At 44.7% G+C, this 56,334-nt stretch carries 71 protein-coding genes (2 of these 71 cut by a window edge); 6 read left to right on the top strand and 65 right to left on the bottom strand.

Annotation, left to right across the window (positions count from 1 at the left end):
• The 3 genes in view from hisA to hisB are tightly spaced (at most 39 nt apart) and all read right to left on the bottom strand, a layout consistent with a single transcriptional unit that may run on beyond the window.
• Positions 1–292, bottom strand: the start of a protein-coding gene (gene hisA, locus AOC33_RS02685; protein ID WP_089515040.1) for a 1-(5-phosphoribosyl)-5-[(5-phosphoribosylamino)methylideneamino]imidazole-4-carboxamide isomerase. 446 nt of this gene lie to the left of the window's left edge; 292 of the gene's 738 nt are visible here — the first part of the coding sequence; its start codon is at positions 290–292; the stop codon falls past the left edge of the window.
• Between the two features lie 21 nt (positions 293–313).
• Positions 314–991, bottom strand: a complete 678-nt coding sequence (gene hisH, locus AOC33_RS02680) for an imidazole glycerol phosphate synthase subunit HisH (RefSeq protein ID WP_281252740.1) — start codon at positions 989–991, stop codon at positions 314–316.
• Positions 992–1,030: 39 nt separating this feature from the next.
• Complete coding sequence (gene hisB / locus AOC33_RS02675; protein WP_089515039.1) at positions 1,031–1,618, bottom strand: imidazoleglycerol-phosphate dehydratase HisB; 588 nt, start codon at positions 1,616–1,618, stop codon at positions 1,031–1,033.
• 135 nt (positions 1,619–1,753) lie between these two features.
• On the opposite strand from hisB, the gene hisC reads away from it, so the two are divergent.
• A complete protein-coding gene (gene hisC / locus AOC33_RS02670) occupies positions 1,754–2,821 on the top strand; it encodes a histidinol-phosphate transaminase (protein ID WP_089515038.1) in 1,068 nt (355 codons plus the stop codon).
• On the opposite strand, the gene AOC33_RS09100 is transcribed toward hisC, so the two are convergent.
• The 22 genes from AOC33_RS09100 to AOC33_RS02565 all read right to left on the bottom strand — a co-directional run bounded on the left by AOC33_RS09100 (position 2,805) and on the right by AOC33_RS02565 (position 24,058).
• Positions 2,805–2,963, bottom strand: a complete 159-nt coding sequence (locus AOC33_RS09100) for a hypothetical protein (protein ID WP_180738083.1) — start codon at positions 2,961–2,963, stop codon at positions 2,805–2,807. The genes hisC and AOC33_RS09100 overlap by 17 nt on opposite strands.
• Positions 2,964–3,320: a hypothetical protein gene (locus AOC33_RS02665; RefSeq protein WP_089515037.1), complete on the bottom strand. Its 357-nt coding sequence runs from the start codon at positions 3,318–3,320 to the stop codon at positions 2,964–2,966. It abuts the gene before it with no gap.
• 110 nt (positions 3,321–3,430) lie between these two features.
• Positions 3,431–4,756, bottom strand: a complete 1,326-nt coding sequence (hisD, locus tag AOC33_RS02660) for a histidinol dehydrogenase (protein WP_089515036.1) — start codon at positions 4,754–4,756, stop codon at positions 3,431–3,433.
• 7 nt (positions 4,757–4,763) lie between these two features.
• Positions 4,764–5,402, bottom strand: coding sequence for an ATP phosphoribosyltransferase (gene hisG, locus AOC33_RS02655; RefSeq protein ID WP_089515035.1), 639 nt, complete (start codon positions 5,400–5,402; stop codon positions 4,764–4,766).
• A 7-nt stretch (positions 5,403–5,409) separates the two neighbouring features.
• Positions 5,410–6,693, bottom strand: coding sequence for a UDP-N-acetylglucosamine 1-carboxyvinyltransferase (gene murA / locus AOC33_RS02650; protein WP_089515034.1), 1,284 nt, complete (start codon positions 6,691–6,693; stop codon positions 5,410–5,412).
• Between the two features lie 18 nt (positions 6,694–6,711).
• Positions 6,712–6,954, bottom strand: coding sequence for a BolA family protein (locus AOC33_RS02645; protein WP_089515033.1), 243 nt, complete (start codon positions 6,952–6,954; stop codon positions 6,712–6,714).
• 45 nt (positions 6,955–6,999) lie between these two features.
• Positions 7,000–7,788 (bottom strand): ABC transporter permease, encoded by a 789-nt coding sequence (locus AOC33_RS02640; RefSeq protein ID WP_180738082.1) that lies wholly within the window; start codon positions 7,786–7,788, stop codon positions 7,000–7,002.
• Positions 7,785–8,528: an ABC transporter ATP-binding protein gene (locus AOC33_RS02635; protein ID WP_089515032.1), complete on the bottom strand. Its 744-nt coding sequence runs from the start codon at positions 8,526–8,528 to the stop codon at positions 7,785–7,787. Before AOC33_RS02635 ends, AOC33_RS02640 begins: the two co-directional genes overlap by 4 nt.
• Complete coding sequence (locus tag AOC33_RS02630; protein WP_089515031.1) at positions 8,525–8,803, bottom strand: STAS domain-containing protein; 279 nt, start codon at positions 8,801–8,803, stop codon at positions 8,525–8,527. The genes AOC33_RS02635 and AOC33_RS02630 overlap by 4 nt, the downstream gene beginning before the upstream one ends.
• Positions 8,804–8,805: 2 nt before the next feature.
• Positions 8,806–9,450, bottom strand: coding sequence for an MlaC/ttg2D family ABC transporter substrate-binding protein (locus AOC33_RS02625; protein WP_245835567.1), 645 nt, complete (start codon positions 9,448–9,450; stop codon positions 8,806–8,808).
• Between the two features lie 76 nt (positions 9,451–9,526).
• Complete coding sequence (locus tag AOC33_RS02620; protein ID WP_089515030.1) at positions 9,527–10,264, bottom strand: MlaA family lipoprotein; 738 nt, start codon at positions 10,262–10,264, stop codon at positions 9,527–9,529.
• Between the two features lie 34 nt (positions 10,265–10,298).
• Positions 10,299–10,775, bottom strand: a complete 477-nt coding sequence (mlaD, locus tag AOC33_RS02615) for an outer membrane lipid asymmetry maintenance protein MlaD (RefSeq protein ID WP_089515029.1) — start codon at positions 10,773–10,775, stop codon at positions 10,299–10,301.
• Between the two features lie 27 nt (positions 10,776–10,802).
• Positions 10,803–11,591, bottom strand: coding sequence for a lipid asymmetry maintenance ABC transporter permease subunit MlaE (gene mlaE, locus AOC33_RS02610; RefSeq protein ID WP_089515028.1), 789 nt, complete (start codon positions 11,589–11,591; stop codon positions 10,803–10,805).
• On the bottom strand, positions 11,588–12,403 hold the full coding sequence (locus AOC33_RS02605) for an ABC transporter ATP-binding protein (RefSeq protein WP_089515027.1): 816 nt from the start codon (positions 12,401–12,403) through the stop codon (positions 11,588–11,590). The genes mlaE and AOC33_RS02605 overlap by 4 nt, the downstream gene beginning before the upstream one ends.
• 72 nt (positions 12,404–12,475) lie before the next feature.
• A complete protein-coding gene (locus AOC33_RS02600) occupies positions 12,476–13,939 on the bottom strand; it encodes a glutamate synthase subunit beta (RefSeq protein WP_089515026.1) in 1,464 nt (487 codons plus the stop codon).
• Between the two features lie 29 nt (positions 13,940–13,968).
• Positions 13,969–18,717, bottom strand: a complete 4,749-nt coding sequence (locus AOC33_RS02595) for a glutamate synthase-related protein (protein ID WP_245835566.1) — start codon at positions 18,715–18,717, stop codon at positions 13,969–13,971.
• 225 nt (positions 18,718–18,942) lie between these two features.
• Positions 18,943–19,629, bottom strand: coding sequence for an REP-associated tyrosine transposase (locus AOC33_RS02590; protein WP_089515025.1), 687 nt, complete (start codon positions 19,627–19,629; stop codon positions 18,943–18,945).
• Entirely contained in the window at positions 19,630–20,739 is a 1,110-nt protein-coding gene (locus AOC33_RS02585; protein ID WP_089515024.1) for a deoxyguanosinetriphosphate triphosphohydrolase, read from the bottom strand.
• 23 nt (positions 20,740–20,762) lie between these two features.
• The gene (gene aroB, locus AOC33_RS02580) at positions 20,763–21,845 is read right to left on the bottom strand and encodes a 3-dehydroquinate synthase (protein WP_089515023.1); all 1,083 of its coding nucleotides are present in this window, start codon (positions 21,843–21,845) and stop codon (positions 20,763–20,765) included.
• Positions 21,842–22,366 carry a shikimate kinase gene (locus tag AOC33_RS02575; RefSeq protein WP_089515022.1) on the bottom strand — a complete coding sequence of 175 codons (525 nt, stop codon included), beginning with the start codon at positions 22,364–22,366 and terminating at the stop codon, positions 21,842–21,844. Before AOC33_RS02575 ends, aroB begins: the two co-directional genes overlap by 4 nt.
• Positions 22,367–22,376: 10 nt before the next feature.
• Positions 22,377–23,453 (bottom strand): type IV pilus secretin PilQ, encoded by a 1,077-nt coding sequence (locus AOC33_RS02570; protein ID WP_245835565.1) that lies wholly within the window; start codon positions 23,451–23,453, stop codon positions 22,377–22,379.
• A 5-nt stretch (positions 23,454–23,458) separates the two neighbouring features.
• A complete protein-coding gene (locus AOC33_RS02565) occupies positions 23,459–24,058 on the bottom strand; it encodes a hypothetical protein (protein WP_089515021.1) in 600 nt (199 codons plus the stop codon).
• A gap of 95 nt (positions 24,059–24,153) precedes the next feature.
• Between AOC33_RS02565 and AOC33_RS02560 the strand changes: the two genes are divergently transcribed.
• Entirely contained in the window at positions 24,154–26,463 is a 2,310-nt protein-coding gene (locus AOC33_RS02560; protein ID WP_089515020.1) for a penicillin-binding protein 1A, read from the top strand.
• A 25-nt stretch (positions 26,464–26,488) separates the two neighbouring features.
• On the opposite strand, the gene cyaY is transcribed toward AOC33_RS02560, so the two are convergent.
• On the bottom strand, positions 26,489–26,857 hold the full coding sequence (gene cyaY / locus AOC33_RS02555) for an iron donor protein CyaY (protein ID WP_089515562.1): 369 nt from the start codon (positions 26,855–26,857) through the stop codon (positions 26,489–26,491).
• Positions 26,858–26,909: 52 nt separating this feature from the next.
• Here cyaY and lptM point away from each other — a divergent pair, with 52 nt between their 5' ends.
• Positions 26,910–27,077 carry an LPS translocon maturation chaperone LptM gene (gene lptM / locus AOC33_RS09145; RefSeq protein ID WP_219349893.1) on the top strand — a complete coding sequence of 56 codons (168 nt, stop codon included), beginning with the start codon at positions 26,910–26,912 and terminating at the stop codon, positions 27,075–27,077.
• Positions 27,074–28,360 (top strand): diaminopimelate decarboxylase, encoded by a 1,287-nt coding sequence (lysA, locus tag AOC33_RS02550; protein WP_089515019.1) that lies wholly within the window; start codon positions 27,074–27,076, stop codon positions 28,358–28,360. The genes lptM and lysA overlap by 4 nt, the downstream gene beginning before the upstream one ends.
• 79 nt (positions 28,361–28,439) lie before the next feature.
• Here lysA and ccsB read toward each other — a convergent pair whose 3' ends face one another.
• The 3 genes from ccsB to AOC33_RS02535 all read right to left on the bottom strand — a co-directional run bounded on the left by ccsB (position 28,440) and on the right by AOC33_RS02535 (position 32,539).
• A complete protein-coding gene (gene ccsB / locus AOC33_RS02545; RefSeq protein ID WP_245835608.1) occupies positions 28,440–29,543 on the bottom strand; it encodes a c-type cytochrome biogenesis protein CcsB in 1,104 nt (367 codons plus the stop codon).
• Between the two features lie 86 nt (positions 29,544–29,629).
• Positions 29,630–31,783: a cytochrome c biogenesis protein ResB gene (locus AOC33_RS02540; RefSeq protein ID WP_089515017.1), complete on the bottom strand. Its 2,154-nt coding sequence runs from the start codon at positions 31,781–31,783 to the stop codon at positions 29,630–29,632.
• A 78-nt stretch (positions 31,784–31,861) separates the two neighbouring features.
• Entirely contained in the window at positions 31,862–32,539 is a 678-nt protein-coding gene (locus AOC33_RS02535) for a c-type cytochrome (protein WP_089515016.1), read from the bottom strand.
• 110 nt (positions 32,540–32,649) lie between these two features.
• On the opposite strand from AOC33_RS02535, the gene yihA reads away from it, so the two are divergent.
• Together yihA and hemB are read left to right on the top strand one after the other, a co-directional pair.
• Entirely contained in the window at positions 32,650–33,333 is a 684-nt protein-coding gene (gene yihA, locus AOC33_RS02530) for a ribosome biogenesis GTP-binding protein YihA/YsxC (RefSeq protein WP_089515015.1), read from the top strand.
• 8 nt (positions 33,334–33,341) lie between these two features.
• Positions 33,342–34,334, top strand: a complete 993-nt coding sequence (gene hemB / locus AOC33_RS02525) for a porphobilinogen synthase (protein ID WP_089515014.1) — start codon at positions 33,342–33,344, stop codon at positions 34,332–34,334.
• Between the two features lie 14 nt (positions 34,335–34,348).
• Here the strand turns inward: hemB and dsbD are convergent, their stop codons facing one another.
• The 36 genes from dsbD to rpoC form a co-directional block, all read right to left on the bottom strand.
• Positions 34,349–35,983, bottom strand: a complete 1,635-nt coding sequence (gene dsbD, locus AOC33_RS02520) for a protein-disulfide reductase DsbD (protein WP_089515013.1) — start codon at positions 35,981–35,983, stop codon at positions 34,349–34,351.
• Entirely contained in the window at positions 35,976–36,305 is a 330-nt protein-coding gene (cutA, locus tag AOC33_RS02515) for a divalent-cation tolerance protein CutA (RefSeq protein ID WP_089515012.1), read from the bottom strand. The genes dsbD and cutA overlap by 8 nt, the downstream gene beginning before the upstream one ends.
• A 63-nt stretch (positions 36,306–36,368) precedes the next feature.
• A complete protein-coding gene (gene rplQ / locus AOC33_RS02510; RefSeq protein WP_089515011.1) occupies positions 36,369–36,755 on the bottom strand; it encodes a 50S ribosomal protein L17 in 387 nt (128 codons plus the stop codon).
• An 18-nt stretch (positions 36,756–36,773) separates the two neighbouring features.
• A complete protein-coding gene (locus tag AOC33_RS02505) occupies positions 36,774–37,754 on the bottom strand; it encodes a DNA-directed RNA polymerase subunit alpha (protein WP_089515010.1) in 981 nt (326 codons plus the stop codon).
• A 27-nt stretch (positions 37,755–37,781) separates the two neighbouring features.
• On the bottom strand, positions 37,782–38,405 hold the full coding sequence (gene rpsD, locus AOC33_RS02500; RefSeq protein WP_089515009.1) for a 30S ribosomal protein S4: 624 nt from the start codon (positions 38,403–38,405) through the stop codon (positions 37,782–37,784).
• An 84-nt stretch (positions 38,406–38,489) separates the two neighbouring features.
• Positions 38,490–38,891, bottom strand: a complete 402-nt coding sequence (gene rpsK / locus AOC33_RS02495; protein WP_088812711.1) for a 30S ribosomal protein S11 — start codon at positions 38,889–38,891, stop codon at positions 38,490–38,492.
• Positions 38,892–38,907: 16 nt separating this feature from the next.
• Positions 38,908–39,273 carry a 30S ribosomal protein S13 gene (rpsM, locus tag AOC33_RS02490; RefSeq protein ID WP_089515008.1) on the bottom strand — a complete coding sequence of 122 codons (366 nt, stop codon included), beginning with the start codon at positions 39,271–39,273 and terminating at the stop codon, positions 38,908–38,910.
• Positions 39,274–39,305: 32 nt separating this feature from the next.
• Positions 39,306–39,422, bottom strand: a complete 117-nt coding sequence (rpmJ, locus tag AOC33_RS02485) for a 50S ribosomal protein L36 (protein ID WP_012357167.1) — start codon at positions 39,420–39,422, stop codon at positions 39,306–39,308.
• Positions 39,423–39,449: 27 nt separating this feature from the next.
• On the bottom strand, positions 39,450–39,668 hold the full coding sequence (infA, locus tag AOC33_RS02480; protein WP_088812713.1) for a translation initiation factor IF-1: 219 nt from the start codon (positions 39,666–39,668) through the stop codon (positions 39,450–39,452).
• A gap of 5 nt (positions 39,669–39,673) precedes the next feature.
• The gene (secY, locus tag AOC33_RS02475; protein WP_089515007.1) at positions 39,674–41,011 is read right to left on the bottom strand and encodes a preprotein translocase subunit SecY; all 1,338 of its coding nucleotides are present in this window, start codon (positions 41,009–41,011) and stop codon (positions 39,674–39,676) included.
• A gap of 13 nt (positions 41,012–41,024) precedes the next feature.
• Positions 41,025–41,465 carry a 50S ribosomal protein L15 gene (gene rplO / locus AOC33_RS02470; protein WP_089515006.1) on the bottom strand — a complete coding sequence of 147 codons (441 nt, stop codon included), beginning with the start codon at positions 41,463–41,465 and terminating at the stop codon, positions 41,025–41,027.
• Between the two features lie 15 nt (positions 41,466–41,480).
• Entirely contained in the window at positions 41,481–41,657 is a 177-nt protein-coding gene (rpmD, locus tag AOC33_RS02465; protein WP_088812716.1) for a 50S ribosomal protein L30, read from the bottom strand.
• 16 nt (positions 41,658–41,673) lie between these two features.
• A complete protein-coding gene (rpsE, locus tag AOC33_RS02460) occupies positions 41,674–42,192 on the bottom strand; it encodes a 30S ribosomal protein S5 (RefSeq protein WP_089515005.1) in 519 nt (172 codons plus the stop codon).
• A 23-nt stretch (positions 42,193–42,215) separates the two neighbouring features.
• Positions 42,216–42,572, bottom strand: coding sequence for a 50S ribosomal protein L18 (rplR, locus tag AOC33_RS02455; protein ID WP_089515004.1), 357 nt, complete (start codon positions 42,570–42,572; stop codon positions 42,216–42,218).
• A gap of 12 nt (positions 42,573–42,584) precedes the next feature.
• A complete protein-coding gene (gene rplF, locus AOC33_RS02450; protein WP_089515003.1) occupies positions 42,585–43,118 on the bottom strand; it encodes a 50S ribosomal protein L6 in 534 nt (177 codons plus the stop codon).
• Positions 43,119–43,132: 14 nt separating this feature from the next.
• Entirely contained in the window at positions 43,133–43,528 is a 396-nt protein-coding gene (gene rpsH / locus AOC33_RS02445) for a 30S ribosomal protein S8 (protein ID WP_089515002.1), read from the bottom strand.
• A 23-nt stretch (positions 43,529–43,551) separates the two neighbouring features.
• Positions 43,552–43,857, bottom strand: coding sequence for a 30S ribosomal protein S14 (rpsN, locus tag AOC33_RS02440; protein WP_089515001.1), 306 nt, complete (start codon positions 43,855–43,857; stop codon positions 43,552–43,554).
• Between the two features lie 9 nt (positions 43,858–43,866).
• Positions 43,867–44,409, bottom strand: coding sequence for a 50S ribosomal protein L5 (gene rplE / locus AOC33_RS02435; protein ID WP_089515000.1), 543 nt, complete (start codon positions 44,407–44,409; stop codon positions 43,867–43,869).
• A gap of 17 nt (positions 44,410–44,426) precedes the next feature.
• Positions 44,427–44,735, bottom strand: a complete 309-nt coding sequence (gene rplX, locus AOC33_RS02430; RefSeq protein ID WP_089514999.1) for a 50S ribosomal protein L24 — start codon at positions 44,733–44,735, stop codon at positions 44,427–44,429.
• Between the two features lie 9 nt (positions 44,736–44,744).
• Entirely contained in the window at positions 44,745–45,113 is a 369-nt protein-coding gene (rplN, locus tag AOC33_RS02425) for a 50S ribosomal protein L14 (protein WP_088812724.1), read from the bottom strand.
• Positions 45,114–45,292: 179 nt separating this feature from the next.
• The gene (gene rpsQ, locus AOC33_RS02420) at positions 45,293–45,565 is read right to left on the bottom strand and encodes a 30S ribosomal protein S17 (protein WP_089514998.1); all 273 of its coding nucleotides are present in this window, start codon (positions 45,563–45,565) and stop codon (positions 45,293–45,295) included.
• Complete coding sequence (gene rpmC, locus AOC33_RS02415) at positions 45,565–45,756, bottom strand: 50S ribosomal protein L29 (protein WP_089514997.1); 192 nt, start codon at positions 45,754–45,756, stop codon at positions 45,565–45,567. The genes rpsQ and rpmC overlap by 1 nt, the downstream gene beginning before the upstream one ends.
• A gap of 15 nt (positions 45,757–45,771) precedes the next feature.
• Positions 45,772–46,188, bottom strand: coding sequence for a 50S ribosomal protein L16 (gene rplP / locus AOC33_RS02410; protein ID WP_089514996.1), 417 nt, complete (start codon positions 46,186–46,188; stop codon positions 45,772–45,774).
• 2 nt (positions 46,189–46,190) lie between these two features.
• Positions 46,191–47,003, bottom strand: a complete 813-nt coding sequence (gene rpsC, locus AOC33_RS02405; protein WP_089514995.1) for a 30S ribosomal protein S3 — start codon at positions 47,001–47,003, stop codon at positions 46,191–46,193.
• 9 nt (positions 47,004–47,012) lie between these two features.
• Positions 47,013–47,342 carry a 50S ribosomal protein L22 gene (gene rplV / locus AOC33_RS02400; RefSeq protein ID WP_089514994.1) on the bottom strand — a complete coding sequence of 110 codons (330 nt, stop codon included), beginning with the start codon at positions 47,340–47,342 and terminating at the stop codon, positions 47,013–47,015.
• Between the two features lie 10 nt (positions 47,343–47,352).
• Positions 47,353–47,628 (bottom strand): 30S ribosomal protein S19, encoded by a 276-nt coding sequence (gene rpsS, locus AOC33_RS02395; protein WP_088812730.1) that lies wholly within the window; start codon positions 47,626–47,628, stop codon positions 47,353–47,355.
• A gap of 18 nt (positions 47,629–47,646) precedes the next feature.
• On the bottom strand, positions 47,647–48,477 hold the full coding sequence (gene rplB / locus AOC33_RS02390; protein ID WP_089514993.1) for a 50S ribosomal protein L2: 831 nt from the start codon (positions 48,475–48,477) through the stop codon (positions 47,647–47,649).
• A 2-nt stretch (positions 48,478–48,479) separates the two neighbouring features.
• On the bottom strand, positions 48,480–48,794 hold the full coding sequence (rplW, locus tag AOC33_RS02385; protein ID WP_089514992.1) for a 50S ribosomal protein L23: 315 nt from the start codon (positions 48,792–48,794) through the stop codon (positions 48,480–48,482).
• Positions 48,791–49,411 (bottom strand): 50S ribosomal protein L4, encoded by a 621-nt coding sequence (rplD, locus tag AOC33_RS02380; protein WP_089514991.1) that lies wholly within the window; start codon positions 49,409–49,411, stop codon positions 48,791–48,793. Before rplD ends, rplW begins: the two co-directional genes overlap by 4 nt.
• A gap of 11 nt (positions 49,412–49,422) precedes the next feature.
• A complete protein-coding gene (gene rplC, locus AOC33_RS02375) occupies positions 49,423–50,073 on the bottom strand; it encodes a 50S ribosomal protein L3 (RefSeq protein WP_089514990.1) in 651 nt (216 codons plus the stop codon).
• 135 nt (positions 50,074–50,208) lie between these two features.
• Positions 50,209–50,520: a 30S ribosomal protein S10 gene (rpsJ, locus tag AOC33_RS02370; protein ID WP_011901899.1), complete on the bottom strand. Its 312-nt coding sequence runs from the start codon at positions 50,518–50,520 to the stop codon at positions 50,209–50,211.
• A 96-nt stretch (positions 50,521–50,616) separates the two neighbouring features.
• Complete coding sequence (gene tuf, locus AOC33_RS02365; protein ID WP_089514978.1) at positions 50,617–51,807, bottom strand: elongation factor Tu; 1,191 nt, start codon at positions 51,805–51,807, stop codon at positions 50,617–50,619.
• A 39-nt stretch (positions 51,808–51,846) separates the two neighbouring features.
• Entirely contained in the window at positions 51,847–53,949 is a 2,103-nt protein-coding gene (gene fusA / locus AOC33_RS02360) for an elongation factor G (RefSeq protein ID WP_089514989.1), read from the bottom strand.
• 24 nt (positions 53,950–53,973) lie between these two features.
• Positions 53,974–54,444: a 30S ribosomal protein S7 gene (rpsG, locus tag AOC33_RS02355; RefSeq protein ID WP_089514988.1), complete on the bottom strand. Its 471-nt coding sequence runs from the start codon at positions 54,442–54,444 to the stop codon at positions 53,974–53,976.
• 127 nt (positions 54,445–54,571) lie between these two features.
• Entirely contained in the window at positions 54,572–54,949 is a 378-nt protein-coding gene (rpsL, locus tag AOC33_RS02350) for a 30S ribosomal protein S12 (protein WP_089514987.1), read from the bottom strand.
• A 121-nt stretch (positions 54,950–55,070) separates the two neighbouring features.
• On the bottom strand, positions 55,071–56,334 hold the final stretch of the coding sequence (rpoC, locus tag AOC33_RS02345; RefSeq protein ID WP_089514986.1) for a DNA-directed RNA polymerase subunit beta'. 2,975 nt of this gene lie beyond the right edge of the window; the window shows 1,264 of its 4,239 coding nt (coding positions 2,976–4,239); the start codon falls outside the window, past its right edge — the gene reads right to left on this strand; the stop codon is at positions 55,071–55,073.

Raw genomic sequence — 56,334 nt, 5'->3', positions numbered from 1 at the left:
CATCATCCAATAAACGCTCAATGGTTTCTAGATCACGAATACCGCCGCCCAATTGAACAGGAATATCGTCACCAACCGCTTTCAGAATTGATTTGATCGCAGATTCATTTTTAGGTTTGCCAGCAAAGGCACCGTCTAAATCAACCAAATGCAAACGACGTGCACCTTGCTCAACCCAGTGCTTTGCCATCGCGCCCGGATCTTCCGAGAAAGTCGTGACTTTATCCATATCACCTTGCTCTAAACGAACACAGTGGCCTTGTTTAAGATCAATTGCAGGTATTAACAACATGATAGATATTTAATAAAAAGATTAAGGTTGCCAACGAGTGAAATTCTGATACAAACGCAAACCTAAGTGTGCGCTTTTTTCTGGGTGAAACTGTGTTGCAAAAATATTATCTTTTGCCACGGCACATGTAAACAAAGATCCGTAATCTGTTGCACCCACAGTATGAGCTGAATTAGCAGGAACTGCATAGTAGCTATGCACAAAATAAAAGGCGCTGTTATCTGGAATACCTTCCCACAGCGTGTGCTTTTGAACTTGTTGGACCTGATTCCAACCCATGTGCGGCACTTTGAAGTGTGAGCCATCGGCCTGATTTTTTCCAGCCAAATCAAAACGAATCACCTTGCCCGGCAACAAACCAAGACCTGGTGTGACATCTGTTCCAGCCGGTGCATCAAATCGAACCTCAGTACTGCTCTCAAATAGCATTTGCTCACCCACACAAACACCCAACATGGGTTTGGTGCGACTGGCCTCTAAAACAGCGTCCAATAATCCAGACTCTTGTAAATGTGACATGCAATCAGGCATGGCGCCTTGTCCTGGCAGCACCACTTTGTCTGCGGCTTTAATTTCTTCAACTTTTGAAGAGATCATCACTTTTGCTTCAGGAGCAGCATGCATCAATGCCTGCGCAACTGAGCGCAGATTACCCATTCCGTAATCGACAATGGCAATGCTTGGTGAATTTTTAGACAAGGTCTGAACCCAATAGCGGACAGGTGAGTGGACGAGTTTTTACAAACTACCTTTTGTAGAAGGAACCACACCACTGGCACGAGGGTCTAATTCCAAGGCCATGCGCAAAGCACGGCCAAAAGCCTTAAACACTGTTTCAATTTGGTGGTGCGCATTGATGCCGCGAATATTGTCGATGTGCAAAGTCACACCCGCGTGATTCACGAACCCGCGGAAAAACTCAATCGTCAAATCAACATCAAAATCACCCACGCGTGCGCGTGTGAACGGCACATGGAACTCCAAGCCTGGACGACCGGAAAAATCAATCACGACTCGTGACAAAGTTTCATCCAAAGGCACATAAGAATGGCCATAACGAGTGATGCCCTTTTTGTCGCCAACTGCCTTGGCAATCGCTTGACCCAAAGTAATACCCACATCTTCAACGGTGTGGTGATCATCAATGTGTGTATCACCTTTGGCTGTTACAGCCAAATCAATCATGCCATGTCGAGCAATTTGATCCAACATGTGATCGAGGAATGGAACCCCAGAATTAAGTTGAGCTTTACCCGTGCCATCCAGATTGAGAACAATCTGAATTTGGGTTTCTGAGGTGTTACGAGTGACGTCTACGTTGCGCATACCGTCATAATATCACCGTCCCCCTGAAATTCCACCCCGTGGTAACCTTCTGAAGGTGCTGATTTTGAACGAAATTAGCTAAAAATCATTGAAATAACCGTATAAATTACTGAATTAATAAGGCAAGACAAGAAGATGAGCCGTTTTTGGAGCAAAACAGTTAAAGAGTTAACGCCCTATGTTCCGGGCGAACAACCCAAATTAAGCCAGCTCATCAAGCTCAATACCAATGAGAGTCCTTATGGCCCGTCTCCGAAAGCATTGGCCGCCATCGCCGCCGCCAATACTGAAACCTTGCGTCTGTATCCGGACCCAAATTCTGATGCCTTAAAACAAAGCATTGCCAAACTTCATGGCCTAACAGCCAATCAAGTATTCGTTGGCAATGGTTCCGATGAAGTCTTGGCTCATGTATTTTTAGGTTTACTCAAACACGAAGACCCAATTCTGTTTCCGGATATCACTTACAGCTTTTATCCGGTCTACTGCAAACTCTACAGCATCGCTTTAGACAATATTCCACTGAGTGATGACTTTTCAATTTCAGTTACCGACTACCTGAAGAAAAACAATGGCCGCAATGGCGGCATCATTTTTCCGAACCCGAACGCACCTACAGGTAAAGCCCTGCCTTTAAAAGACATTGAAACATTGCTTCAATCAAACAAAGACAGCGTTGTGGTGATTGATGAAGCTTATGTTGATTTTGGAACTTCATCAGCCGTGTCATTGATCAAGCAATACAACAACCTCTTGGTAACTCACACCCTGTCAAAGTCATATGCTTTGGCTGGCTTGCGTGTAGGTTATGCCGTGGGTCATCCTGATTTAATTGAAGCACTCGAGCGCGTTAAAAACAGCTTTAACTCTTACCCCATTGATAAATTAGCGATGGCTGGCGCCATGGCGGCCATTGAAGATCAAGATTACTTGAAGAAGATCAGTCAAGCGGTGATCAAAACGCGCGAGAACTTGATTCAATCACTGAATACTCTTGGCTTTGAAACCATTCCGTCTTCAGCTAATTTCATTTTCACGAAACATCCTAAACACGATGCCGCAAAACTATCTGCAGCGCTTCGCGAAAAGCACATCATCGTGCGTCATTTCAAATTACCGAGGATTGATCAGCATCTTCGCATCACCATCGGTACTGACCAACAGTGTGATGCATTAGTTAAAGCTATCAAAGAGATTCTTTAACTAACTTTGGAATATTGCATCCGTTATTCGTCTTTACTTTTTCAATAATTGCTTTATTCATCTGATCTATGGTCACTTTTTTATTTGAAGTGCCAAAAAATCCTTTTATCTCGGATACAGCTGATATTTGACGAGTATCCACTTAGGCGATACCTCTTGTAAAAAATGCCACTGCACTAATACCCACTGACATGCATGCGACCATCAAGCCTCCCAGGCGATTGAATAGCTTGCTAGTTAATACATCTGCCATGCAATAAATTTTTTCTTCTAAATGAGAAACCTTGCTATCCAAGTGTTTAAATTTCTCATCAAGAAGATTAAATTTTTCATCCAAATGATCCCTTACTTCATACAACTCTTTCTTGGTCGCAAAGTCATGTGTGGCATTTAAATTCATGCCCACACCTTCAGCGATGACCTCTGCTTGAGATTGACTGAACCCAACAGCTTGTAATTCTTTTGAGTATTGAAGGGTGCTGAATGATGTCATGTTCATATTGTCTCCTCTTAAAACAGAATTTTATATTTTTTATAAGTAAGAAATCAAATCAACAAAAGTAATGGCACACAAACTGTGTGCCATTACTTTTAATACTTTTTATTGGATTACTTTTTGAGTCTTAACTCGGCAGCTCTTGCGTGAGCTTGCAAACCTTCGCCGTGCGCCAAAGTGCTGGCGATTTGACCAAGCTTTTGAGCACCTGTTTCACTGACCTCGATCATGCTTGAACGCTTGATGAAATCATAAACACCCAAAGGAGATGAGAAGCGTGACGTTCTCATCGTTGGTAAAACGTGATTCGGTCCAGCGCAATAATCACCCAAAGACTCACTGGTGTATGGACCCATGAAGATCGCGCCCGCATGACGAATCAACTCCGCCCATTGGCGAGGGTTGTCGGCACAAATTTCTAAGTGCTCGGCTGCAATTGAATTAGCAATTTCACAAGCTTCATGCATGTCTTTGACCAAAATCATCGCGCCACGATCTTGCAATGACTTTTTAATCACTGCTTGTCTTGGCATCTCTGGCAAAAACTTCAAAATGCTGGCCTGTACTTGATCAATGAATGATTGACTTGGGCACAACAAAATAGATTGGGCCAATTCATCATGCTCAGCTTGTGAGAATAAATCCATCGCAATCCAATCTGGATTGGTATTGCCATCACATAAAACCAAAATCTCTGATGGGCCTGCAATCATATCGATACCAACAGTACCAAACACGCGACGCTTAGCAGCTGCCACATAAGCATTACCAGGACCCACAATCTTATCGACCGCTGGAATTGTTTCTGTACCGTAGGCCAAAGCACCCACCGCTTGAGCGCCACCAATGGTGAAGGCTCGATCCACACCAGCCACTGCAGCAGCAGCCAAAACCAATGGGTTGCGCACACCATCAGGTGTTGGCACCACCATGATGACTTCACTCACACCAGCGACCTTCGCTGGAATGGCGTTCATCAACACAGATGATGGGTAAGCAGCTTTACCGCCTGGAACATACAAACCGGCACGATCCAAAGGTGTTACCTTTTGACCTAAGCGAGTACCGTCAGCATCAGCGTAGTCCCAACTGTGACAACCTGATTCAATCTTTTGACGCTCGTGATAACTTTTAACTCTGGCAGCTGCGGCTTCTAAAGCGGCTCTTTGTTCTTTTGGCAAAGACTCAAGAGCAACGAATAATTCTGTTTTTGTAATCTCTAATGATTTGATTGAACTTGCTTGCTCTTTGGACAAGCGATCAAACTTTTGCGTATATTCCAAAACAGCTTGGTCACCACGTGCTTTGACATCGGCTAAAATTTTTGCTGCCGCTAAATCAATTGCCTCGTCTTCTGCCGCATCAAAAGCCAATAGCTTTTTAAGCGCCGGTGAAAAATCAGCGTCTTGACTATTGAGTTGGCGAACAAGCTTGGTCATCAGAACATCACACTTTTGAAAATGCGTCTAACAAAGGTTGCAAGTCTGCACGACGCCTCTTGTACGCGGCTTGATTCACAACCAAGCGAGAGCTGATCTGACTGATCACTTCAACTTCTTTCAATTGATTGGCTTTTAAAGTATTGCCAGTGGACACCAAATCCACAATGGCATCGGCCAAGCCAACCAATGGGCCTAATTCCATCGAGCCATACAATTTGATCAAATCAACGTGAACACCTTTATTAGCAAAGTGTTCACGTGCCTGTTCGACATACTTTGTCACCACGCGCAAACGAGCGCCTTGGCGAACTGCGTTCGCATAATCAAATCCTTCACGAACAGCGACTGACATGCGGCACTTTGCAATACCCAAATCGATAGGTGCATACAAACCATCCATGCCGTGCTCTGCCAATACATCGTAACCAGCCACGCCTAAATCAGCAGCCCCGTATTGCACATACGTTGGCACATCAGAAGCCCGGACGATGATCACCCGTAAATTAGGGCTGGAAGTTGGTAGGATTAATTTGCGTGAAGTCTCAGGATCTTCAGACACAGTGATGCCTGCCTTTGCCAGCATCGGCAAAGTTTCATCAAAGATACGACCCTTGGATAGGGCCAAAGTAATCATTTTAGACATGGCTCTATTATTTCACGCGAACGATGTTAGCGCCTACTGCGGCTAACTTTTTCTCCATCCGGTCATATCCACGGTCCAAATGGTAAATCCGATCCACAATCGTCTCGCCCTGAGCGGCCAAGCCAGCGATCACCAAACTGGCAGACGCGCGTAAATCCGTGGCCATCACAATGGCTCCCGATAAGCCTTTGACTCCCTCGGTGGTGGCGGTATTACCCTCAATCACAATATTGGCGCCCAAGCGATTCAGCTCTTGAACGTGCATGAAGCGATTTTCAAAGATGGTTTCTGTGACGCGTGATGTGCCAGTCGCAATGGTATTCATGGCCATGAACTGGGCCTGCATATCGGTTGGGAACGCTGGGTATTCAGAAGTCTTAAAACTAACGGCTTTTGGACGTTGATTCATGGTCACATGGATCCAATCAGCCCCTACTTCAATCTTTAAACCCGCTTCGCGCAATTTATCAATCACCACATCCAAGGTGTCAGGACGGGCATTCTTGATCATCAAATCAGAGCCCAACTCACCCATGGCGCCTGCCACGCACATGAATGTGCCTGTTTCAATACGATCTGGAATGATGCTGTGCTCAGCACCGTGCAAAGCTTTAACTCCCTGGATGATCAAACGATCAGTACCAAGGCCCTTGATGTTGGCGCCCATCTTGATCAGCAATTCTGCTAAATCAGTGACCTCTGGCTCACGGGCAGCATTTTCTAAAACCGTTTCACCTTCAGCCAACACTGCAGCCATCATCAAATTTTCTGTGCCGGTGACCGTGATCATGTCGGTCAAAATTTTTGCACCCACCAAGGCATTTGGATTTTTACCAAACTTTGCCTCGATATAACCATGTTCAATATGAATATCCGCACCCATGGCTTTCAAGCCCTTGATGTGTTGATCTACTGGACGTGCACCAATCGCACAACCGCCCGGCAAAGACACTTTGGCACGACCAAAACGTGCTAACAATGGGCCCAATACCAAAATAGAGGCGCGCATGGTTTTCACCAAGTCATAGGATGCTTCGGGCGTGTGAATATCAGAGCCATCCAAAACAACCACTGAACGATCTTCTGGATTCGGGAATGTGACCTTCAAGCCCATTTGCGCCAAAATTTTTAGAATCGTGCGCACATCCTGAAGATCAGGAAGATTTCTTAAAGTGATCGGCTCAGCACTCAAAAGACCTGCACACAAAATCGGCAGCGCAGCGTTTTTAGCACCAGTGATGGTGATCTCACCTTTTAGCGGAGTACCACCTTGTATTGATAACTTATCCACGTCTTTATAACCTTTTAATTATTTTCCAGCCGCATGCTCTTCTGGCGTCAATGCCTTGAATGATAGGGCATGAATTTCAGATTTCATTCGATCGCCCAAAGCAGCATAGACTTTTTGATGACGTTGAACCAAACGCAAACCCTCAAAGTCAGCACTCACAATCGTAGCAAAGAAATGCTGTCCATCTCCTTCAACTTCAAGGTGTAAACACTCAATGCCATTGGCAATATAACTTTTGACTTGTTCAGGACTTGGCAACATAGAAATATCTCTTTTGAATAATGACGATCAATGAAATAAAGCCCATCAATGTCTTAATTTATAACCAGTTGATAAAAGCTTCAGGGTTAAAGCCGCTACACCTAAGAAGAAAACACTGATGATCAACAAACTGAACCATGGTGACACGTCAGATATACCAAAAAATCCATATCTAAATCCATCAATCATGTAGAAGAATGGATTGAAATGAGAAATGGTTTGCCAAATGGGTGGCAAGCTATGAATCGAATAAAAAACACCCGATAACATTGTGGCCGGCATGATGAAAAAATTCTGGAAGGCAGCCAACTGATCAAACTTCTCAGCCCAAATACCTGCGATCAAGCCTAGAGCCGCTAACAACGCAGCGCTTAGCAAACCAAACACCAAAATCCACAAAGGCTGATAAAAACTGATGTCAGTGAACCAACAGGTTGCTAAAAATACGCCCGCCCCTACTGCAACACCCCTGACCATGGCCGCCAAGATATAAGCGGAGAAAAATTCAAAATGGGACAAAGGCGCCAGTAATACAAAAATCAAATTACCCGTGATTTTTGACTGAATCAAAGATGAAGAAGTATTCGCAAAAGAATTTTGCAGCAAACTCATCATCACCAAACCAGGAATCAAAAATGCTGTGTAACTAATCGCGTCATAAACTTTGACATGATCTTCAAGCACGTGACCAAAGATCATCAAATACAAGATGGCAGTCAAAACTGGTGCAGCCACCGTCTGAAAACTCACCCGCCAAAATCTTTTGACTTCTTTGTAGAAGAGCGCATAAAAACCACTGCTTGATTCGAAGGTATTCAAATTCGACTGACTCAAGAGGCACTCTCCTCTTGCATGATTTGCATGAAGACATCTTCCAAATCACCATCTTTGGCATTTGGATTTTTCACTCGCTTCAATAAATTCGCTGTGCTATCCAAAGCCACGATTTGCCCTTTTTTCAGCATTGCGATTCGATTGCACAATTGCTCAGCCTCCTCAAGGTAATGAGTGGTCAATACAATCGTGTGGCCTTCTTGATTCAGGCGGCTGATGAATTTCCAAAGAGATTGGCGCAATTCAACATCAACTCCTGCCGTTGGCTCATCCAAAACAATCACAGGTGGGCGATGAACCAAGGCTTGAGCCACCAACACGCGGCGCTTCATGCCGCCAGAAAGAGCGCGCATATTCTTATCGGCCTTATCTGTGAGGCCCAGGTGATGCATGATTTCATCTATCCATGCATCGTTATTATTAATGCCAAAATAACCTGATTGAAATTTCAGGGTCTCACGAACATTAAAAAAAGGATCAAATACCAATTCTTGAGGAACAATGCCTAGCAAACGTCTGGCTGCACGAAAATCAGTTTGAACATCATGCCCCATGACCTTGACGTGACCGTGACTTGGTCTGCATAAACCAGCCAAAATAGAGATGAGTGTTGTCTTACCAGCCCCGTTGGGACCTAACAAGCCAAAGAACTCGCCCTCTTCAATACTTAAGTTAATGTCATTAAGTGCTAGTAAAGGGCCGTAATTTTTACTGAGGTTTTTAAATTCAATTGCACTCATACCAGCACAACATCTGATAAACCATAAACAGTTGCTAGGCTGGCAAGTTTTTCTGGTATAGCATCCAAATGAACCTTGATTGACTGCTCTTTTGCTTGACGCTTCATCGATAAAATCATGCTCAAGGCACTCGAGTCAAAGGACTGCAAGTCTTTACAGTCAATCACCATCAAACTTCCCTGTGCCAAAGTCTTCATCATGCCAAGCCCGTTGGCCAACACGCTCTCAACATTAGCGTGATCAATCTTTGCAGGAAATTTGAAGCTAGCAGTCATCGTTATTTGGCGTTGGCCAGAGAATTATTTCTTTGTTGTAAAAATTGAATCAAGCCATCGATGCCACCCTTGCTGACCTGATCATTGAATTGATTGCGGTATGACTCAACCAACCAAGCACCCAAGATGTTGATGTCATACACACGCCAAACATTGGCAGTTTTTTCAAGGCGATAGTCCAACTGAATAGGCTCACCCTTGCCAACGACGACAGTTCTGACAATCACATCAGTGTCATCTGCTGAAGCTCTGAATGGTTTGTATTGAATCTTTTGATCTTTGACTTGCGCCAATGCACCGCCATAAATACGGATCAACAGTGTTTTAAATTCTTGCGTGATCAAAGCTTGTTGTGCAGGCGTTGCTTTCGACCAATTTCTACCCATAGACATACGAGTGGTTTTTTGAAAATCACTGTAAGGTAATATTTTTTGATCAACCAAGGCATTGATTTTCCTTAAATCACCGCTTTGAATAGCTTTATCAGCTTTGATGGTGTTCATCACATCTTCAACCACAAACTTCACCAAGCCATCTGGGGTATTCATATTGGCTGCGGCTTGCTGAGCATGAGCAAAAGAAGCGAAGCCCGTGATCAATGTCAATGCAATGGTGGCAAATGTTTTATTCAGAATAGGGTGCATCATTAGTCGAAGTGCCTTATTTAATAGATCTGTATCAGGTACCTAAATTGTATAGATAATGCGAAGCAATTTCAGAAGCTCAATCTTCCTCTTTCACAGGAGGGGGATTGCCGTCATAAACCTGATTGCGGCGACGCTGTAAATAACCATCTCTCAAGAAGCTGTACTTATCAAATGCAGCATCTTCCAAGAGTTGTCCCGCATCCAATAAATCTGCACGACGATTGATCACTCTTAGGGCATTCACAGCAATTTTTTCATCACTGTTGAGCTTATTGGTATTGATCATGAAATCAGTTTCGATATCAACAGCCAAACCAACCGTATCTCTCACATTGCTTGCGCCGAAGAATGGCAACACAACATAGGGGCCATCAGAAAAACCCCAAACACCGAGCGTTTGACCAAAATCTTCTCTGTTCTTATCTAAACCCATATCGGTAGCGACATCAAATAAGCCTAAAACACCGATGGTCGAGTTAATTAAAAATCGTCCAATGTCGTTGGCAGCTTCTACAGGTTTAGCTTGCAACAAATTATTGGCCGCAATCAACACATCATTGATGTTGCTAAAAAAGTTTGTCACGCCTGTGCGAACAAATTCAGGCAAGACAAATTTATACGCTTCTGCAATCGGCTTGATCACATAATCATCAGCTGCTTCGTTGAATGAAAAAACGGCACGATTCATCGGTTCAAACGGATCAATTTTAGCAACTCGCTCATTTTGCTGAGTGGTGGCACAGCCGGTCATCATGATCACGCTGAACATCAAGATTTTTTTTATGATTGTTTTATTGATTAAGTTCAACATCATGATTGGTCAATCTTCTTTCTTTTTAGAGTGCGTTCTACTTTTTATCCGATGGCGCACCATCGGAGGCTTTGTTATATAAAAACTGGCTGATCAGATTTTCCAAAACGATGGCTGATTGTGTTTGAGCCAATTTGCTACCACCAGCAATCATGGCTTCATCACCACCGGCCTCTAAACCAATGTATTGCTCACCCAATAAACCAGAAGTCAAAATCTTGGCAGAACTGTCTTTAGGGAATTTGTAACGCTCTTCTAGATTCATGAATACTGTGGCTTGATAACTTTGATCGTCAAAACGAATTTCTGAAACGCGGCCAACCACCACACCCGCGCTCTTCACGGGAGCTCGAGGCTTCAATCCACCAATATTGTCAAACTTAGCGCTGACCTGATAAGTTGGCTCAAACGTAAAAGCACTCATATTGCCTGCCTTCAATGCCAAAAATAGCAAGGCCAAGAGGCCAAGTGCCACAAATAAACCGACCCAGATATCTAATGATTGTTTTTTCATAATATTTACAGAATTTATAAGACTTTATCAGCTTGAGAACATCACTGCAGTTAAAAGGAAATCCAGCGCCAATACCGCTAAGGAAGCAATCACCACTGTTCGAGTGGTTGCCCTTGCAACACCCTCAGGTGTTGGCTTAGCTTCATGACCTTGATACAAAGCAATAAAAGTAACAGCGACACCGAACACCATGCTCTTGATCACGCCATTACCAATGTCTTTCACCACATCAACGCCCGCTTGCATTTGTGCCCAAAATGCACCGTCGTCTACACCAATCAATGGTACACCCACCAAATAACCGCCCATGATGCCCACCGCACTAAAAATAGCGGCCAGGATTGGCATGGCGATGATGCCCGCCCAAAGTCTTGGAGCAATCACTCGCGTCAAAGGATCTACGGCCATCATTTCCATGGCACTGAGTTGCTCTCCAGCTTTCATGAGACCAATTTCAGCGGTTAGAGATGTTCCAGCACGACCGGCAAATAAAAGTGCAGTGACCACTGGGCCTAATTCACGAACCAATGACAAAGCCACTAATAAACCAAGGGCCTGCTCAGAGCCATAACGGTTCAAGGTGTAATAACCTTGCAAACCCAACACAAAGCCAACAAATAATCCTGATACAGCAATGATCACAAAAGAATAGTTACCCACAAAATGAACTTGATCAGTGACCAAGCGAGGACGCTTGAGCAAGAAAGCAGAACGTCGCATGATGGTGACAAACATCCTTGAGGCATAACCCAGCCCCACCAGATGCTCTCGCACAAAGGCGCCCAAGTTACCTAATGTATTTAAAACACTGTTCATGACTGAGCCCCAAAATCTTCAGCCAATGTTTTTCCAGGGTAATGGAATGGCACCGGACCATCAGGATCAGCAGAAACAAACTGCTTCACAAATGGATCTGTGGATATTTTTAAATCGTGAGGAGTGCCCTCAGCAGCAATCGTTCCGTTGGCAATGAAATAAACATAATCTGCAATTTCAAAAGTTTCTGGAATATCGTGCGTGACCAAAATACTGGTGGCGCCCAAAGCTTGATTCATATTTTTAATCAAGCGAGCAGTGATGCCCAAAGAAATCGGATCCAAGCCAGCGAATGGCTCGTCGTACATGATCAAAGGAGGATCCAGTGCTATTGCTCTGGCAAGAGCGACGCGTCTGGCCATACCGCCTGAAATTTGCGAAGGCATTAAATCACGCGCCCCACGCAAGCCAACAGCATTGAGCTTCATCAGTACCAAATCACGCAAAGTTGTTTCGCTGACTTTGGTATGTTCGCGCAATGGGAAGGCGACGTTTTCAAAAACACTCATGTCGGTGAACAAGGCACCAAACTGGAACAACATGCCCATGCGACGACGTGCCGCCATCAATTGCTGGGTGTTCATCAAGCCAACGTTTTGACCTTCGAACATCACTTCGCCTTGTTGCGCTGTGACTTGCCCACCAATCAAACGCAAGACTGTGGTTTTACCGCAACCCGAACCACCCATCACGGCAATTACTTTACCGCGTGGGAACTCCATATTGAGGCCAGAAAGAATGTTTCTTTCCCCGGGCGCGTAGGAAAAGTCGACGCCCTTGAGTGAAACAATTGATTCAGTGGAATTTGTCATTTACAGACTGCCACCATGTTTTTTGTTGAAATCATGATGGCAGTGTATCAATAGCTGATGATATTTAATCAATTAACGTGGCAAAACGCTGCTACCCATCAAAAACTCGTCAACAGCCCTTGCACATTGACGACCTTCACGAATAGCCCATACCACCAAAGATTGACCGCGACGCATGTCGCCTGCAGCAAAAATCTTAGGCACATTCGTGTAGTAAGCCTTTTCACCTTCGGTGCTGGCTTTGGCATTGCCACGAGGATCTTTTTCAATACCAAAAGCATCTAATACTTGCTGAGCTGGTGACACAAAGCCCATGGCTAAAAACACCAAATCTGCTTTCATCTCAAATTCGCTGCCAGCAATCTCTTGCATCTTGCCGTCTTTCCATTCAAGACGCACACCGATCAATTTTTCAACCTTGCCGTTTTTACCTTCAAAACGCTTGGTGGCCACTGACCAATCACGATCACAACCTTCATCGTGTGATGAAGATGTGCGTAACTTGGTTGGCCAATACGGCCAAACCAAAGTCTTGTTTTCTTGCTCAGGTGGCTGAGGCAATAATTCAAATTGAGAGATCGATGCTGCACCATGACGATTCGATGTGCCCACACAGTCTGAACCTGTGTCACCACCACCAATCACGATCACATGCTTACCGTCTGCACGGATTTCATTTTTGTTATCGCCAGCAACTTCTTTGTTCTGCGGAATCAAGAATTCCAATGCATAGTGAATACCTGACAACTCACGACCAGGTACTGGTAAGTCACGCGGCTGCTCTGCGCCACCTGTGATCACCACAGCGTCAAAATCTTTTTGTAATTGCTCTGGAGAAACCACTTTCTTGGAGTAATTCTTAACTTCTTTACCCAAAGTATCTTTGCCAACAAAAGTACCTGTTTCAAATTTCACGCCTTCAGCTGTCATCTGCTCGACACGACGATCAATCAAAATCTTTTCCATCTTGAAGTCAGGGATGCCATAACGCAACAAACCACCCACACGATCGTTCTTTTCGTAAAGCGTCACATCATGACCCACACGAGCCAATTGTTGTGCAGCCGCCATACCCGCCGGGCCTGAACCAACGATGGCTATTTTTTTACCCGTTTTTTGTTTAGCAATCTGAGGCCTCACCCAATCATTGGCCCATGCTTTATCAATGATGGCATGCTCAATTGATTTGATACCCACCGGCGCCTCATTAATGCCAAGCGTACAAGCTGCTTCGCAAGGTGCTGGGCAGATGCGACCCGTGAACTCAGGGAAGTTATTGGTTGAATGCAAAACATCAATCGCATTTTTCCAGTCTTGCTGATACACCAAATCATTAAAATCAGGAATGATGTTGTTGACTGGGCAACCGCTATTACAAAACGGAATGCCGCAATCCATACAACGTGCACCCTGAGTTTTTGCCTCATCATCTGACAAAGTCATCACAAACTCTTTGTAATGCTTTACGCGTTTTTGTGGCTCCTCATAATGCTCGCTGAGGCGCTCAAATTCCATAAATCCAGTGACCTTACCCATCTTTATTCCTTTATCTCTTGATTCATCACTTAAACAGAAGCCGCTTGTTTGTTACCTTGAGATTTCTCCCAAAGCTCACCCAAAGCGCGCTTATATTCAGTCGGGAATACTTTGACAAAACGTGCGCGTGACTTGTCCCAGTCAGCCAAAATTGCTTTTGCGCGCTCTGAACCTGTGTGCTTGAAATGACGTTCAATCAAATTCTTCAAAATGACTTCGTCTGTTAAACGCTCACCACCTTCTTTAACATTCACTAGAGCATGCCATTCTGGCTTAGGCATTTTGGCTTCTTGCTCTGCTGAACTCAGAACTGGCTCAAGCGTTGCCATGCTGGTATTGCAGCGTTTAGCAAATAAACCATCTTCATCGTAAACATAAGCAATACCGCCACTCATACCTGCAGCAAAGTTACGACCTGTTAAACCAAGAGCCACAACAGTACCGCCAGTCATGTATTCGCAACCGTGATCGCCTGTACCTTCAACCACTGCGATCGCACCTGAGTTACGAACTGCAAAACGCTCACCAGCAACACCGTTAAAGAAAGCTTCACCAGCAATCGCTCCGTAAAGCACAGTGTTACCAACAATGATGTTTTGTGATGTGTCGCCACGGAATTCGTGTGGTGCACGAACAATCACTCGACCACCTGACAAACCTTTGCCCACGTAGTCATTACCGTCACCGACCAAATCCATCGTCACGCCATGCGCCAAGAAGGCAGCAAAACTTTGACCAGCAGTGCCATTCAATTGAATGTGAATCGTGTCATCAGGCAAACCTTCGTGACCATAACGCTTCGCCACTTCACCGGATAACATCGCGCCAGCCGTGCGGTTCACGTTCTTGATTGGTTGAATGAATGAAACTCGCTCGCCTTTTTCTAAAGCAGCTTTTGATTTTTCAATCAAAGCATGATCCAAGGCTGTGCTTAAACCATGGTCTTGAGTTTCAACTTGGAACTTAGGCACGCTTGCTGGAACATTCGGGGCTTGGAAGATCTTTGAAAAATCCAAACCACGCGCTTTCCAGTGCTCAATGCTCTTCTTCGTATCCAAAAGTTCTGTATGACCGATTAAATCGTCAAATTTGCGGATACCTAATTGCGCCATGATTTCGCGAGCCTCTTCAGCGATGAAGAAGAAGAAATTCACAACGTGTTCTGGCTTACCTGAAAACTTCTTACGCAATTCAGGATCTTGTGTTGCCACACCCACTGGACAAGTATTCAAGTGACACTTGCGCATCATGATGCAACCTTCAACAACCAATGGTGCAGTGGCAAAACCAAATTCATCAGCGCCTAATAGAGCACCAATCACCACGTCACGACCGGTCTTCATTTGTCCGTCAGCCTGAACACGAATACGGCTGCGCAAACCATTCAATACCAAGGTTTGCTGTGTTTCAGCAAGCCCCAATTCCCATGGGCTGCCAGCATGCTTGATTGATGACAACGGTGATGCACCTGTACCACCATCGTGGCCAGCGATCACAACGTGATCTGCTTTTGCCTTTGCAACACCTGCAGCAACCGTACCAACACCCACCTCAGACACCAACTTCACTGAGATATCGGCTTTGCTGTTGACGTTTTTCAAATCATGGATCAATTGAGCCAAATCTTCAATTGAGTAAATGTCATGATGCGGAGGCGGAGAAATCAAACCAACGCCCGGTACTGAATAACGCAATTTACCAATGTAATCTGATACCTTGCTACCTGGCAGCTGACCACCTTCACCAGGCTTAGCACCCTGAGCCATCTTGATCTGAATTTGATCAGCAGAAGTCAAATATTCAGCTGTTACACCAAAACGACCTGAAGCCACTTGCTTGATCTTAGAGCGCAATGAGTCGCCATCGCTCAATGGGATGTTTGCTTCGATCACATCATCGCCAAGGATGCTGGCCAAAGTTTCACCACTCTTGATGGCAATGCCTTTGAGTTCGTTGCGATAACGTTTGTTATCTTCACCACCTTCACCAGTGTTTGATTTACCACCAATGCGGTTCATCGCAATGGCCAAGGTTGCGTGAGCTTCTGTAGAAATTGAACCCAATGACATCGCACCTGTTGCAAAGCGCTTCACGATTTCTTTTGCTGACTCAACTTCATCCAAAGGAATCGCTTTGTTAGGATCGATCTTGAACTCAAATAATCCACGCAAAGTCATATGACGTTTGGTTTGATCATTGATGATGTTGGCGTACTCTTTGTATGTTTGGTAGCCGCCTTTTTCTGGACCTTGACGTGTTGAGTGTTGCAACTTAGCAATTGAATCTGGTGTCCACATATGGTCTTCACCACGAACACGGAAAGCGTACTCGCCACCAGCATCCAACATATTGGTCAATGTTGGATCATTACCAAATGCCAAGCTGTGCATCTTCAATGCTTCTTCTGCAACCTCAAAAATACCAATACCGCCCACATTCGATGCAGTGCCTTTGAAGTATTTGTCGATCAACTCTTTGTTCAAACCAATGGCTTCAAAAATCTGTGCGCCGGTGTAAGACATGTAGGTTGAGATGCCCATCTTGGACATCACTTTTTGCAAGCCCTTGCCCACAGCTTTGGTGAAATTCTTAACAACTTTTTCTGCAGATAAATCACCCTTCAAACCTTTGGCCATATCGACCAAAGTTTCCATTGCCAAGTACGGATGAACTGCTTCAGCTCCATAGCCTGCTAACAATGCAAAGTGATGGGTCTCGCGCGCACTGCCTGTTTCGACCACCAAACCAGTGCTTGTGCGCAAGCCTTTATCAACCAAATGTTGATGGATGGCTGATGTTGCCAATAGCGCAGGTATGGCCACGTGATCAGCAGCCACTTGACGATCGCTGATGATCAAAATGTTGTAACCAGAATGAACCGCATCCACAGCTTCAGCACACAGTGATGCAAGGCGAGCTTCTACACCGTCTTTACCCCATACTGATGGATAGCAAATATCCAATTCATATGAGCGGAACTTACCACCCGTGTAGTGTTCAATATGACGAACTTTTGCAATATCATCAAAATCCAAAATTGGTTGTGACACTTCCAAACGCATCGGTGGATTGATGTTATTGGTGTCCAACAAATTAGGCTTAGGTCCCACGAATGAAACCAATGACATCACCATATTTTCACGGATAGGGTCAATCGGTGGGTTGGTTACTTGAGCAAACAACTGCTTGAAATAGTTGTACAAAGGTTTGTTCTTGTTTGAAAGAACTGCCAACGGGCTGTCATTACCCATTGAACCAATCGCTTCTTCACCTGATGAAGCCATCGGTGCCATCAAGAACTTCAAATCTTCTTGTGTATAACCAAAGGCTTGCTGACGATCTAGCAAGCTTGCTGCAGGACGAATTTTTTCTGCATCATCTTTAAGATCAGCAGCACTTGCATCAATCTCATCAAGCTTGATGCGCACTGCTTCAATCCAGCTCTTGTATGGCTTGGCTTTTGCCAAGGCATCTTTTAACTCTACGTCATCGATGATGCGACCTTGTTCCATGTCGATCAAGAACATCTTACCTGGCTGCAAACGCCATTTTTTGATGATTTTATTTTCTGGGAAGGTCAATACACCTGCCTCCGAAGCCATGATGACCAAGTCATCATCGGTCACGTAATAACGTGCTGGACGCAGACCATTACGATCTAAAGTTGCACCAATTTGACGACCATCCGTGAAGGCAATCGCTGCAGGACCATCCCATGGCTCCATCATCGCTGCATGGTACTCATAGAAGGCGCGACGGTTGTCATCCATCAATGTGTGTTGTTCCCATGCTTCTGGAATCATCATCATCATGGCGTGGGCCATTGGGTATCCAGCCATCACCAACAACTCTAAACAGTTATCAAAACTGGCTGTGTCTGATTGACCTGGATAAATCAAAGGCCATAATTTTTGCAAATCATCACCTAGTACTGGTGAACTGATGGCACCTGTTCTTGCGTTGATCCAATTGACGTTACCCTTGACTGTGTTGATTTCTCCGTTATGAGCAATCATGCGGTATGGGTGAGCTAATTCCCAAGCAGGGAATGTGTTGGTTGAGAAGCGCTGATGCACCAAGGCCAACGCTGACACCACTCTTGAATCTTTTAAATCTTCGTAATAAGCACCCACTTGGTTTGCCAAAAGAAGACCTTTGTAAACCACGGTTCTTGCTGACATAGAAGTCACAAAGTACTCTTTGCCATGCTGAAGTTGTAATGCTTGAATTGCGTGGCTTCCTGTTTTTCTGATCACATACAACTTACGCTCTAAGGCGTCGGTCGTCATGATATCTCGACCGCGACCAATAAAAATTTGGCGAATCACTGGTTCTGTTTTTCTAACAGTTGGTGACATTGGCATGTTGGCATCAACAGGCACATTTCTCCAACCAAGCACCACTTGACCTTCAATGCGAACCGTTCTTTCTAATTCTTGCTCACAGGCCAAACGTGAAGCACTTTCTTTTGGCATGAACACCATACCAACACCGTACTCACCTGCTGGTGGCAAATTCACACCCTGCTTGGCCATTTCTTCACGGTAGAACTGGTCTGGAATTTGAATCAAGATACCAGCACCGTCACCCATCAACGGATCTGCACCCACCGCACCACGGTGATCAATGTTCTCAAGAATCTTTAAACCTTGAGAAACGATGTCATGGCTCTTGTGGCCTTTGATGTGGGCAACGAATCCAACGCCACATGCGTCGTGTTCATTGACGGGGTCATAAAGACCTTGCGCTTCAGGGCGCAATGAAGGAGTAGTAGTCACAGATATTTCCTTGATAAATAACAATGGATGTCTTTATTAAAGACTTTGTCCCCGACATAACGAGGTTTTTGACAACTATAGGGGATTACCCTTTGGCAAGCAATAAAAATAATTGGTGTCTGTCACCAATTATTTGGTGGCTAAATTCTTTAATCAATAAATTGGGGACATAGTCATTTGAAATGAAGAGATTTATGCACCAAATTATGGCAAAACTTGTTTCTTTTAGGACTTTTTTGGTCTGCCAGCAAGCCGTGGCTGCAGAGGCCTGGATGTTTTAAGGGCCAATTGTTTTAGGAAGGTATCACTTGCCATTGGCCAGCCATAGCTTAAGTGTTTACTTACTTTTTCTATTTCACTAAGGCTTAACGGCTCTAAAACTGATCTTTGCCAAGCCATTTGACGCTCAAATGGGGTGTTGGCAATCGCCCAATAAGAAGGATGGTCCGCAATCCAAGGGATTGTTTCAGCCCCAGCATGATGTCTGTAACTGGACCAAGCCCATTCTTCAGGTTTTTGAACCAATCCGGTTCTTACTGGATTTTGTTCGATGTATTTTTGAACCAGTAAAAAATAAGCATCGGGATCAATCAAACAAGATTTGAACCTACCCTCCCACACAGTGCCACTTGAACCATGAGTTTGATTAAACAATTGTGCGTAGCGACGCCCAATCGATTGCATTACTTTAGAAGCACTTTGGGAAGTTTTTGGTGTCGCCAAAATATGCACATGATTAGGCATCAATGCAAAAGCATGAATAGCCAACTCATATTCTCGCGCCGCATCTTTGAGCCATTCAAGATAATATTTTTTTTCTTCATCAGAAATAAAAATATCCTGAGAGTTATGCCCCCTGACCATGATGTGAAGCGGATAACCTGGAAGAACCACTCTTTGAAGTCTGGCCATTTAAGCAGTCAACTTATGAAATTCTTTATTGGCAAAACGATCTGTCATGCCAGCAATGTAATGCGATATGCGTCGCTGCAAATCATCTTCAGATCTAAAACCCTCAGGCAAGTCATGCGGAGTTTGTTGGTAGTGTGCAAATAACACTTTAACCATATTTGCAGCTTCACTTGTGACAGACTGAACTTGTGGATGACGATACAAGTTTTTGAACAGGAATTTTTTCATGGCACTTGCTTGCTCACGCATACTCACAGAAAAGCCAACCATCGGTGAACCATGACGCACATCATCAATGGTACTTGGCGCAAATTCTTCTAGACGTCGTTGTGTTTCTTTGACCAAATCATCTACGAGCACGTGAATGATGTGCCGAATCACTTCACTGACCAGGCGACGCCCGGTCAAATCTGGAAATTCATGTTTCACTCGATCATGCTGCTCTTGCCACAATGCCACTTCGGACAGTTGCTGAATGTTCAATAAGCCCGAGCGAATACCGTCATCAATGTCATGATTGTTATAGGCGATTTCATCAGCAAAGTTTGCCAACTGAGCTTCTAAACTGGGTTGATGTCCTTTTAAAAATCGCTCACCAAGAGGTCCTAATTTTTCAGCATTTTTTCTGGAGCAATGCTTCAAAATCCCTTCGCGAGTTTCAAAAGAAAGATTTAAGCCATCCCACCTTGCATAGCGCTCTTCTAAAAAATCAACGACCCATAAGCTTTGTAAATTGTGCTCAAAGCCACCATATTCTTTCATGCACTCATTGAGCGCATCCTGTCCTGCGTGACCAAAAGGTGTGTGCCCCAAATCATGTGCCAAAGAAATTGCTTCGACCAAGTCTTCGTTGAGATTTAAACGTCTGGCCACTGAGCGCCCGATTTGGGCCACTTCCAAACTATGGGTCAAGCGATTTCTGAAGTGATCGCCTTCATGATTTAAAAAAACTTGTGTTTTGTATTCAAGCCGGCGAAAGGCGGTTGAATGAATGATTCTGTCTCGGTCTCGTTGAAACGCATTTCGACCAGATTGTGTTGGCTCCGCTGGCTCAGAATGCAAGCGCCCTAAAGATAATGCGGGGTTTGCTGCGTAACTAGCTAAGCTCATCACAACTCACTCAAGCAAGCTCATCAAACTACCCCATTGGCGATCAGCGTTTGAATCACAAGATCGTCATCAACCGTTTGGATTTTTGCCTGCCCCAAACCATTGAGCAAAATGTAACGAACCTCACCACCTTCTGCTTTTTTATCAACGCTCATCAATTCCATGAAACGATCAACACCTAATTTAGGTGGTTGAGTTGGTAAATGAAGTGCTTCGATGATCTTCTTTAAGCGTGATGCTTCCGCTTCAGATAACAAACCCACTCGAACTGATAAATCGGCCGCCATCACCATGCCACATCCAACGGCTTGACCATGAAGCCAAGCACCGTAACCCATGCCTGCTTCAATCGCATGACCAAAGGTGTGGCCAAAATTCAAGATCGCACGAATGCCGCCTTCTTTTTCATCTTGAGCAACTACTTGAGACTTGATTTCACATGAGCGACGCACGGCATGTTCCATAGCCGCCGGATCACATTTATTCAGTGCATCTTGATTTTTCTCAATCCAAGATAAAAATTCAGCATCAGCAATGGCGCCGTGCTTGATCACTTCAGCCAAACCCGCTGCCAACTCTTCAGCTGGCAAAGTTTTTAAAGTATCTAAATCAGCAATCACAGCTTGTGGCTGATGAAAGGCACCCACCATGTTTTTACCCAAAGGATGGTTGATGCCCGTCTTGCCACCAACTGATGAATCTACTTGAGATAACAGGGTGGTTGGAACTTGAATGAATTTAATGCCGCGCATATAGCATGCTGCTGCAAAGCCCGTCATATCGCCAATCACACCACCACCCAACGCAAGCAGCGTGGTCTTTCGATCAGCAGAATTCTCTAACAAGCCATCAAAAATCTTTTGCAACACTTCCCATGTTTTAAATTCCTCACCATCAGGTAAAACAATGAGCTTCACTTTTTGGCCAATTCCCTCTAAGGTTTTAACCACCTTATCGGCATACAAAGGCGCAACCGTTTCATTGGTGACCACCGCCGTGAAAGTGCCCTTGATGTGTTTTCTATACAAGTCTGATTGATCAAGCAAACCAGATCCAATATGAATCGGATAACTGCGCTCACCTAAATCTAATTGAAGAGTGTTCATGTTGATAATTCGAATTGCATCATTAGTGTGTTCACCAACTGATTGACACTGGGCTTACCAGTATCAATCACATGATGGGCGGTTTCTCTGTATAACGGATCACGAATCGCAAAAAGCTTTTCAAGGGTGCCTCTAGGATCATCGTTATTGAGCAATGGTCTTCCCTTGTCATTTCGAGTTCTTAACCAAAGCTCGTGAGGGGTAGCGCGCAAATACACAACCACGCCTCTTTGATGCAAATGTTGGCGATTTTCAGGCAATAAAACAGCACCACCACCCGTGGCTAAAACCAAATTCTTTTCTTGGGTTAATTCATCAATGACCTGAGCCTCGCGCTTGCGAAATCCCTCTTCACCCTCCATTTCAAAAATGGTTGGGATGCGAACGCCACAACGGGCCTCAATCTCATGATCTGAGTCCACAAATCGTCTTCCTAATTTTTTAGCCAAGAGACGGCCAACGGTGGTTTTACCCGCGCCCATCACCCCTACTAAAAAGATATTTTCTGGAAAACTGTTCATACATGAGATTCTACTGAGGCTTTTGACCAGAAACCAAGGTTGGCGTTAAAAAAATTAATAATTCTGTTTTATCCTTGAACTTCGACTCTTGCCTAAAAAGAAAGCCAATCAAAGGAATTGAGCCCAAGAACGGCACCTTGGCATCATCTTTTCTTTCTGTTTCTTGAAAAATACCTCCCAAAATCACCGTGCCACCGCTTTCAACCAAGACCTGTGTTTTGACATGCTTGGTATCAATAGCAAAGCCTTGTTCTGTTTTTAATCCGACACTGTCTTTATTGATGTCCACATCTAAAACAATCATCTGATTTTTTTGAATACGCGGTTTCACCTCCAAACGAAGATTGGCTTTCCTGAACTGGACTTTCGTTGCCCCCTGACCAGCCGATGACTGATACGGTAACTCCGTGCCTTGCTCAATCAATGCCTGAGTATTCTCAGCTGCTAACACCCTTGGGTTAGACACAATATTCCCCAAGCCATTCGACTCCAAGGCTGAAAGCTCCATATTCAAAGCTTGGGTTGCCTGCTTGCCCAATAGGGTGATGGCCGCAGTTCCCGGTTCAAACCCATTCAAACCAGAAGCGCCAAGAAGATGACCGGTTTTTAAATTAGGCTGCTGTTGATAGGCCAGCTTTGCCCCCAAGTTTTGTGCAAACCTTCTCTCGGCCTCGACAATCCTTGCTTCAATCATGATTTGACGCAACTCCCCCATCTGACCAATTTGATGCTGTTGCTCACGGTCTTTTTGTCTTTGATGGAACAAAGCCAATTCTTCATAAGGGGCTACCCATAAAACATCTTTATCAAAACGCGACCCAAGAGATTTGCTGGCCAAAACCGAGTCAAAGGTTGTTTGCCATGAGGCATTTCTCATATTGATACTGGTTTTACCGGAAACCTTGTCGCTCAGCATCAAATTCAAGCCTCGCATATCCGCTAACATTTGCAACAGTTGTCGCAGATCTACCGATGAAAATTTAAGCGTGATTGTTTTCTCGGAAAAATTATCCTGGGAATGCGCATTGGAAGCACGGATCATCAATGTGAACAGAGACAACTTGAGCCATAACCTTCTTTTATTCATCCTCATTACTCCAAAAGAATGGTCACTTGCTGACCTTTGATTGATTCCAAGACCAGCTGGGATTGATCAAACGATTTAATTAGCCATCGACCCTCGATCATTTGTCCTTTACTAAAGAAGCCCGTGACTTCATCAACTTCTAACAGCGCCTTGAAAGAATGGCCTGAATGAATCAAGCCCAAATATCTGATGTTCAAGTCACCGCTTATCACTTCTGGTTCAGGTTCAGTCTGAGTGTCAGGCTGAGACAATTCCTGGTGATTGGTTTTTTCTGAGCGACTTCCAAGTACCTTTACCAAGCTCTCCAATTTTGAGACTTTGCTGCGCCCCTCATCAATGCGCTGATGAATGTCATGAATTTGACTCATCATAAAAATGAGAAGCGCAAGGATCCCCATGAGATTCATAAAGCTCAGCATTAACAACCCATGTTTAGAGCAAAAGAGTCGAACTTGCTCACTGGTCAATTTTTCAATGAACTCTTGATGAAAAGCTGGTGTTTTTATCGTTTGCTCAGAAAAAGCATGGTCATAAGAGTCTGAATTGAAGTTGCGTTTGATCATCCAAGGATTATCTAGACTGGCCACATCTTCATAAATCAGCAAAATGCTGATTTCTTGTCAGAAAAATCGGAAATTTTTGTCGGGGAAATCCTGACTTTTTTCACCCTCTCTTTTCAAGCTATCTCTATAATCAAGACATGAGTGAATCGCGCAAGCCCGTCAGACCACCCTCACGCTTAAGCGGGGGTACACAATCTAGAAAACCGCAACGCAATTGGCAGCAGTATTTGATTCGTTGGGGAATTTTCTTGGGAAGCGCTGGCCTTATCTTATTGGGCTTGGTGATTGTTTATGCACTGGTTGTTGCAAAACCAAATTTACCCGATCTCGACACCATCACGGATTACAACCCCAAAGTTCCTTTACGCATTTACACAGCTGACAACGCATTGATTGGTGAGTTTGGTGAGGAACGCAGAAACATCATTGCGATCGAAGAAATTCCGAGCTACCTAAAGAACGCGGTTGTTGCGATTGAGGATGAGCGTTTTTATGAGCACGGTGGCGTTGATTACTGGGGTGTACTAAGAGCCACCCTGGCAAATTTACGAGGCAGACTTGCACAAGGCGCATCAACGATCACCATGCAAGTGGCCAGAAATTTTTTCTTAACGAATGAAAAATCATTCACCCGAAAGATTTATGAAGTTTTATTGGCTTGGAAAATTGAAGCCAATCTATCAAAAGAACAAATTCTTGAGTTGTACATGAACCAAATTTATTTGGGGCAGCGAGCTTATGGATTTGGTAGTGCTGCTCAAATTTATTTTGGCAAAGATATTCAACGTATTTCGATTGCTGAAGCAGCCATGCTCGCAGGCTTACCAAAAGCCCCATCTGCATACAACCCAGTGGTGAATTATCGTCGCGCAAAAATTCGTCAGGAATATATCTTGCAAAGAATGCGTGATTTAAAAATGATCACCCCAAGCCAGTATCAATCTGCCATGACAGAAACCCTTCATGTTCGTGGAGTTGGTCGAGAGTTCACAACCAAAGCTGACTTCGCAACAGAAATGGTTCGCCAGCTCTTGATCAGCGAATATGGTGATGGCATTTACACACAAGGCATGACTGTGATCACGACCATCAGAAAGGCAGAACAAGATGCTGCTTATTCTGCAGTTCGAAAAGGCATCATGGATTATGAGCTACGTCATAAATATCGGGGACCCGAGGGATACATCAAACTCCCCGAGGATGCAACAGCCAGACAAAGAGCGATTGACGACATCTTGAGTGATCATCCAAGCAGTGATGATTTGTTAGCTGGTGTGGTGATAGCAGCTAATGGAAAAGAAATTCAGGCGGTGATTGCAACGGGTGACACCGTCACAATCAAAGGTGATGACCTCAAGCTTGGCACAGTTGCACTGTCAGATAAAGCGCAACCAAAACAACAAATTAAACCTGGTGCCATTATTCGAGTATTACCATCCGATGGTCGCTGGGTTCTAGCGCAAATGCCTCAAGTTGAAGCTGCCTTCGTGGGCTTAGATGCAAACAATGGTGGCATTCGCGCCTTGGTTGGTGGTTTTGATTTCAACAGAAATAAATACAACCGAGTTTCTCAAGCACAGCGTCAGCCTGGTTCGTCATTTAAACCGTTCATCTATGCTGCCGCTCTTGAAAAAGGCATCATGCCAAATACCTTGGTGAATGATGCGCCACTTTCAATCAGTGCACTTGAAACAGGCAGCCAAATGTGGAGCCCTAAAAACTACGATGGTAAGTTCGAAGGTCAAATGAAACTTCGTGCTGCTCTAGCGAAATCTAAAAACTTGGTATCAGTCAGAGTCATCAGAAAGATTGGCCCTCGTTACGCTCAAGACTTTATTCAGCGCTTTGGCTTTGAGGCAGAAAAACACCCGCCCTACTTAACCATGGCTTTGGGTGCTGGATCAGTCACACCACTCGAACTTGCAACAGGTTATGGCGTATTCGCTAATGGCGGTTACCGTGTTGAACCTTACTTGATCAGCAAAGTGATTGATGCCAAGGGCAATGTTTTGTTTGAGGCAACTCCTCAAAAAGCAGGTGACCCAAATCTACGCGCATTGGATGCGCGCACAGCTTTTGTGATGGATAGTTTGCTTCAAGAAGTCACCAAATCTGGAACGGCTGCCTCAGCCAGACCTGCTTTGGGTAGATCTGATATTGCTGGTAAAACAGGTACCACCAATGAATCCATGGATGCCTGGTTTGCAGGCTATCAATCCGATGTGGTGGCAGTTGCCTGGATGGGCTTTGATAAGCCTAAGAGCTTAGGTGATCGTGAGACTGGTGGCGGCTTAGCATTACCAATGTGGATCAGATACATGAAGACTGCACTGAACGGTGTTCCAGAATCTACACGACCAGTGCCTGCAGGGGTTGCTCAGCAAGATGGCGACTGGACCATTCCTGCATTTGTTCCATTCTTTGGCAGAACAACTACCCTAGATTAAGCATCGCTTTAAATTAATTGCGGCTTTAAATAAATTTAACTTCTAAGGTAGTTTTTGCCTGTTGACTGGCAAGACGACTTAATTCGCTGAATAGTTCGGCGCCCGTTTTTGTATCCAACCAAAGAGGCTCTTGAAGAGTGCCAGCCCACTTATAGTGAAAGCCGCCTTCTTTGGCCGCTACCCAAATCTCTTGAAGTGGCGACTGCGTGTTCACAACAATCACGCTCTTGTCTTCAAATTGAATATTCACGACATTGCCACCCTGTCTTGAGATATCAAGATCTAAATCCGTTTTCTGGAAAGCCTCTTCCAAAGAAATCTCAATGGCAATCAATGTTTTTTCAGCAATTGCGTAAAAACCAGCGTCTGATAATGTTTCTATGTTTTTGTTCATCATTTTTATATTGGCCATGCTATAGTCAGAGATCGTTTATATACTTATTCATATGCGTTTTATTGTATCTAGGACTTGGCTTCTTTGTGTAGCAATATCCCTCTTAGGATGCGGGATACGTGGCCCTCTCACGCTACCAACCATACCACCAGCCCCGACTCAACCTGAAAAAGCAGAGCCCACCGGTAAACAGTGGCCTCCTGCGAAAGATTCCAAATGAATTCTGTTCCAAGCCTGAATGGCTTTTCGATCATCCAGCAAGAATGGTTTGCTGAAAATGTGCCCCTCTCCCAAATTGCCAAAGAATTTGGCACGCCAACCTATGTTTACAGCAGAAAAGCTCTGACAGATGCTTTTAATGCCTATGAAAAGGCCTGCTTTAAGCCCAATGGTGAACGCCGAGCACAAGTTCACTATGCCATGAAGGCCAATAGCAATTTGGCGATCTTGAATGTTTTTGCTCGCTTAGGCGCTGGCTTTGACATTGTGAGCGCCGGTGAGTTGGCACGAGTTTTAGCAGCTGGCGGCGAAGCGAAAAAAATTGTTTTTTCTGGGGTAGGCAAAAGCCGCTCTGAAATGATTGCTGCACTTAAAGCTGGGGTTAAATGTTTCAACCTTGAATCAATCCCTGAGCTTTCAAGATTGAATGAAGTTGCAGCAAGCTTGGGTGTTATTGCGCCGATCTCTTTGCGGGTCAATCCAGATGTCGACCCTAAAACCCACCCTTACATTTCAACAGGCTTGAAAGGTAATAAATTTGGCATTGCCTATGATGAGGTGATCAACACCTATCGCGAAGCCGCATCGATGAGCAATTGCAAGATTGTTGGTATTGATTGTCATATTGGTTCTCAAATCACAGAAATCAGTCCTTACTTAGACGCTTTAGATCGAGTGCTGGAATTAATTAAATCACTGGGTGATAACGGTATCAATATTCATCACTTGGATATCGGTGGTGGCTTGGGCATCAACTACGCGAATGACACACCACCAGCCATCACTGACTTTGCCAACACCTTGCTCAATCACATTGAAGCAAAAGGTTACGGACATCTTGAAGTGTTATTTGAACCAGGCAGATCATTGGTTGGCAATGCGGGTCTTTTGTTGACGACTGTTGAATACATCAAGCCAGGTGAAACTAAGAATTTTTGTATTGTTGATGCGGCCATGAATGATTTAATGCGCCCAGCCATGTACGAGGCTTATCACTCGATTGTTCCGGTGAAGCAATCAAACATGCCAAACATGACCTGCGATGTCGTGGGACCTATTTGTGAATCAGGCGATTGGCTTGGACGAGATCGCGAACTCAATGTTCAAGCCGGTGATCAATTAGCAATTTTGTCAGCGGGCGCTTATGGCTTTACCATGAGTTCAAACTACAACACCCGAGGCAGAGCAGCAGAAGTGATGGTGGATGGTTCAACAATTCACTTGATTCGTGAGCGAGAGTCGATTGAAAGTCTCTTTGCTAACGAAAAACTATTGCCTGCCTAACTAACTAAAAAATATGCCCAGTTATCTTTAAAGACAACTGGGCATTGATATTCAAACGCTTGACTTCAATGATTCTTGATTAAAGCGTACCGTAGCTGTGCAAGCCTGACAAGAACATGTTCACGCCGATGAAAGCAAAGGTCGTGACAAAGAGGCCCACCACTGCCCACCAAGCTGCAACCACGCCTCTCAAGCCTTTCATCAAGCGCATGTGTAGCCAAGCAGCGTAATTAAGCCAAACAATCAGAGCCCATGTTTCTTTCGGGTCCCAACTCCAGTAACCACCCCAAGCTTCCGCTGCCCACAAGGCACCAAGAATGGTTGCGATTGTGAAGAATGCAAAGCCAACAGCGATCGCCTTGTACATCACATCATCAAGCAACTCTAGGCTTGGCAAACGATCAGCCAAGATATTTTTTGTCTTTAGCAAATAAGCGATGCCCAACATCGCTGCAATTGCAAATGTGCCATAACCAATAAAGTTTGCTGGCACGTGTATTTTCATCCACCAGCTTTGTAAAGCTGGAACCAGTGGTTGAATTTGGTGAGCATCACGCGTCACGCTGTACCAAAGAATGAATGCAACGGCTGCCGCAATGATCCATAAAACGAATGAACCAAGAACCAAAGATTGGTACTTGGCTTCGTAATACAAGTGGAACAGTGCTGTTACCAAACAAAATAGGATGAACACTTCATACAAATTGGAAATAGGTATGTGACCAATATCCGCGCCCATCAAATAAGACTCATACCAACGCACCAACATACCAGTTAAGCCAATGTAAACAGCTGCCCAACAGAATTTAGATCCGGTTGAACCCATGTTTTGTGAACGGAAGAACAAGTTCAAGGTATAAAAAAGTGTGCTGAAACAGAAGAAGACGCTCATCCACAAAATAGCAGACTGGCTGGAAAGCATGTACTTCAAAAAGAAAGCTTGATCTGCTCTCGCAAGCGCTCCGCCTTCTGGTGTCTGGTAGAAGTAGATTGCTAAGAAAGTCAGTATCGTTGAACCGATCATCAAACTTCTAAGAGGCTTCCATGCCCAACCCAAAATGGCTAACGCAGGAACTGAACAAAATAAAATTGTTTGTTCATAGCTATCCATGAAATGATGAAAACGAATTTCAGCAAAGATCGCGCCCGCCAACAAAGCCAAGGCAAATAGGTAATCCATCATGCCCAGGCTTTTAAAAAAATTCACAAAACCTTGCTTTAGGTTTTGAAGCAAGCCACCTTGAACCGTACTAACGTATTTAGTTTCCATTATTGAAAATCTTTCTGATATTTTTCAAACTCTTTTTCAAAATCCAAAGTTTTTCTGGATGTCGACATAGCAAATAGTTGCTTGCCATTTGATAGACTTCTGACCCAGATTCTTCTCTCTGGCAAATAGAACATTGCAAAAATACCCAGGGTCAATAGTAAACAACCTAGATAAACCATGTTCTTGCCAGGGGATCTGGTGACCTGAAAGACGCTGGCCTTGACCTCTTCAAAAGAATCCAGTTGAAAGACCAAAGGGGCAGGATAAAAATTAGCGTCTGATAAAGCGGAAGTTGCAGCCTGAATGAAGCGCTGACTTTCCATGTCATTTTTAGCAGGCGGCAATTTGAGTTGTGCCCTGGCTTCTTGCCACAGCTCCCAAATAACCCCATTCAATACTTTCAATACCACTTCGGCTGCTTTTTGTTGCTCAGCCTCTGGAACAGCTTTATCAATGAACGAGCCTAAAGCAGCAAAACCACCTGGCTTGATACCGGCTTCTTTTGCTTGATTAACAGCAAATGCAGTTGACCCAGAAAACAACTCAATCGATCTGCTGGCGCTTTCTTTTAATTGCGTCAACATTTGTGGCGCGCCAGCAAAACCTTGTTGCTGACCGATGGTCGCAATGAAGCGCTGCACAGCACGTTGACGCGCACCCGCATCTTGCAACAGAGTTCTCAAAGTTAACCACTCGTTCAAGCTTAGATTTGCATCTGCTGGTATGCGCAAGTATTTAAATTCTTCAGCCGAACTCTGCCTTACCCCAAACATGAACATCGGCATTTCATCGATGAATAAGGGTTGCATGTAGTTGCTGTATTCACGAGCCTGTCCAGCAGCATCTCTCAATTTATATTGAACGGATGGACCCACATTTTTTAAATCAACTGGCTTGCTGGTTTTTGCAGCAGAACCCAAGCGATCACTGAATACCTTTTTCAATCCCGCATCTGAATCTTGCGTAGCAACCCCTCTGACATCAGTCTGGCCTGATGCATTCGATATATTTTCAACGTTGGTTGGCCTAAAGCCGCTGAACTCGAGGGTATAACTTGTGCCATCACTGGACTTTAGCTTGGTACTTTGGCCAACATCGCCATTAACAATAAAGCTTGATTGAATAGAATTAGCAGCTCCATGCATGGGGTATGCGCGCAACTTTAATTTAGAACCACCATCTTCAAAGCTTGATTGATAAATAGCAACGCCTCGGTGAATCATTGGCTCATTCACCTTGATTTTTGCCTCTGTTTCTTTGCCCGTATCCAAATCTTTGATGAGCACTTCACTCATGAATAACTTTGGCATTCCAGTGCTGTAATATTCCACGTGGAATTTTTTCAATGAAATTAAAAATGGCAACTCTTGAATGATGCTGCCGCTGGTTGAGCTCAAAAGCGCAGTTGCACTCGTGCCACCTTCGGGAACAAAAATATTTGCTCGATAGCTAGGATTGGCTTCACTTAATTTATGTTCACTTGGAATATCTGAAATCAACATTCCTTGAGTACTCTCTGGAAGAACGCTTTTTCCACCAAACCAAATTTGCCCGCGCGTGAACAAATCACCATCCAACAAACCACCCAAACAAATCAAAACAATCGCGCTGTGCGCGAAGATGTAGCCCCACTTACTGGCTGCGCCTTTTTTTGCAAGTACTCTAGAACTGTCTTCAGAAACCAAAGTCTTAACTGAGTAACCTTCTTTTGCTAACTGATCAGCGATTTTTGCTGCGGCTGCTTGAGTAGAAAGATTGCCAGTAGAAAATTCAAAATGATGATGAAGTGCCCTTAATCCACCTTCATGAACATGCTCTTTCCAAGCACGAATTTCGGCCAACATCTTTGGGGCATTGCGTAACACGCAGAAAGACACTGATACAACTAGAAATGCCAAGATCAGCAAGAACCACCATGCTGTATAAACCGCAAACAATCCTAGGCCGTTGAAAATCTCCGCCCAAAATGGGCCGAATTGATTCACATAGTTGGTGTAAGGTTCGCCTTGCTTAATGACCGTTCCAATGATGCTTGCAATTGAAATGATTGTTAGCAATGCAATCGCAAAACGCATCGACGATAGCAACTCGACGCTGGCTCGATTAAATCTTTTCAAACGACTATCAGATGCCACAAGAACCGTGTTCGACATAACCTTCTTTTAAAAAAATAAAAAGCCCACAAACAATGTTCGTGGGCCCTTCTTATTGAGAGCTACTTAATGAATAAATTAACGCAAGCCGGCGATGTAATCTGACACAGCTTTAATCTCTGCATCTGACATTCTAGAGGCAATTCCAGTCATCTGCACGCTGTTCTTGCGCTCACCTTGACGGTATGCAACTAACTGAGCTTCAGTGTATTCAGCCCACTGACCTGATAGGCGCGGATACTGTGATGGAATGCCTGCGCCATTAGGTGCATGACAAGCTGCGCATGCTGGTACTTGCTTAGAAGCAATACCACCACGGTAAATCTTTTGACCCAATTCAATGCTGGCTTTATTTTTAGCGGTACCCAAACCAGGTGTTTGCTTTTCTAAATAGGCCGCAACGTTGATCATGTCTTCCTCTGTCATCATTCCAGCGAAAGCACCCATGATTGCGTTAGGACGATCTTTACCAGCCTTGTAATCTTTTAATTGTTTCACTGTGTATGCAGCATGCTGACCAGCCAATTTAGGATAGGTACCACCACCACTCACGCCATTAGGGCCATGGCAACCCATACACGCTGCAAGACCACGCTTTGCGTCGCCTGCGTTGTACAAAGCTTCACCTTTAGCAACATCAGCCTTTGCTGGACCAGCTGGCGCAGCAGCAGGATCAGCTGCAAATGAAGGATTTACCAAAGATAAACCCAAGGCAATCACCAAAGTTTTTAATGTAACGGAAAATATTTGACGCATTGTGCTCTCACCTGTATGTATATGATGCGAAGATTCTTAAATCTTTATTTTTAACTAAACAACTAATTAACAGCGTTAGATTTTACAATAGGTCTAACCCATAAACATCTATGTCGACCTTACATCAAGCACAATTTCTAGTAACCATTAACCACTTGGTTGATTTGCCCACCTGGGAGATCCCCGAGGTGGCTTTTGCTGGTCGCTCAAATGCTGGAAAGTCGACCGCAATTAACGTACTTTGCCAACAAAATCGCCTTGCTTTTGCCAGCAAAACGCCAGGAAGAACGCAACATATCAACTTTTTCGGTATTTTAACGAAAGATAAGACCAATTTAGCGAATTTAGTCGATTTACCAGGTTATGGTTACGCCCAGGTCGACCTCAAAACAAAAAGCCATTGGAACAACCTGCTTTCAAGCTACTTGCAAACCAGGCCGAATTTAAAGGGCATGGTTTTGATCATGGATTCTCGCCGCGGCATGACTGATTTGGACCAACAAATGATTGAATGGTTCAGCCCAACGGGTCGCCCAATTCATGTTTTATTAACAAAATGCGACAAATTGAATCAATCGGAAAGCCGTTTAGCTCTTAAAAAACTACAAGAAAAGCTCAAAGAACTGAATCCCCATGGGCCGTACACAGTTCAGCTATTCTCCAGCACCAAAAGAATTGGTCTGGTTGAAGCTGATGCGATGGTTTCAAATTGGTTGGGCATTGAGGCTTCTGCAGCACATACCAGCAATGAAAATCGGATTTCTAAAAATCTAAAACCCCAACTTTCTTCATAAGGTTTTATATGCAACTATTTCATCGTCCACGTCGATTACGCAAAACAGATTGGTCACGTCGTTTAGTTCAAGAAAATCAACTGTCATCCAATGACTTTATTTACCCGGTTTTTTTGCTTGAGGGCAGTGGCCGCGAAGAAACCGTTTCATCCATGCCGGGCGTTAGTCGCTTATCTCTTGATAAATTGATGTTGGTTGCTGAAGATTGCATCAAGCTTGGCATTCCCGTGATGGCCTTATTCCCTGTGATCAGAGCTGAGCTCAAAACTCCAGACGGTAAAGAAGCCTTCAATCCGAATGGATTGATTCCACAGGCCATCAAAGAACTCAAAAAACAGTTCCCCAACCTTGGCATCATGACTGACATTGCGCTTGATCCATATACCAGCCATGGCCAAGACGGCATCATTGATGCTGATGGCTATGTTCTCAATGATCTAACAGTTGATGCGTTGATTAAACAAGCATTGACTCATGCACAAGCTGGCGCAGACATTGTCGCCCCATCTGACATGATGGATGGTCGTATTGGCGCCATCAGAGATTCTCTTGAGGCTCATGGATTTATTCACACTCAAATCATGGCCTACTCTGCAAAATATGCCTCAGCATTTTATGGCCCATTCAGGGATGCGGTTGGCTCTGCCGGCAATTTAGGTAAGAGCGATAAGAAAAACTACCAAATGGATCCGGCCAACTCTGATGAAGCTATTAGAGAAGTTGCTCTTGATATTGAAGAGGGTGCCGACATGGTGATGGTCAAACCTGGCATGCCTTACTTAGACATCGTTAGAAGAGTCAAAGAAGAGCTTGGCTACCCAACCTTTGCTTATCAAGTAAGTGGCGAATACGCGATGATCAAAGCTGCTGCACAAAATGGCTGGATCAATGAAGAAGCTGTAATGATGGAATCTTTGCTGGCATTTAAACGTGCTGGAGCAGATGGCATTCTGACTTACTTCGCCAGAGATGCGGCAAGACTTTTAAACGCCAAAAAATAAATTACCGGCTAGATTTATTGCAGGCGCTCTAAAAAGCGCTCTGCTTTCATAAATCCAATCACTCTTCTAGCTATTTTTTCATCGCCATTTGCGTCAAAAAACAAAATGGCGGGTGGCCCAAACAATGCATATTGCTTCAATATGCGCTGATGCTCCACCGTATTTTTTGTGACATCTATCTGAATCAACTGATAAGTGCTCAGCGCTGCTTTGACCTTCTCATTGCTAAAAGTCAGCAATTCCATTTCTTTACACGTCACACACCAGTCCGCATAGAAATCCAATAAAACTGGCTGGCCCTTTTGCTTTGCTTGATTCAATAGGGCATCTAATTGTGCAGAATTCGTAACCCGCTGGACCACCAATCCCGATTCAAGTTGATGTATCGCTTCATTACTTGATGTTTTAGAGCTTGTGAATATTGGCATTGCAACCCAAACAGCCAGAGCCACCAACATGACACCAAATAATTTTTGGACAACTGTCATCCAAGCACCTGCTTTAGGAATGATGCCCTTTGCACCAATCGCCAAAAGCATCAATGGTAAGCCCATACCCAAGGCCATCACAAACAATAAGATGCCCCCCATTGGGATTGAACCTGTTTGCGCAATGAATGCCAACACTCCAGCTAAAGGTGCTGTGACACATGGACTTGCGATGAGCGTTGAAATAGCACCCAACATGAATGCCCCAATCACACTTCCACCCTCTTGCTTACCGGCTATGCGATCAATTTTGTTGTGTATCGATTGCGGTAAGCGTAATTCATAAAAACCAAAGAGACTTGCTGCCAATGCCAATAACATCAATGCAAATACGCTCAATACCCATGGGTTTTGTAACCAAGCCTGAATATTTGCGCCAAGCGCTGCTGTGATCATGCCAGCCACGCTGTACATGATGGCCATGCCGAACACATACGACAAAGCCAGCACGGATGACCTGAACTTAGATATATCGCGATGTCGATTTGTCTTTGAGCCAAATATCACACTCGACATGATTGGCAACATTGGTAGTACGCAAGGCGTTAAAGCCATCGCGAGGCCCAAAATAAAAAATGAACCCAGCAAAATAATTGGAGAAATATTTTGCAACATGCCAGTTAATAATCCAGCATCATCTCTGGCAGACCAAAGATCTGCTAAGCCTAATTTTTTGGGTAAACCTGATTCAGCTTCTGCAGTTTCCTCATACAAAACACCATTAACAACTGATTGCAGACCTGACAGAGTGAACCTTAACTCCATGGGAGGGTAACAAATTCCCTTATCAGCACAACCTTGTAACTCCATGCTCAAGATCATTCCTGAAGCATCTTTATTATTCACTAAAGGAAGCAATATGCTGAAATCTTTTGGGTATGTTTCTAATTCTTTGCCAAAGTTCTCATCGAATTTAATTTTTCCCTGCGGTAGTTGTGGGGCACCCAGCGAAAAATCGCCATTGTTTTTTACAAGCTTGAACTTGATTGACTCACGATAGATGTAATAGCCCTTTGCAGGCTTTACATTCAAAATAATTTTTTGCTTAGACTGATATTCAGCGCTGACCTGAAACGCTTGTTCAGGTGCTAGAAAATTTTGCGCCTGAGCCGCTGTCGCTCCAAAGAGTAAAGCAATGGTAATCAGTAATTTTTTAATCATTCTTGCTATTTATCTGTGCATTCAGCCACTCAGCATAATCTGAGTCGACATCATCTATCTTGATGCAAATAATTTCAGGGACATCATAAGGGTGGTTTTGTTTCAGCAAGCTCATCAGGGCTTGTTTATTAGCTTCATTTGTTTTGAAATGAACCGGGAATTCAGTTGCCGTTTCAATTTGACCTTGCCAACGATAAATAGAAATGCACTGAGACTGTATTTGCGCGCAGCCAGCTATATTTTTTTCTATGGCCAGATCTGCCAACTTCTTGGCATCCTCTTGTTTCGCGACGGTTGTAATGATCAGATAAATTGAATCCATCACCCATTATCTTCCAAACAAAAAAGCCTGGCAAAACCAGGCTTTTTTATTGAACAGCGAGCTTTATTCTGCTGCTGGTGCTTCTGTGACTTCTGGGCGATCCAAAAGCTCAACCAAAGCCATAGGTGCATTGTCACCCACGCGGAAGCCGAACTTCAAAATACGCAAATAGCCGCCTGGACGTGTAGCAAAACGTGGGCCTAACTCTGTGAAGAGTTTGGTAACCATTTCACGATCGCGCAAACGATCAAATGCTAAACGGCGGTTAGCCAAGTTATCTTTTTTACCTAAAGTAATGAGCGGCTCAACTACACGACGCAACTCTTTAGCTTTTGGCAAAGTTGTTTTAATGACCTCGTGCTGCAACAATGAATTAGACATGTTGCGCAACATCGCTAAACGATGTGAGGATGTACGATTTAATTTACGAAGTCCGTTTCCGTGACGCATGGTGGCTCTTCCTTTCTATTATTTCTCAAGACCTGCAGGAGGCCAGTTATCTAGCTTCATGCCCAAGGTCAGACCGCGAGCGGCCAAGACATCTTTAATTTCATTCAATGATTTGCGGCCAAGATTTGGAGTCTTTAACAACTCGTTCTCAGTGCGTTGAATGAGGTCACCGATGTAGTAAATGTTTTCAGCTTTTAAGCAATTTGCAGAGCGAACTGTTAACTCAAGATCATCAACAGGTCTCATCAACATTGGGTCAACAGCTGGTGAACGACTTGGAGCCAAATCGCCTGCAGCTTGCGTACCTTCTAGTTGTGCAAATACCACTAACTGATCAACCAAGATGCTAGCTGACTGACGAATTGCTTCTTCTGGTGTTAATACACCATTCGTTTCAATTGTCATGACCAAGCGATCTAAGTCTGTGCGTTGCTCAACACGAGCTGATTCAACGGCATAGCTAACACGACGAACTGGACTGAATGAAGCATCTAGAACAATGCTACCAATCGTCTTTGAAGATTCATCTTGATATTTACGAACGTTGCCAGGAACATAGCCACGTCCTTTTTCAATCTTGATCTGCATATCTAACTTACCGTTTGCAGATAAGTGAGCGATCACGTGATCAGGATTGATGATTTCAACATCGTGAGGCAATTCAATGTCTTTTGCCAAAACAACGCCTGCGCCTTCTTTGCGCAAGTTGATGGTTACTTCATCACGCTGTTCTAATTTAAAAACGATGCCTTTGAGGTTCAATAATAGGTTAACAACGTCTTCTTGCACGCCATCAATTGTTGAGTACTCGTGAACAACGCCAGCAATGCTGACTTCTGTTGGAGCACAACCTACCATAGACGACAAAAGCACACGACGCAAGGCATTACCCAAGGTATGGCCATAACCGCGTTCAAACGGCTCCATAACTACTTTCGCTTGGTTTTCTGCAAGCGCTTCTACGGAAATAATTTTCGGCTTCAGCAGTGTGTTTTGCATATATTTATTCCTTAAGAGGGCGACACATTAACGTGAGTAAAGTTCGACGATCAAGCTTTCATTGATATCGCCACCGATGTCTTCACGATCAGGGGCTTGCTTGAATGTGCCTTCTAATTTAGTAGCGTCTACGTTCACCCAGCTAACATCAGCTGACTGAGCAACAAGACCTAAAGACTCTTGAATACGAGTTTGTTTTTTAGCTTTTTCACGAATTGCAATAACGTCACCTGGACGAACTTGCATTGAAGGAATGTTTGCAACATTACCATTCAACAAAATTGCTTTGTGAGAAACCAATTGACGTGCTTCGGCGCGTGTTGAGCCAAAACCCATACGGTATACAACGTTGTCTAAACGTGACTCCAACAACATCAACAAGTTTTCACCTGTGTTGCCTTTGCGACGCTCAGCTTCAGCGAAATAACGGCGGAACTGACGCTCCAATACACCGTAAATACGCTTAACTTTTTGCTTTTCACGTAACTGATTACCGTAGTCAGATGTACGCGCACCAGATGTGCGGCCATGTTGACCTGGCTTAGTGTCAAGCTTGCATTTGTCTGATAAAGAGCGACGTGTGCTCTTTAGAAATAAGTCGGTACCTTCCCGACGTGATAGTTTGGCTTTAGGGCCTATGTAACGTGCCACGATTCATCCTTTCTTTGCCTTCAGTTAAAAACTGAGGGTGAGTCCATTCTCTGGTAGCAATGGACGGTGGGCTTGATTAAAAAATTAGATACGACGACGCTTTGGAGGACGGCAGCCATTGTGCGGAACTGGCGTAACGTCCTGGATTTCCGTGATTTTGATGCCAAGAGCATTCAAAGCACGAACAGCAGATTCGCGACCTGGGCCTGGACCCTTGATCTCAACTGCCAAGTTCTTGATGCCACACTCAATCGCTGCGCGGCCAGCAACTTCAGCTGCTACCTGTGCGGCAAACGGTGTAGATTTACGAGAACCTTTAAAACCTTGACCACCTGATGTTGCCCATGACAAAGCATTGCCTTGGCGATCAGTGATAGTCACGATAGTGTTATTGAATGATGCGTGAACGTGCGCAATGCCGTCAGCAATATTCTTTTTAACTTTTTTACGGGCGCGAGCCGCGTTGTTTTGTTGTGGTTTTGCCATTGTCAGCTCTTCCTAATTATTTCTTAAGTGCAATACCGGCCTTACGAGGGCCTTTGCGTGTACGAGCATTAGTGCGTGTGCGTTGACCGCGCATTGGCAAGCCTTTGCGATGACGCAGACCACGGTAGCAACCTAAGTCCATTAGGCGCTTGATGTTCATTGTCACTTCACGACGCAAGTCACCTTCAACAGTGAACCTGCCTACCTCTTCACGAAGTTTTTCTAAATCAGCATCGTTTAGATCTTTAACTTTTTTGTTAATTGCAACACCAGAAGCTTCGCAAATTTTGCGAGCCAATGAATTGCCAATGCCAAAAATAGCCGTTAGACCAATAACGGTGTGTTGATGATTTGGGATGTTTACCCCTGCGATACGTGCCATGTAACGTTCCTCTTTTTTGAGACGGCTTCTTATTAACCCTGACGCTGCTTGTGACGAGCATCTGATGAACAGATCACTCGGACCACGCGCTTGCGTTTAATAATCTTGCAGTTGCGGCAGATACACTTTACAGATGCCAAAACTTTCATAATTAACCTCTTCTATACAATTAGTTACTACTTCGCGCGGAACACAATTCGCGCTTTTGACAAGTCGTATGGAGTAAGCTCCACAGTCACTTTGTCGCCAGGAAGAATGCGGATATAGTGCATACGCATTTTTCCTGAGATATGTCCCAACACCACATGTCCGTTTTCTAATTTCACACGAAACATGGCATTAGGCAAGTTTTCAACAATCTCGCCAGCCATTTGTATGACATCATCTTTTGCCATATAGCTTACGAGTTACCCATTTTGAAGTTAGCCTTCTTCAACAGTGAATCATATTGCTGCTGCATCATGTATGACTGAACTTGGGCCATGAAGTCCATTGTCACAACCACGATGATCAGAAGTGATGTTCCACCGAAGTAGAACGGCACGTTCCAACGCAACACCAAAAACTCTGGCAACAAACAAACTAAAACCATGTAAGCAGCACCGATCAATGTCAAGCGCGTCAAAATCTTATCAACGTAACGGGCGGTCTGATCGCCAGGACGAATACCTGGAACAAAAGCGCCGCTCTTCTTGAGGTTGTCTGCTGTATCTCTGCTGTTAAATACCATTGCTGTGTAGAAGAAACAGAAGAAAATAATCGCTAATGCATACATCAAAATATAAACTGGCTGACCTGGTGACAAAGTTGCCGCCAAATCTTTAATAAATAAAGTCACAGAACTTGTTGTCTCACCTGCTGTGAACCAACCTGCAATAGTTGCCGGGAACAAAATAATCGATGAAGCAAAAATTGGAGGAATTACGCCTGCCATGTTTAACTTCAATGGCAAATGAGAAGCTTGGCCACCATATACCTTGTTACCAACTTGACGTTTGGCGTAGTTAACCAACACACGACGCTGACCACGCTCTACAAACACCACAAAATAAGTTACGGCGATAACGATTGCAACAATCAAAATAGCTGATAGCGCGCTCATTGAACCAGTTCTTACCAACTCAAATAAACCACCAAGTGCACCAGGTAATCCAGCAGCAATACCGCCGAAAATGATGATTGAAATACCATTGCCCAAACCACGCTCAGTGATTTGCTCACCCAACCACATCAAGAACATTGTTCCTGTAACAAGTGTGATCACCGTGTTCATGCGGAATGTAAAGCCTGGATCAATCACCAAACCTGCTTGTGCTTCTAATGCAATCGCAATACCAAGCGCTTGGAATGTTGCTAATACCAAAGTTGCATAACGTGTGTATTGCGTGATTTTTCTTTGTCCTGCCTGACCTTCTTTTTTCATTGCTTCCAATGTTGGAAGAACGATGGTCAATAACTGCATGATGATCGATGCAGAAATGTAAGGCATGATTCCAAGTGCAAAAACCGTGAATCTTGAAAGTGCTCCACCTGAGAACAAGTTGAACATGCCAAGAATTCCACCGCTTTGGCTATCAAATAATTGAGCCAATTGGTCTGGGTCAATACCCGGAACCGGAATATGCGCGCCAATGCGGAAAACCAACAAAGCCAAAACCAAGAAAATCAAGCGACGACGTAAGTCGGCGAACTTGCTTCCTGATTTCATGCTTGAGAGGGTTGGAGATGCAATGGCCATTAAGTATTAATTCTTAAACTGCTTCAACAAATTTGCCACCAGCAGCTTCAACAGCAGCTTTAGCACCTGCAGTAGCTAAAATGCCACGCACTGTGATTGCCATTGATAACTCACCAGTTTTAATGATTTTTACGCTCTTGGTTAAGCCAGATACCAAGCCACTCTTCTTAAGAGTTACTAGATCAATCTCAGCCAAACCAAGCTTTTGCAAATCAGTCAATGTCACTTGACCATCAAACTGTTTGCTCAAAGATACGAAACCACGTTTTGGCAAGCGACGATACAAAGGCATCTGACCGCCTTCGAAGCCAACTTTGTGGAAACCACCTGAACGAGATTTTTGACCTTTGTGTCCACGGCCAGCAGTTTTACCTAAGCCTGAGCCAATGCCACGACCCACACGACGCTTAGAGTGCTTAGCACCTTCTGCAGGTTTAATTTTATTGAGTTCCATATCTATCCCTAAGTATTACTTGATGACTTTAACCAAGTAAGACACTTTGTTAATCATGCCGCGAACTGCTGGCGTATCTTGCAACTCAGAAACAGAATTCACGCGACGCAAGCCAAGGCCACGTACTGTTGCGCGATGATCTTCACGAGTAGCAATAAGACTACGTACTAATTGAATTTTTACTGTGCTCATATATTTTTCCCGGCGATTAACCTAGGATCTCCTCTACAGATTTACCGCGCTTTGCAGCGATTTCTGAAGGAGTGCTCATTTTGCGTAAGCCGTCCAATGTTGCACGCACCATGTTGTATGGGTTTGTTGAACCAAGTGATTTCGCAACCACGTTCGTGATACCCATCACATCAAATACCGCACGCATAGGACCACCAGCAATAACGCCAGTACCGTCTTTAGCTGGAGAGATCAAAACGCGTGACGCGCCATGTTGTCCAACCACTGTGTGCTGCAATGTACCGCTGCGTAATGAAACTTTGAACATCTTGCGACGTGCTTCGTCCATTGCTTTTTGTACAGCCACTGGCACTTCTTTTGACTTGCCCTTGCCCATACCAATGCCGCCATCGCCATCACCAACCACTGTTAGTGCAGCAAAACCGAGAATACGACCACCTTTAACAACTTTGGTCACTCGGTTGATAGCGATCATCTTTTCGCGTAGACCATCATCACGCTCTTCAGATTGAACTTTATTTTGCATCTTTGCCATATTATTTCCTTGAGCCTTCGCGATCAGAACTTAAGGCCGGCTTCACGCGCAGCCTCTGCCAACGCTTTCACGCGGCCATGGTAACGGAAACCAGCACGGTCAAACGCTACCTCTGTAACGCCTGCCTTGATGGCACGTTCAGCAATAGTTTTGCCAACATGCTGAGCTGCAGCACTGTTACCACCATTACCGTTCAATGCTTTTTTGATATCTGCTTCCATAGTTGAAGCAGCTGCAAGAACTTTGGTGCCATCTGCGCTGTAAAGCTGAGCAACGATATGCTGGTTAGAACGATAAATCGTCAAACGATGAGCCAATTGTTCCGCAATTCTGATGCGGGTTTGGCGTGCGCGGCGAACTCGTGTTTCATTTTTGTTCATATCTAACCCCGATTACTTCTTCTTGGTTTCTTTGAGGCGAACCACTTCATCAACATAACGTACACCCTTGCCCTTGTATGGCTCTGGTGGACGGTATGCGCGAACTTCTGCGGCTACCTGGCCAACTTGCTGCTTGTTGGCGCCTTTAATAATGATCTCAGTTTGTGATGGAGTTTCTGCCTTAACACCTGCTGGCAAATCATGAATCACATCATGTGAGAAACCTAATTGCAATTTCAATGCGTTACCCTGAACAGAAGCACGGTAACCAACGCCCACCAAGCTAAGCTTGCGCTCAAAACCTGTTGTTACGCCTTTAACCATATTGCTCACCAAAGCACGTGTTGTGCCTGACAAAGCATTTGATTCTGCAGACTCATCGTTACAAACGACTTGAAGAACGCCATCTTTCTGTTGCAAACCAACGAGTGGGTGCAATGTGTGTGACAACGTACCCAATGGGCCTTTAACTGTTACTTGATTTGCAGCAATCTGCACATCCGCGCCTTTTGGCAACTCAATAGGGCTTTTACCGACTCTTGACATCTTCGTTCTCCCTATTAAGCTACGTAGCAGATGACTTCGCCACCCACGCCAATAGCGCGAGCTTTACGATCTGTCATCACGCCTTGTGGCGTAGAAATGATTGCAACACCTAGACCGTCCAAAACCTTTGGAATGTCATGGCGACCTTTGTAGATACGCAAACCAGGTGTTGATACGCGTTGAATGCGCTCAATAACTGGACGGCCTGCGTAGTACTTTAGGCTGATATTTAATACAGGTTTAGCCGCTTCTCCAGCAATTTCAAAGCTGTCGATATAACCTTCGTCTTTTAGAACGTTGGCAATCGCTACCTTGAGCTTGGAAGAAGGCATGGCGACGTTTGTCTTCTGTACCGCTTGCGCGTTACGGATTCTCGTCAGCATGTCGGCGATTGGATCGCTGATACTCATGTGTTCTCCTAATCTTTCGCCGCTTACCAGCTGGCCTTGGTTACACCAGGGATCTCGCCACGGAAGGCGATTTCACGGATTTTGCTACGGGCCAAGCCGAACTTGCGGAACGTGCCGCGTGGACGGCCAGTTAATGCACAGCGATTACGCTGGCGAGTTGGACTTGCGTTACGTGGAAGCTGTTGCAACTTCAAACGAGCTTCATAACGTTCTTCTTCGCTCTTGGAGACGTCATCAATAATCGCCTTTAACTCTGCACGCTTAGCGGCATACTTTGCGACAGTCTTGGTGCGCTTCTTTTCGCGTTCAATCAATGCTAATTTAGCCACGATGACCTCTTAATTGCGGAATGGGAATTTAAACGCTGCTAACAAAGCTTTTGCTTCGTCATCAGTTTTAGCAGTAGTGGTAATGCTGATATTTAATCCACGTAGTGAGTCGATTTTGTCGTACTCAATTTCCGGGAAAATGATCTGCTCTTTAACACCAATGTTGTAGTTACCGCGACCGTCAAATGCTTTACCAGAGATACCGCGGAAATCGCGCACACGTGGCAATGCAACTGTAATAAAACGATCTAGGAATTCGTACATTGTTTGACCACGCAAAGTCACCATTGCACCAATTGGGTAGCCTTGACGGATTTTGAAACCCGCAATAGCTTTACGCGCTTTGGTTACAACAGGCTTTTGTCCAGCGATCTTTGTTAGATCACCAACGGCGTGTTCAATAATTTTCTTATCATTCACCGCTTCGCCCAAGCCCATGTTCAATGTGATCTTGGTGATGCGCGGCACTTCCATAATAGATTTGTAGCCGAATTTTTTCATCAAATCGGCTGAAACTTTTTCTTTATAGAAGCTGTGTAAACGTGTTGACATATTTAGTTATCCTCGTCTTAGGCAGCGATTACTGCGCCAGTTGTCTTGAGGTAGCGAACCTTCTTGCCGTCAGCCACTTTGATGCCAACGCGTGAAGGTTTGCCGTTTGCGTCAACCAATGCAACGTTAGATACCTGGATTGGCATAGTCTTATCAACTACACCACCAGTTGCACCTGTCGATGGATTTGGTTTAACGTTTTTCTTGTACACATTAACGCCATCAACGAGTAATTTACACTCGAGGATTTCAGTCACTGTGCCTTTTTTTCCTTTGTCACGACCAGTAATAACTACTACTTGATCGCCTTTACGAATCTTGTTCATATCGACCCCTTAAATAACTTCTGGCGCGAGAGAAACGATTTTCATGAAGCGTTCAGTACGCAATTCGCGTGTTACTGGCCCGAAAATACGTGTACCAATTGGCTCTAATTTTGCGTTAAGCAAAACAGCCGCATTGGAATCAAATTTGATCAGTGAACCGTCTGGACGACGTACGCCTTTGGCAGTGCGAACCACCACGGCGTTATAAATATCACCTTTTTTAACACGACCACGCGGAGCGGCGTCTTTAACCGTCACTTTAATAATGTCACCAATGCTGGCGTAACGGCGTTTTGAACCACCGAGCACCTTGATGCACAATACTTCGCGGGCACCGGTGTTATCGGCAACCTCTAGTCTGCTTTCAGTTTGAATCATCTTTTTATCCCCAACTTGAGCGCCATAGGCAATCAGTCTTGGTTCCGTTGAGGGACTCTAATCTTTCGACAAAAATCCCGGATTAATACTTCTGAATCAATTACTTTCCAGCATACGTCGCTGGAAAGCCCTCTACTATAACAGGCTAAATTACTTCTTGCAAGCCTGTTTTTGTTTGTTTAAGCAGCTTTCGCAGCTTCAACTAAACGTGTCACAACCCATGACTTGCTGCGTGAAATTGGCTTTGACTCTGAAATCTCAACCGTATCACCGTCTTTGTACTGGTTTGTTTCATCGTGAGCATGGTATTTCTTTGATTTAGCAACATATTTGCCATACAAAGGATGCTTAACACGACGCTCAACCAATACAGTCACAGTTTTTTGCATTTTGTCGCTCACTACGCGTCCAATCAAGGTGCGGCGCAATGATTTTTTTGTAGTTTCAGTCATTATTTGCTCGCTTTCTGGGCAATAACAGTTTTTACACGAGCGATGTCGCGCTTTACTTTGCCGAGTTGGCTCGTATCTGAAAGTTGCTGGGTGCCCTTTTGCATGCGCAATTTAAATTGGGCCTTGAGCAATTCAGATAGCTCTTGGTTTAAAGATTTAACGTCTTTGGCGTTCAAATCGGAAGCTTTCATTTTGTCCCGTCCAAATTAGGCGCCAAGCTGGCGCACAACAAATGTAGTTTGAATTGGCAACTTAGCGGCAGCAAGTCTAAAAGCCTCGCGCGCCAATACTTCGTCAACACCATCCATCTCGTATAAAACTTTACCTGGTTGGATTTCAGCTACGTAGTACTCTGGGTTACCTTTACCGTTACCCATACGAACTTCTGCAGGCTTCTGAGAAATTGGCTTGTCTGGGAAAATGCGGATCCAAATACGACCGCCACGCTTGATGTGACGAGTCATCGCACGACGTGCAGCCTCAATTTGACGAGCCGTTAATCGACCACGACCAACTGCTTTCAAACCAAAGTCACCGAATGACACGCTGCTACCACGAGTGGCAACACCAGTATTACGGCCTTTTTGTTCCTTGCGGTACTTACGACGTTTTGGTTGCAACATAATTATTCTCCAGCCTTCTCAGCAGGCTTAGTTACTTTGCGCACGCGTTTTACCGCTGGCTTAGCATCAGCTGCTGGCTTGTCACCGTCTTCCTTGGCTTTACGTGGTGCACGTGTGCTAGGACGACGAGTTTTTTTCTCTTGATCTGCTTCAGGTGCTGCAGGAGCTACTGCGTTCACATCTACGCGACCCAATGTGTCACCTTTGTAAACCCAAACCTTCACACCAATGATGCCGTATGTTGTTTCTGCTTCTGATGTTGCGTAATCAATATCAGCCTTCAATGTATGAAGAGGTACACGACCTTCACGGTACCATTCTGTACGCGCAATTTCAGCACCGTTCAAACGGCCAGCACTCATGATCTTGATACCTTGAGCGCCTAAGCGCATCGCGCTTTGCATTGCACGCTTCATAGCGCGGCGGAACATGATACGTTTTTCAAGCTGTTGTGTGATTGAATCAGCGATTAACTGAGCATCAACTTCAGGCTTGCGAATTTCTTCGATATTGACGTGAACTGGAACACCCATGCGCTTTTGCAACTCTTTGCGTAGCACTTCAATGTCTTCGCCTTTTTTGCCAATAACAACACCTGGACGTGAGCTATAGATAGTGATTTTTGCGTTCTTTGCAGGACGCTCGATGATCACTTTGCTCACTGATGCATTTTTCAACTTCTTCTTAAGGTAGCTACGAACTTCAACGTCTTCTTGCAACATTTTTGCAAAGTCGGTGCTGTTAGCGTACCAGCGTGAAGTCCAGTTACGGCTTACCGAGAGACGAAATCCGGTTGGATGTATTTTCTGACCCATGTCTCTTCCTTAGTTGCTCAAAGTCACAGTGATGTGACAAGTTTGTTTTTCAATCTTGTTGCCGCGACCCTTAGCACGAGCAGTAAAACGCTTGAGCGATGTGGCCTTGTCAACAGTGACTGTCTTCACTTTCAACTCATCAATGTCAGCGCCTGAATTGTGCTCCGCGTTAGCGATAGCAGATTCAACTACTTTCTTCATGATGAATGCAGCTTTTTTAGGGCTGAATGTGAGAATGTTTAGAGCGCGAGCAATTGGCAATCCACGAATTTGGTCAGCGACCAAACGTGTTTTTTGCGCTGAAATGCGGGCGCTGCGGTGAATAGCTTTAGATTCCATCATCGTCCTCTTACTTCTTCGCTTTCTTATCTGCCGCGTGACCTTTGAAGGTGCGCGTTAGGGCAAACTCACCTAATTTATGTCCAACCATGTTTTCAGTGATGTACACAGGTACATGCTGACGACCATTGTGGACGGCAATTGTGAGACCAATGAAGTCTGGAAGAATGGTCGAACGGCGTGACCATGTCTTGATGGGCTTCTTATCTTTGTTGGCTACTGCAGTTTCAACCTTTTTAACAAGGGTTACTTCGCAGAATGGGCCTTTTTTAGCTGAGCGCGTCATGTCTATTTCCTTATTCTATTAGCGCTTTTGACGACGTTGAGCAATCATGCTTGTCGTACGCTTATTGCGACGTGTTCTGTAACCCTTCGTTGGTGTGCCCCATGGAGATACTGGAACACGACCTTCGCCTGTACGACCTTCACCACCACCATGTGGGTGATCGACTGGGTTCATTGCAACACCGCGAACTGTTGGACGAATACCGCGCCAGCGATTTGCACCAGCTTTACCGATTTGACGTAGGCTGTGTTCTTCATTGCCTACTTCACCAATCGTTGCACGACATTCAATGTGTACACGACGTACTTCGCCAGAGCGCAAACGCACTTGACCGTACACGCCTTCACGAGCCAAAAGCACTGCTGAACCACCAGCAGTACGAACCATTTGAGCACCTTTACCTGGCAACATTTCCACGCAGTGGATCGTGCTACCAACAGGAATATTTCTCAATGGCAAGTTGTTACCAACTTTGATTGGGGCCTCTGAACCGCTCATGATTGCCTGACCAACCACTGCACCTTTAGGAGCAATGATGTAGCGGCGCTCACCATCTGCAAATAGCAATAAAGCTAAGTTTGCAGTGCGGTTTGGATCGTATTCTAAGCGTTCAATTTTTGCTGGAATACCATCTTTGTCATTACGCTTAAAGTCAACAACACGATAGTGATGCTTATGACCACCACCTTTATGGCGTGTCGTGATGTGACCGTTATTGTTACGACCTGATTTTTGATGTTGTGGCTCTAACAAACCTGCAAAAGGTTTACCCTTGTGCAAATCTGGATTCACCACTTTCACCATGGAACGACGTCCAGGTGAAGTCGGTTTAGTCTTCATTAAAGGCATGATTAATTTGCCTCCGCTTCAAAATTAATTTCTTGACCAGGCTTCAAACAAACGTAAGCCTTCTTGGTGTGATTGCGGCGACCCTCAAAACGGCCAAAGCGCTTTGCTTTACCTTTTTGATTAACCACCTGAACAGACTCCACCTCTACTTTGAACAACAATTCAACAGCAGCTTTGATTTCTAATTTGTTTGCATCGCGCATCACTTGGAAAACCACTTGCTCATTCTTATCCGCAACCATTGTTGCTTTTTCAGAAATCACTGGGCCAACCAATACTTGCATCAAGCGATGATCATTTTTACGTGTAGTGATCATTTGAGCATCTCCTCAATTTGAGCAACTGCAGATTTCAAGATCAACACTTTTTGGAAGTGAATCAATGAAAGTGGATCTGCATGCTGCGCTTCAACTACGCCAACTTTATGCAAGTTACGTGAAGCCAAGTACAAGTTTTCATCTACCTTGTCGGCGATGATCAATACTGACTCCAAGCCCATTGCTTTAACTTTTTCAGCCAACAACTTAGTCTTAGGCGCATCAACTGAGAAACTCTCAACGATGTTGATACGACCTTCGCGTGCCAACTGAGACAAGATTGAACGCATACCTGCGCGATACATCTTCTTGTTAACTTTGTGTGAAAAGTTTTCTTCAGGTGAGTTAGGGAATATACGACCACCCCCGCGCCACAATGGTGAAGATGACATACCAGCACGAGCGCGGCCTGTGCCTTTTTGGCGCCATGGCTTCTTCGTTGTATGTTTAACTTGTTCACGGTCTTTTTGAGCACGATTACCACTGCGAGCGTTGGCTTGATAAGCAACAACGATCTGGTGAATCAATGCTTCGTTATATTCACGCTCGAAAACTTCTGGTGAAGCAGAAACGCCTGCGCCCAGTTTTCCGTCAGCTTGTAGGAGCTTTAATTCCATGTGCGGGCTCCTTATTTAGCAGCAGCAGTTTTAACTGCTGGTGTGATGATGACTTTGCCGCCGCGAGAACCTGGAACTGCGCCTTTGATCAAGAGCAATTTGCGTTCTGCATCGATACGAGCAACTTCAAGATTTTGAACTGTGCGTGTCACGTCACCCAAGTGACCTGTCATGCGCTTACCTGGGAAAACACGACCTGGATCCTGAGCCATACCAATAGAACCAGGAACGTTGTGTGAACGTGAGTTACCGTGTGAAGCACGACCTGAAGCGAAGTGATAACGCTTGATGGTACCGGCGTAACCCTTACCAATCGTGGTACCTTGCACGTCAACTTTTTGACCAACGGCAAATGTATCAAGACCGATAATGTCGCCAACCTTAAGCTCACCAGCTTTAGCTGCGTCAATACGGAATTCATTTAGTGCGCCACCCGCTAATACGCCTGCTTTTGCATAGTGACCAGCTTGAGGTTTTACAACGCGTGAAGCACGGCGAGTTCCAAATGCCAACTGTACAGCTGTGTAGCCGTCAGTTTCCTCGGTTTTAACTTGCGCAATGCGGTTATCGCTTACGTCGATAACTGTGACCGGCACAGCATCACCCTCTTCTGTGAAGAGGCGGGTCATGCCGACCTTACGGCCGATTAAGCCTAGGCTCATATCATTACTCCAATGCCGACTACGATTGGTCAGCGGAAATTTATAAATAATACTTTTTTACTGCTTTTTCCAGATATTTCTGGAAAGCCGACTATTGTAGCGCCTTTTTTTGGGCCCCGCAATAGCCTTTTTTGCTTACTGAAGCTTAATTTCTACGTCTACACCAGCTGGAAGATCCAACTTCATCAACGCATCAACAGTTTTTTCAGTAGGATCAACGATATCCATCAAGCGCAAATGCGTGCGAATCTCTAATTGATCACGTGAAGTCTTGTTAACGTGTGGTGAACGAAGAATGTCAAAACGCTCAATACGTGTTGGCAAAGGTACTGGACCCTTAACAACCGCACCAGTGCGCTTGGCTGTGTCTACGATTTCAGCAGCTGACTGATCGATCAAACGATAGTCAAAAGCTTTTAATCTGATACGAATTTTCTGATTTTGCATTTTTTATCCTAAAGAGCAGTACGATGTTGTCGCGATATAACTAAAGAGCGCGGTGACGTGCAACATTCACGTCACCGTTTTCTGCAAAACTNNNAATTATTCTAAAACTTTAGCAACAACACCGGCGCCTACAGTACGGCCACCTTCACGGATCGCAAAACGGAGACCTTCTTCCATCGCGATCGGAGCGATCAACTTCACTGTAATTGTCACGTTATCACCAGGCATCACCATCTCTTTGTCTTTCGGCAATTCGATAGAACCTGTTACGTCCGTTGTACGGAAGTAAAACTGTGGACGATAGTTGTTGAAGAATGGTGTGTGACGACCACCTTCGTCTTTGCTCAATACATACACTTCAGCTGTGAAGTGTGTGTGTGGCGTAATAGAACCTGGCTTAGCCAATACTTGACCACGCTCAACTTCTTCACGCTTTGTACCGCGCAACAAGATACCCACGTTGTCACCAGCTTGACCTTGGTCTAACAACTTACGGAACATCTCAACGCCTGTACATGTTGTCTTCAATGTTGGCTTGATACCGATGATCTCGATCTCTTCACCAACCTTAACAATACCGCGCTCAATACGACCAGTCACAACTGTACCGCGACCAGAAATAGAGAACACGTCTTCAACTGGCATCAAGAACGCGCCATCAATCGCACGCTCTGGTGTTGGAATGTATGTGTCCAATGCTTCAGCCAACTTCATGATGGCCTCTTCACCCAACTCACCCTTGTCGCCCTCAAGCGCCAACTTTGCTGAACCTTTAACGATTGGTGTGTCATCGCCTGGGAAGTCGTACTTAGACAACAGTTCACGAACTTCCATTTCTACTAGCTCTAACAATTCTGCATCATCAACCATGTCGCACTTGTTCATGAACACGATGATGTATGGAACACCAACCTGGCGTGCCAACAAAATGTGCTCACGTGTTTGTGGCATAGGACCGTCTGCAGCAGACACCACCAAAATAGCGCCGTCCATCTGAGCAGCACCAGTGATCATGTTCTTAACGTAGTCAGCGTGACCTGGACAGTCAACGTGTGCGTAGTGACGGTTTGCTGTCTCGTACTCAACGTGTGCTGTGTTAATCGTAATACCGCGTGCCTTCTCTTCTGGTGCAGCATCAATCTGGTCATAAGCTTTTGCTTCGCCACCAAACTTTGATGACAACACTGTAGCGATCGCTGCAGTCAATGTTGTTTTACCGTGGTCAACGTGACCAATCGTGCCTACGTTTACGTGCGGTTTTGTCCGCTCAAATTTCTCTTTTGCCATTTTTCAGCCTCNNNTAATTCAAATAATTGTTAATTAAAATTACTTAGACTTTGCAGCAATCACTGCATCAGCCACGTTCTTTGGAGCCTCAGAATAATGTTTGAATTCCATGGTGTATGTTGCACGACCTTGAGTCAATGAACGTAAACCTGTTGAATAACCAAACATCTCAGCCAAAGGCACTTCAGCGCGAACAATCTTGCCGCCGCCAGGAATGTCATCCATACCTTGCAAAATACCGCGACGTGAAGATAGGTCACCCATTACGTTACCCATGAAGTCTTCTGGAGTTTCCACTTCAACAGACATCATTGGCTCTAACAATACTGGGCTAGCTCTGCGCATACCTTCTTTGAACGCCATTGAACCGGCCATTCTGAAAGCATTCTCATTTGAGTCAACGTCATGGTATGAACCGAAGAACAATGTTGCTTTGATGTCGACCACTGGATAACCAGCTAGCACACCATTGTTCAATGTTTCTTGAATACCTTTATCAACCGCTGGAATGTATTCACGAGGAACTACACCACCCTTGATAGCGTCAACGAACTCAAAACCTTTACCTGGTTCTTGTGGCTCTAACTTCAACACAACGTGACCGTATTGACCACGACCACCAGACTGCTTAACAAACTTACCTTCAACTTCTTCGCAAACTTTGCGGATTGTTTCGCGGTATGCAACCTGTGGCTTACCAACAGTTGCCTCAACACCAAACTCACGCTTCATACGGTCAACCAAAATTTCCAAGTGCAACTCACCCATACCGGAAATAATTGTTTGGCCAGATTCTTCGTCAGTCTTAACGCGGAATGAAGGATCTTCTTGTGCTAAACGATTCAATGCCAAGCCCATCTTCTCTTGGTCAGCCTTTGTCTTTGGCTCAACGGCTTGAGAAATCACTGGCTCAGGGAACACCATGCGCTCCAAAACAATCACGCTGTCTGGATCACATAGAGTTTCACCTGTGGTTGCTTCTTTCAAACCAACCGCAGCAGCGATATCGCCAGCATGAACTTCTTTAATTTCTTCACGTTGGTTAGCGTGCATCTGAAGAATACGACCTAGACGCTCTTTCTTACCTTTGATCGGGTTGTAAACAGTGTCGCCTGATTTGATAACACCAGAATAAACGCGGAAGAAAATTAACTGACCAACGAATGGGTCTGTCATGATCTTGAATGCCAACGCTGAGAACTTCTCATCATCAGCAGCTCTGCGCTCGCCCTGTGTACCGTCTTCTAATTCGCCTGTCACTGGTGGAATGTCGATTGGTGAAGGCATGTAATCGATCACAGCGTCCAACATTGCTTGAACGCCTTTGTTCTTAAATGCAGTACCGCACATCATTGGAACAATTTCGCTGGCAATCGTACGAACACGCAATGCTGCTTTGATTTCTTCTTCAGTTAAAGCTTCGCCGCCCAAATATTTGTTCATCAAATCTTCTGATGACTCAGCAGCAGCCTCAACCATTTTCTCGCGCCACTCTTCAGCACTGGCTTGCAATTCTGCAGGAATATCTTCGTACGTGAACTTAGTACCTTGTGATGCCTCATCCCAGAAGATAGCTTTCATCTTCACTAGGTCAACAACACCTTTGAAGTTTTCTTCTGCACCGATAGGAATCTGAACTGGAATTGGGTTTGCTTTCAAACGCAGACGCATTTGATCGTAAACCTTGAAGAAGTTGGCACCTGTACGGTCCATCTTGTTCACAAACGCTAAACGAGGAACTTTATATTTGTTTGCTTGGCGCCATACTGTTTCTGATTGTGGCTGAACACCACCCACAGCACAGTAAACCATGCAAGCACCGTCCAACACGCGCATTGAGCGCTCAACTTCAATGGTGAAGTCTACGTGACCCGGTGTGTCAATGATGTTAACGCGGTGCTCTGGATAGTTACCAGCCATACCTTTCCAGAAGGCAGTTGTAGCCGCTGAAGTAATGGTGATACCACGCTCTTGCTCTTGCTCCATCCAGTCCATGGTAGCTGCGCCATCATGCACTTCGCCAATCTTGTGATTAACGCCGGTGTAAAACAAAATACGTTCTGTTGTTGTCGTTTTTCCTGCGTCAATGTGCGCAGAAATACCAATATTACGATAACGCTCAATAGGGGTTTTACGTGCCACTTTATCCTCGTCTTTTCTGAGCTGTTAGAAACGGAAATGAGAGAAAGCTTTGTTAGCTTCTGCCATACGGTGAACTTCATCACGCTTCTTCATCGCACCGCCACGTCCTTCAGACGCTTCGATCAATTCATTAGCAAGACGTTGAGCCATTGATTTTTCGCCACGCTTCTTAGCTGCTTCACGCAACCAACGCATAGCTAAAGCCAAACGACGTGATGGACGAACCTCAACAGGCACCTGGTAGTTTGCACCACCAACACGACGGCTCTTCACCTCAACCACAGGCTTAACGTTGCCCATGGCGATTGAAAATACTTCTAGGGGTTCTTTGTTGGCTTTCTTTTCGATGTGCTCGAAAGCGCCATAAACGATACGTTCTGCAACGGATTTTTTACCATCCAACATCAAAACGTTCATGAATTTAGCAACTTCAACGTTTCCAAATTTTGGATCCGGAAGAATTTCACGCTTGGGTACTTCGCGACGACGCGGCATTACAACTCCTAATTTTATTCAGTTAGAGGACCATTCCTCAAAGTTACTCAACTAGATCACAATTGATCCGAAGTAACCACTTACTTAGCAAGCTCTTATTGAGCTCGCTACTTGCGTAAAAAAGCTATTAAGCTTTCTTAGCGCGCTTCGCACCATATTTGGAGCGAGATTGCTTACGGTCTTTAACGCCTTGCAAGTCAAGTGAACCACGCACGATGTGATAACGCACACCTGGCAAGTCTTTCACACGACCACCGCGGATAAGAACCACTGAGTGTTCCTGCAAATTGTGGCCTTCACCACCAATGTAGGAAATCACTTCAAATCCATTAGTCAAGCGTACTTTGGCTACTTTACGCAAAGCCGAGTTAGGCTTTTTTGGAGTAGTTGTATATACGCGAGTACATACGCCACGGCGCTGAGGACAGTTCTCAAGCGCAGGGCTCTTACTTTTTACGACCTCAGAAGTACGGGGACTTCTAAGTAATTGATTAATTGTTGGCATAACTTACTTTCAAAGCAGAAAATTCTGCGGTTTGCGAAGAACTCGACATTCTAGACCGGTCAGCTCCTGCCGTCAAGACGGCAAAAGCTGACTTTTTAGGTCTATTTTGTCCTTTTTGGCCTTATTCAGCCTCTCCTGTAGGCTCTAAATCCACGATTTCTTCGGATTTAGCTTCCTCAGCAGCGATCATTTCTGCACGTTCACGGTCCAACTGTTCGCGAACTTTACGTGCGCGACGGTAGGCCAAACCGGTACCGGCAGGGATGAGACGACCAATGATGACGTTTTCTTTGAGACCACGAAGCGTGTCGACTTTGCCCATGATGGCGGCTTCAGTAAGAACTCTGGTTGTTTCCTGGAAGGAAGCAGCAGAGATGAAGCTGTCTGTAGACAATGATGCTTTTGTAATACCCAATAGAACGTTGTCATACATTGCTGGACGCTTACCATCCGCAATCATGCGGTCGTTTTCATCCAACATGTCTGATCTTTCAACTTGTTCACCAGTGATGAATTTCGTATCGGCTGCGTCGGTGATTTGAACGCGACGTAACATTTGACGAACAATCACTTCAATGTGCTTGTCGTTAATCTTCACGCCTTGCAAACGATAAACGTCTTGAACTTCATCAACGATGTAGGTTGCCAACTCTTCAATACCCTTCAAGCGAAGAATATCGTGTGGATCAGCAGGACCCTCAACAATCATTTCACCTTTGTTCACAACTTGACCATCGTGAACCAAGATTTGTTTCTCTTTAGGGATCAAGAACTCATGAGATTCGCCGTCCATATCAGTGATGACCAGACGTTGCTTACCTTTTGTTTCTTTACCGAAGGAAACAGTTCCTGTAACTTTCGCCAAGATCGCTGCATCTTTTGGTGAACGAGCTTCGAATAGTTCTGCCACACGTGGCAAACCACCTGTGATGTCTCGTGTTTTTTGCGCTTCGATTGGAATACGCGCCAATACTTCACCAACGTGCACTGTTTGACCATCTTTAACGGTGATCAAGGCGCCCACTTGCAAGCCAATGGTTACTGGGTGATCTGTACCAGAGATAAGAACCTCTGCACCGGCAGCATCATACAAACGAATCATTGGGCGAACACCCTTTGATGCCGCACTACGACGCTTACCATCAATAACAACCAATGTAGACAAGCCAGTCACTTCGTCAACCTGCTTAGCAACTGTTACACCTTCTTCAACGTTTTCAAAACGAACCACGCCTGAGTACTCAGTAATGATTGGACGAGTCAACGGATCCCATGTTGCCAAAGTTGCGCCAGCCTTGATGGTGGCACCTTCTTTAAGCGTCAATGTTGCACCGTATGGAACCTTGTGACGCTCGCGCTCACGACTGTTGTCATCAGTGATCAAC

Source organism: Polynucleobacter cosmopolitanus, from assembly GCF_002224225.1.
GTDB lineage: Bacteria > Pseudomonadota > Gammaproteobacteria > Burkholderiales > Burkholderiaceae > Polynucleobacter > Polynucleobacter cosmopolitanus.
This window is presented reverse-complemented; position numbering and strand designations above follow the sequence as displayed.

Coding starts and splice junctions, on each gene's coding strand:
- hisD (WP_089515036.1), bottom strand. CDS start 4,756: ATGACCAAGCTTGTTCGCCAACTCAATAGTCAAGACGCTGATTTTTCA.
- AOC33_RS02600 (WP_089515026.1), bottom strand. CDS start 13,939: ATGGGTAAGGTCACTGGATTTATGGAATTTGAGCGCCTCAGCGAGCAT.
- rplF (WP_089515003.1), bottom strand. CDS start 43,118: ATGTCAAGAGTCGGTAAAAGCCCTATTGAGTTGCCAAAAGGCGCGGAT.
- AOC33_RS02540 (WP_089515017.1), bottom strand. CDS start 31,783: ATGTCGAACACGGTTCTTGTGGCATCTGATAGTCGTTTGAAAAGATTT.
- AOC33_RS02605 (WP_089515027.1), bottom strand. CDS start 12,403: ATGACAAATTCCACTGAATCAATTGTTTCACTCAAGGGCGTCGACTTT.
- mlaD (WP_089515029.1), bottom strand. CDS start 10,775: ATGAAAAAACAATCATTAGATATCTGGGTCGGTTTATTTGTGGCACTT.
- dsbD (WP_089515013.1), bottom strand. CDS start 35,983: ATGATTAAAAAATTACTGATTACCATTGCTTTACTCTTTGGAGCGACA.
- rpmD (WP_088812716.1), bottom strand. CDS start 41,657: ATGAGCACAGTAAAAATTCAATTAGTACGTAGTCTTATTGCTACTCGT.
- AOC33_RS02630 (WP_089515031.1), bottom strand. CDS start 8,803: ATGACTGCTAGCTTCAAATTTCCTGCAAAGATTGATCACGCTAATGTT.
- rpsJ (WP_011901899.1), bottom strand. CDS start 50,520: ATGCAAAATCAGAAAATTCGTATCAGATTAAAAGCTTTTGACTATCGT.
- rpmC (WP_089514997.1), bottom strand. CDS start 45,756: ATGAAAGCTTCCGATTTGAACGCCAAAGACGTTAAATCTTTAAACCAA.
- rplP (WP_089514996.1), bottom strand. CDS start 46,188: ATGTTGCAACCAAAACGTCGTAAGTACCGCAAGGAACAAAAAGGCCGT.
- rplX (WP_089514999.1), bottom strand. CDS start 44,735: ATGAACAAGATTCGTAAAGGCGATCAAGTAGTAGTTATTACTGGTCGT.
- rpsS (WP_088812730.1), bottom strand. CDS start 47,628: ATGACGCGCTCAGCTAAAAAAGGCCCATTCTGCGAAGTAACCCTTGTT.
- hisG (WP_089515035.1), bottom strand. CDS start 5,402: ATGTCTAAAATGATTACTTTGGCCCTATCCAAGGGTCGTATCTTTGAT.
- rplR (WP_089515004.1), bottom strand. CDS start 42,572: ATGAACAAAAATGAAACACGAGTTCGCCGCGCACGCCAAACCCGCATC.
- rplN (WP_088812724.1), bottom strand. CDS start 45,113: ATGATTCAAACTGAAAGCAGACTAGAGGTTGCCGATAACACCGGTGCC.
- mlaE (WP_089515028.1), bottom strand. CDS start 11,591: ATGAACAGTGTTTTAAATACATTAGGTAACTTGGGCGCCTTTGTGCGA.
- hemB (WP_089515014.1), top strand. CDS start 33,342: ATGCAACTATTTCATCGTCCACGTCGATTACGCAAAACAGATTGGTCA.
- rpsQ (WP_089514998.1), bottom strand. CDS start 45,565: ATGACTGAAACTACAAAAAAATCATTGCGCCGCACCTTGATTGGACGC.
- rplE (WP_089515000.1), bottom strand. CDS start 44,409: ATGTCAACACGTTTACACAGCTTCTATAAAGAAAAAGTTTCAGCCGAT.
- AOC33_RS02585 (WP_089515024.1), bottom strand. CDS start 20,739: ATGAGCTTAGCTAGTTACGCAGCAAACCCCGCATTATCTTTAGGGCGC.
- rplO (WP_089515006.1), bottom strand. CDS start 41,465: ATGGAACTCAATAAAATTAAACCTGCAGAAGGTGCTAAGCACTCTAAG.
- rplD (WP_089514991.1), bottom strand. CDS start 49,411: ATGGAATTAAAGCTCCTACAAGCTGACGGAAAACTGGGCGCAGGCGTT.
- AOC33_RS02665 (WP_089515037.1), bottom strand. CDS start 3,320: ATGAACATGACATCATTCAGCACCCTTCAATACTCAAAAGAATTACAA.
- lysA (WP_089515019.1), top strand. CDS start 27,074: ATGAATTCTGTTCCAAGCCTGAATGGCTTTTCGATCATCCAGCAAGAA.
- infA (WP_088812713.1), bottom strand. CDS start 39,668: ATGGCAAAAGATGATGTCATACAAATGGCTGGCGAGATTGTTGAAAAC.
- rplC (WP_089514990.1), bottom strand. CDS start 50,073: ATGAGCCTAGGCTTAATCGGCCGTAAGGTCGGCATGACCCGCCTCTTC.
- AOC33_RS02590 (WP_089515025.1), bottom strand. CDS start 19,629: ATGGCCAGACTTCAAAGAGTGGTTCTTCCAGGTTATCCGCTTCACATC.
- rplV (WP_089514994.1), bottom strand. CDS start 47,342: ATGGAATCTAAAGCTATTCACCGCAGCGCCCGCATTTCAGCGCAAAAA.
- rplB (WP_089514993.1), bottom strand. CDS start 48,477: ATGCCTTTAATGAAGACTAAACCGACTTCACCTGGACGTCGTTCCATG.
- AOC33_RS02505 (WP_089515010.1), bottom strand. CDS start 37,754: ATGCAAAACACACTGCTGAAGCCGAAAATTATTTCCGTAGAAGCGCTT.
- rpsE (WP_089515005.1), bottom strand. CDS start 42,192: ATGGCAAAGATGCAAAATAAAGTTCAATCTGAAGAGCGTGATGATGGT.
- cyaY (WP_089515562.1), bottom strand. CDS start 26,857: ATGAACAAAAACATAGAAACATTATCAGACGCTGGTTTTTACGCAATT.
- AOC33_RS02535 (WP_089515016.1), bottom strand. CDS start 32,539: ATGCGTCAAATATTTTCCGTTACATTAAAAACTTTGGTGATTGCCTTG.
- AOC33_RS02620 (WP_089515030.1), bottom strand. CDS start 10,264: ATGATGTTGAACTTAATCAATAAAACAATCATAAAAAAAATCTTGATG.
- hisC (WP_089515038.1), top strand. CDS start 1,754: ATGAGCCGTTTTTGGAGCAAAACAGTTAAAGAGTTAACGCCCTATGTT.
- AOC33_RS02570 (WP_245835565.1), bottom strand. CDS start 23,453: ATGAATAAAAGAAGGTTATGGCTCAAGTTGTCTCTGTTCACATTGATG.
- aroB (WP_089515023.1), bottom strand. CDS start 21,845: ATGAACACTCTTCAATTAGATTTAGGTGAGCGCAGTTATCCGATTCAT.
- lptM (WP_219349893.1), top strand. CDS start 26,910: ATGCGTTTTATTGTATCTAGGACTTGGCTTCTTTGTGTAGCAATATCC.
- ccsB (WP_245835608.1), bottom strand. CDS start 29,543: ATGATGGATTACCTATTTGCCTTGGCTTTGTTGGCGGGCGCGATCTTT.
- rpsK (WP_088812711.1), bottom strand. CDS start 38,891: ATGGCAAAACCACAACAAAACAACGCGGCTCGCGCCCGTAAAAAAGTT.
- AOC33_RS02625 (WP_245835567.1), bottom strand. CDS start 9,450: ATGATGCACCCTATTCTGAATAAAACATTTGCCACCATTGCATTGACA.
- rpsC (WP_089514995.1), bottom strand. CDS start 47,003: ATGGGTCAGAAAATACATCCAACCGGATTTCGTCTCTCGGTAAGCCGT.
- rpsH (WP_089515002.1), bottom strand. CDS start 43,528: ATGAGTATCAGCGATCCAATCGCCGACATGCTGACGAGAATCCGTAAC.
- AOC33_RS02560 (WP_089515020.1), top strand. CDS start 24,154: ATGAGTGAATCGCGCAAGCCCGTCAGACCACCCTCACGCTTAAGCGGG.
- AOC33_RS02575 (WP_089515022.1), bottom strand. CDS start 22,366: ATGAACAGTTTTCCAGAAAATATCTTTTTAGTAGGGGTGATGGGCGCG.
- rpmJ (WP_012357167.1), bottom strand. CDS start 39,422: ATGAAAGTTTTGGCATCTGTAAAGTGTATCTGCCGCAACTGCAAGATT.
- rpsG (WP_089514988.1), bottom strand. CDS start 54,444: ATGCCGCGTCGTCGCGAAGTACCCAAGCGTGAAATTCTTCCGGATCCA.
- rpsM (WP_089515008.1), bottom strand. CDS start 39,273: ATGGCACGTATCGCAGGGGTAAACATCCCAAATCATCAACACACCGTT.
- hisB (WP_089515039.1), bottom strand. CDS start 1,618: ATGCGCAACGTAGACGTCACTCGTAACACCTCAGAAACCCAAATTCAG.
- tuf (WP_089514978.1), bottom strand. CDS start 51,807: ATGGCAAAAGAGAAATTTGAGCGGACAAAACCGCACGTAAACGTAGGC.
- secY (WP_089515007.1), bottom strand. CDS start 41,011: ATGGCCATTGCATCTCCAACCCTCTCAAGCATGAAATCAGGAAGCAAG.
- rplQ (WP_089515011.1), bottom strand. CDS start 36,755: ATGCGTCACGGAAACGGACTTCGTAAATTAAATCGTACATCCTCACAT.
- cutA (WP_089515012.1), bottom strand. CDS start 36,305: ATGGATTCAATTTATCTGATCATTACAACCGTCGCGAAACAAGAGGAT.
- rplW (WP_089514992.1), bottom strand. CDS start 48,794: ATGATCACTACACGTAAAAATGATCATCGCTTGATGCAAGTATTGGTT.
- yihA (WP_089515015.1), top strand. CDS start 32,650: ATGTCGACCTTACATCAAGCACAATTTCTAGTAACCATTAACCACTTG.
- rpsL (WP_089514987.1), bottom strand. CDS start 54,949: ATGCCAACAATTAATCAATTACTTAGAAGTCCCCGTACTTCTGAGGTC.
- AOC33_RS02645 (WP_089515033.1), bottom strand. CDS start 6,954: ATGTTGCCAAGTCCTGAACAAGTCAAAAGTTATATTGCCAATGGCATT.
- AOC33_RS02635 (WP_089515032.1), bottom strand. CDS start 8,528: ATGAGTGCAATTGAATTTAAAAACCTCAGTAAAAATTACGGCCCTTTA.